52 protein-coding genes and 1 tRNA gene (1 of these 53 only partly in view) are annotated in these 56,831 nt (G+C 60.7%); 24 read left to right on the top strand and 29 right to left on the bottom strand.

Annotated features, from left to right (window positions below; translation table 11 throughout):
- Together AX768_RS23305 and AX768_RS23300 are read right to left on the bottom strand one after the other, a co-directional pair.
- Positions 1-234 carry the 5' end (the start) of a hypothetical protein gene (locus tag AX768_RS23305; RefSeq protein ID WP_062002520.1) on the bottom strand. 711 nt of this gene lie to the left of the window's left edge, so only the first 234 of its 945 coding nucleotides appear in the window; the start codon lies at positions 232-234; the stop codon falls past the left edge of the window.
- A 134-nt stretch (positions 235-368) separates the two neighbouring features.
- On the bottom strand, positions 369-1,139 hold the full coding sequence (locus AX768_RS23300; RefSeq protein WP_062002519.1) for an IclR family transcriptional regulator: 771 nt from the start codon (positions 1,137-1,139) through the stop codon (positions 369-371).
- Between the two features lie 115 nt (positions 1,140-1,254).
- Here AX768_RS23300 and AX768_RS23295 point away from each other — a divergent pair, with 115 nt between their 5' ends.
- Positions 1,255-2,439: a fumarylacetoacetate hydrolase family protein gene (locus tag AX768_RS23295; RefSeq protein WP_062002518.1), complete on the top strand. Its 1,185-nt coding sequence runs from the start codon at positions 1,255-1,257 to the stop codon at positions 2,437-2,439.
- Positions 2,440-2,469: 30 nt separating this feature from the next.
- Here the strand turns inward: AX768_RS23295 and AX768_RS23290 are convergent, their stop codons facing one another.
- Positions 2,470-2,838 (bottom strand): hypothetical protein, encoded by a 369-nt coding sequence (locus AX768_RS23290; protein WP_144022113.1) that lies wholly within the window; start codon positions 2,836-2,838, stop codon positions 2,470-2,472.
- Between AX768_RS23290 and AX768_RS34510 the strand changes: the two genes are divergently transcribed.
- Entirely contained in the window at positions 2,759-3,205 is a 447-nt protein-coding gene (locus tag AX768_RS34510; protein WP_439823417.1) for an FmdB family zinc ribbon protein, read from the top strand. The genes AX768_RS23290 and AX768_RS34510 overlap by 80 nt on opposite strands.
- Positions 3,206-3,216: 11 nt before the next feature.
- Here AX768_RS34510 and AX768_RS33865 read toward each other — a convergent pair whose 3' ends face one another.
- From AX768_RS33865 to AX768_RS23260, 7 genes are all read right to left on the bottom strand, one after another.
- The gene (locus AX768_RS33865) at positions 3,217-3,459 is read right to left on the bottom strand and encodes a hypothetical protein (RefSeq protein WP_086381676.1); all 243 of its coding nucleotides are present in this window, start codon (positions 3,457-3,459) and stop codon (positions 3,217-3,219) included.
- A 479-nt stretch (positions 3,460-3,938) separates the two neighbouring features.
- The gene (locus tag AX768_RS23285; RefSeq protein WP_062002516.1) at positions 3,939-5,063 is read right to left on the bottom strand and encodes an alkene reductase; all 1,125 of its coding nucleotides are present in this window, start codon (positions 5,061-5,063) and stop codon (positions 3,939-3,941) included.
- Between the two features lie 340 nt (positions 5,064-5,403).
- Positions 5,404-5,480: transfer RNA gene (locus AX768_RS23280), tRNA-Ile, on the bottom strand.
- A 159-nt stretch (positions 5,481-5,639) separates the two neighbouring features.
- Positions 5,640-7,886 carry an RNA polymerase sigma factor RpoD gene (gene rpoD / locus AX768_RS23275; protein WP_119024683.1) on the bottom strand — a complete coding sequence of 749 codons (2,247 nt, stop codon included), beginning with the start codon at positions 7,884-7,886 and terminating at the stop codon, positions 5,640-5,642.
- A gap of 524 nt (positions 7,887-8,410) precedes the next feature.
- Entirely contained in the window at positions 8,411-10,288 is a 1,878-nt protein-coding gene (dnaG, locus tag AX768_RS23270) for a DNA primase (RefSeq protein ID WP_062002515.1), read from the bottom strand.
- A gap of 35 nt (positions 10,289-10,323) precedes the next feature.
- The gene (locus tag AX768_RS23265; RefSeq protein WP_062002514.1) at positions 10,324-10,770 is read right to left on the bottom strand and encodes a GatB/YqeY domain-containing protein; all 447 of its coding nucleotides are present in this window, start codon (positions 10,768-10,770) and stop codon (positions 10,324-10,326) included.
- Positions 10,771-11,123: 353 nt separating this feature from the next.
- Complete coding sequence (locus AX768_RS23260; RefSeq protein ID WP_062003611.1) at positions 11,124-12,335, bottom strand: NAD(P)/FAD-dependent oxidoreductase; 1,212 nt, start codon at positions 12,333-12,335, stop codon at positions 11,124-11,126.
- A gap of 101 nt (positions 12,336-12,436) precedes the next feature.
- Between AX768_RS23260 and tsaD the strand changes: the two genes are divergently transcribed.
- A complete protein-coding gene (tsaD, locus tag AX768_RS23255; RefSeq protein WP_062002513.1) occupies positions 12,437-13,465 on the top strand; it encodes a tRNA (adenosine(37)-N6)-threonylcarbamoyltransferase complex transferase subunit TsaD in 1,029 nt (342 codons plus the stop codon).
- A 25-nt stretch (positions 13,466-13,490) separates the two neighbouring features.
- Here the strand turns inward: tsaD and folE2 are convergent, their stop codons facing one another.
- From folE2 to AX768_RS23235, 4 genes are all read right to left on the bottom strand, one after another.
- The gene (folE2, locus tag AX768_RS23250) at positions 13,491-14,297 is read right to left on the bottom strand and encodes a GTP cyclohydrolase FolE2 (protein ID WP_062002512.1); all 807 of its coding nucleotides are present in this window, start codon (positions 14,295-14,297) and stop codon (positions 13,491-13,493) included.
- A 111-nt stretch (positions 14,298-14,408) separates the two neighbouring features.
- Positions 14,409-16,337 (bottom strand): 1-deoxy-D-xylulose-5-phosphate synthase, encoded by a 1,929-nt coding sequence (gene dxs, locus AX768_RS23245; protein WP_062002511.1) that lies wholly within the window; start codon positions 16,335-16,337, stop codon positions 14,409-14,411.
- A gap of 87 nt (positions 16,338-16,424) precedes the next feature.
- On the bottom strand, positions 16,425-17,312 hold the full coding sequence (locus AX768_RS23240) for a polyprenyl synthetase family protein (RefSeq protein WP_062002510.1): 888 nt from the start codon (positions 17,310-17,312) through the stop codon (positions 16,425-16,427).
- A complete protein-coding gene (locus AX768_RS23235) occupies positions 17,309-17,620 on the bottom strand; it encodes an exodeoxyribonuclease VII small subunit (RefSeq protein ID WP_062002509.1) in 312 nt (103 codons plus the stop codon). The genes AX768_RS23240 and AX768_RS23235 overlap by 4 nt, the downstream gene beginning before the upstream one ends.
- Positions 17,621-17,918: 298 nt before the next feature.
- On the opposite strand from AX768_RS23235, the gene AX768_RS23230 reads away from it, so the two are divergent.
- Positions 17,919-19,025 carry an aromatic ring-hydroxylating oxygenase subunit alpha gene (locus AX768_RS23230; protein WP_062002508.1) on the top strand — a complete coding sequence of 369 codons (1,107 nt, stop codon included), beginning with the start codon at positions 17,919-17,921 and terminating at the stop codon, positions 19,023-19,025.
- Between the two features lie 103 nt (positions 19,026-19,128).
- On the top strand, positions 19,129-19,998 hold the full coding sequence (locus AX768_RS23225) for a sulfurtransferase (protein ID WP_062002507.1): 870 nt from the start codon (positions 19,129-19,131) through the stop codon (positions 19,996-19,998).
- A gap of 22 nt (positions 19,999-20,020) precedes the next feature.
- On the opposite strand, the gene AX768_RS23220 is transcribed toward AX768_RS23225, so the two are convergent.
- The 3 genes from AX768_RS23220 to polA all read right to left on the bottom strand — a co-directional run bounded on the left by AX768_RS23220 (position 20,021) and on the right by polA (position 25,246).
- Entirely contained in the window at positions 20,021-20,896 is an 876-nt protein-coding gene (locus tag AX768_RS23220) for a dienelactone hydrolase family protein (RefSeq protein ID WP_062003610.1), read from the bottom strand.
- Between the two features lie 220 nt (positions 20,897-21,116).
- Entirely contained in the window at positions 21,117-22,475 is a 1,359-nt protein-coding gene (locus AX768_RS23215) for an NAD(P)/FAD-dependent oxidoreductase (RefSeq protein WP_062002506.1), read from the bottom strand.
- Between the two features lie 32 nt (positions 22,476-22,507).
- Positions 22,508-25,246 carry a DNA polymerase I gene (gene polA / locus AX768_RS23210; RefSeq protein WP_062002505.1) on the bottom strand — a complete coding sequence of 913 codons (2,739 nt, stop codon included), beginning with the start codon at positions 25,244-25,246 and terminating at the stop codon, positions 22,508-22,510.
- A 1-nt stretch (position 25,247) separates the two neighbouring features.
- Here polA and AX768_RS23205 point away from each other — a divergent pair, with 1 nt between their 5' ends.
- Positions 25,248-25,997: a TIGR00730 family Rossman fold protein gene (locus tag AX768_RS23205; protein WP_062002504.1), complete on the top strand. Its 750-nt coding sequence runs from the start codon at positions 25,248-25,250 to the stop codon at positions 25,995-25,997.
- Positions 25,998-26,043: 46 nt separating this feature from the next.
- On the opposite strand, the gene AX768_RS23200 is transcribed toward AX768_RS23205, so the two are convergent.
- On the bottom strand, positions 26,044-27,576 hold the full coding sequence (locus AX768_RS23200; RefSeq protein ID WP_062003609.1) for an AMP nucleosidase: 1,533 nt from the start codon (positions 27,574-27,576) through the stop codon (positions 26,044-26,046).
- A 222-nt stretch (positions 27,577-27,798) separates the two neighbouring features.
- Between AX768_RS23200 and AX768_RS23195 the strand changes: the two genes are divergently transcribed.
- The 5 genes from AX768_RS23195 (at position 27,799) to AX768_RS23175 (ending at position 31,286) form a co-directional block, all read left to right on the top strand.
- Positions 27,799-28,212, top strand: a complete 414-nt coding sequence (locus AX768_RS23195; RefSeq protein WP_062002503.1) for a hypothetical protein — start codon at positions 27,799-27,801, stop codon at positions 28,210-28,212.
- Between the two features lie 113 nt (positions 28,213-28,325).
- The gene (locus AX768_RS23190; RefSeq protein WP_062002502.1) at positions 28,326-29,303 is read left to right on the top strand and encodes a homoserine kinase; all 978 of its coding nucleotides are present in this window, start codon (positions 28,326-28,328) and stop codon (positions 29,301-29,303) included.
- Positions 29,304-29,306: 3 nt separating this feature from the next.
- Entirely contained in the window at positions 29,307-30,128 is an 822-nt protein-coding gene (locus AX768_RS23185; RefSeq protein ID WP_062002501.1) for a BPSS1780 family membrane protein, read from the top strand.
- A 141-nt stretch (positions 30,129-30,269) separates the two neighbouring features.
- Complete coding sequence (locus AX768_RS23180; RefSeq protein ID WP_062003608.1) at positions 30,270-30,722, top strand: MarR family winged helix-turn-helix transcriptional regulator; 453 nt, start codon at positions 30,270-30,272, stop codon at positions 30,720-30,722.
- Positions 30,723-30,866: 144 nt separating this feature from the next.
- A complete protein-coding gene (locus AX768_RS23175) occupies positions 30,867-31,286 on the top strand; it encodes an organic hydroperoxide resistance protein (protein WP_062002500.1) in 420 nt (139 codons plus the stop codon).
- A gap of 114 nt (positions 31,287-31,400) precedes the next feature.
- Here AX768_RS23175 and AX768_RS32150 read toward each other — a convergent pair whose 3' ends face one another.
- Positions 31,401-31,574 (bottom strand): DUF3563 family protein, encoded by a 174-nt coding sequence (locus AX768_RS32150; protein ID WP_069638402.1) that lies wholly within the window; start codon positions 31,572-31,574, stop codon positions 31,401-31,403.
- A gap of 126 nt (positions 31,575-31,700) precedes the next feature.
- Positions 31,701-32,852, bottom strand: a complete 1,152-nt coding sequence (locus AX768_RS23170) for an extracellular catalytic domain type 1 short-chain-length polyhydroxyalkanoate depolymerase (protein WP_062002499.1) — start codon at positions 32,850-32,852, stop codon at positions 31,701-31,703.
- Between the two features lie 270 nt (positions 32,853-33,122).
- On the opposite strand from AX768_RS23170, the gene AX768_RS23165 reads away from it, so the two are divergent.
- From AX768_RS23165 to AX768_RS23150, 4 genes are all read left to right on the top strand, one after another.
- The gene (locus tag AX768_RS23165; RefSeq protein ID WP_062002498.1) at positions 33,123-33,818 is read left to right on the top strand and encodes a phosphatase PAP2 family protein; all 696 of its coding nucleotides are present in this window, start codon (positions 33,123-33,125) and stop codon (positions 33,816-33,818) included.
- A 125-nt stretch (positions 33,819-33,943) separates the two neighbouring features.
- Positions 33,944-34,693 (top strand): molybdate ABC transporter substrate-binding protein, encoded by a 750-nt coding sequence (gene modA, locus AX768_RS23160; protein ID WP_062003607.1) that lies wholly within the window; start codon positions 33,944-33,946, stop codon positions 34,691-34,693.
- A gap of 6 nt (positions 34,694-34,699) precedes the next feature.
- Positions 34,700-35,374: a molybdate ABC transporter permease subunit gene (gene modB, locus AX768_RS23155; protein WP_062002497.1), complete on the top strand. Its 675-nt coding sequence runs from the start codon at positions 34,700-34,702 to the stop codon at positions 35,372-35,374.
- A 1-nt stretch (position 35,375) separates the two neighbouring features.
- Positions 35,376-36,098: an ABC transporter ATP-binding protein gene (locus AX768_RS23150; RefSeq protein ID WP_062002496.1), complete on the top strand. Its 723-nt coding sequence runs from the start codon at positions 35,376-35,378 to the stop codon at positions 36,096-36,098.
- Here AX768_RS23150 and AX768_RS23145 read toward each other — a convergent pair.
- Both AX768_RS23145 and AX768_RS23140 read right to left on the bottom strand, forming a co-directional pair.
- Positions 36,061-36,885, bottom strand: a complete 825-nt coding sequence (locus AX768_RS23145) for a TOBE domain-containing protein (RefSeq protein ID WP_062002495.1) — start codon at positions 36,883-36,885, stop codon at positions 36,061-36,063. The genes AX768_RS23150 and AX768_RS23145 overlap by 38 nt on opposite strands.
- Positions 36,886-36,939: 54 nt before the next feature.
- Positions 36,940-38,355, bottom strand: coding sequence for a CHAD domain-containing protein (locus AX768_RS23140; RefSeq protein WP_062002494.1), 1,416 nt, complete (start codon positions 38,353-38,355; stop codon positions 36,940-36,942).
- Between the two features lie 242 nt (positions 38,356-38,597).
- On the opposite strand from AX768_RS23140, the gene AX768_RS23135 reads away from it, so the two are divergent.
- From AX768_RS23135 to AX768_RS23130, 3 genes are all read left to right on the top strand, one after another.
- A complete protein-coding gene (locus AX768_RS23135; RefSeq protein ID WP_062002493.1) occupies positions 38,598-40,187 on the top strand; it encodes an inorganic phosphate transporter in 1,590 nt (529 codons plus the stop codon).
- Between the two features lie 300 nt (positions 40,188-40,487).
- A complete protein-coding gene (locus AX768_RS32145) occupies positions 40,488-40,646 on the top strand; it encodes a DUF3309 family protein (RefSeq protein WP_069638401.1) in 159 nt (52 codons plus the stop codon).
- Positions 40,647-40,812: 166 nt separating this feature from the next.
- Positions 40,813-41,601 carry an SDR family NAD(P)-dependent oxidoreductase gene (locus AX768_RS23130; RefSeq protein ID WP_062002492.1) on the top strand — a complete coding sequence of 263 codons (789 nt, stop codon included), beginning with the start codon at positions 40,813-40,815 and terminating at the stop codon, positions 41,599-41,601.
- 19 nt (positions 41,602-41,620) lie between these two features.
- Here AX768_RS23130 and AX768_RS23125 read toward each other — a convergent pair whose 3' ends face one another.
- Positions 41,621-41,995, bottom strand: a complete 375-nt coding sequence (locus AX768_RS23125; RefSeq protein ID WP_155524320.1) for a hypothetical protein — start codon at positions 41,993-41,995, stop codon at positions 41,621-41,623.
- 19 nt (positions 41,996-42,014) lie between these two features.
- Entirely contained in the window at positions 42,015-42,245 is a 231-nt protein-coding gene (locus tag AX768_RS23120; RefSeq protein WP_062002490.1) for a hypothetical protein, read from the bottom strand.
- 230 nt (positions 42,246-42,475) lie between these two features.
- On the opposite strand from AX768_RS23120, the gene AX768_RS23115 reads away from it, so the two are divergent.
- From AX768_RS23115 to AX768_RS23105, 3 genes are all read left to right on the top strand, one after another.
- A complete protein-coding gene (locus tag AX768_RS23115; RefSeq protein ID WP_062002489.1) occupies positions 42,476-42,742 on the top strand; it encodes a DUF2866 domain-containing protein in 267 nt (88 codons plus the stop codon).
- Positions 42,743-42,835: 93 nt separating this feature from the next.
- Positions 42,836-43,258: an MbcA/ParS/Xre antitoxin family protein gene (locus AX768_RS23110; RefSeq protein ID WP_062002488.1), complete on the top strand. Its 423-nt coding sequence runs from the start codon at positions 42,836-42,838 to the stop codon at positions 43,256-43,258.
- The gene (locus tag AX768_RS23105) at positions 43,249-43,992 is read left to right on the top strand and encodes an RES family NAD+ phosphorylase (RefSeq protein WP_082771549.1); all 744 of its coding nucleotides are present in this window, start codon (positions 43,249-43,251) and stop codon (positions 43,990-43,992) included. Before AX768_RS23110 ends, AX768_RS23105 begins: the two co-directional genes overlap by 10 nt.
- A gap of 12 nt (positions 43,993-44,004) precedes the next feature.
- On the opposite strand, the gene AX768_RS23100 is transcribed toward AX768_RS23105, so the two are convergent.
- The 5 genes from AX768_RS23100 to AX768_RS23080 all read right to left on the bottom strand — a co-directional run bounded on the left by AX768_RS23100 (position 44,005) and on the right by AX768_RS23080 (position 49,983).
- Positions 44,005-45,327 (bottom strand): DNA topoisomerase IB, encoded by a 1,323-nt coding sequence (locus tag AX768_RS23100; RefSeq protein ID WP_062002486.1) that lies wholly within the window; start codon positions 45,325-45,327, stop codon positions 44,005-44,007.
- Positions 45,328-45,407: 80 nt separating this feature from the next.
- On the bottom strand, positions 45,408-46,145 hold the full coding sequence (locus tag AX768_RS23095) for a metallophosphoesterase (RefSeq protein ID WP_082779131.1): 738 nt from the start codon (positions 46,143-46,145) through the stop codon (positions 45,408-45,410).
- 163 nt (positions 46,146-46,308) lie between these two features.
- Positions 46,309-47,601, bottom strand: coding sequence for a c-type cytochrome (locus AX768_RS23090; RefSeq protein ID WP_439823419.1), 1,293 nt, complete (start codon positions 47,599-47,601; stop codon positions 46,309-46,311).
- A 113-nt stretch (positions 47,602-47,714) separates the two neighbouring features.
- A complete protein-coding gene (locus AX768_RS23085; protein ID WP_062002483.1) occupies positions 47,715-49,316 on the bottom strand; it encodes a GMC family oxidoreductase in 1,602 nt (533 codons plus the stop codon).
- Between the two features lie 85 nt (positions 49,317-49,401).
- Positions 49,402-49,983, bottom strand: coding sequence for a sugar dehydrogenase complex small subunit (locus tag AX768_RS23080; protein ID WP_062002482.1), 582 nt, complete (start codon positions 49,981-49,983; stop codon positions 49,402-49,404).
- A gap of 310 nt (positions 49,984-50,293) precedes the next feature.
- On the opposite strand from AX768_RS23080, the gene AX768_RS23075 reads away from it, so the two are divergent.
- The 3 genes from AX768_RS23075 to AX768_RS23060 all read left to right on the top strand — a co-directional run bounded on the left by AX768_RS23075 (position 50,294) and on the right by AX768_RS23060 (position 56,743).
- A complete protein-coding gene (locus AX768_RS23075; RefSeq protein ID WP_062002481.1) occupies positions 50,294-50,950 on the top strand; it encodes a DUF1345 domain-containing protein in 657 nt (218 codons plus the stop codon).
- A 352-nt stretch (positions 50,951-51,302) separates the two neighbouring features.
- Complete coding sequence (glgA, locus tag AX768_RS23065; RefSeq protein ID WP_062002479.1) at positions 51,303-52,979, top strand: glycogen synthase GlgA; 1,677 nt, start codon at positions 51,303-51,305, stop codon at positions 52,977-52,979.
- Positions 52,980-53,347: 368 nt separating this feature from the next.
- Complete coding sequence (locus tag AX768_RS23060; protein WP_082779046.1) at positions 53,348-56,743, top strand: maltotransferase domain-containing protein; 3,396 nt, start codon at positions 53,348-53,350, stop codon at positions 56,741-56,743.
- Positions 56,744-56,831: the final 88 nt, after the last annotated feature.

Below are 56,831 nucleotides of genomic sequence, written 5' to 3'. Positions count from 1 at the left end.
GCTGAGGCTTGGACCCGTCGCGGGGCTCGGGCAGTTCAGCTCAGCGGACAAGTCGAGCGGCACGATGCGGGTCTCGCCATCCGCATAAAGCGCAGGCGAGAAGTTGCGGAACGGCACACGCGAGATGAGCTTTGCGCCAACAGGATTCGCTGACGACGTGTATTCGAAGTACTGCGCGTCATCGGTCGCGGGCGATGCTTCGGCGAGCGTGGCGGGGGATGTCTTGTTCAACATCGTGAGCTCCTTGCGAGTGGCGTTCAATGGGGTAACGCCACTTTAAGGAAGGGATGGCCGGCGCAGAAGCGCCTTGCATCGAAATCACCTTTGCGTAAAAGGGGGTATGGAAGACGCGACGGTCCTGGGACCGCTCAGGCTTCTGCGCATTTGGCCCCAATCTGCTGCGCCATACGCGCGATCGCGACGCAGATGCGTTTCTCGCGCCGGGCATCCATGCGCCCCGTCGGCACACTCGTGCTGACAGCGAGCCGCTTGCCGTGCGGCGTCTCCCCTACGTACGCCGCGAAACAGGTGAGCCCTGCCGCCGCTTCTTCGCATTCGCTCGCAAGCCCCGTCTCCCGGACCCGCGCAAGTTCACGCAGCAAGGTGGCGCGTCGCGTGATGGTGCGCGGCGTGGCGGCCGTGAGCCTGTCGGGCAGGAGCTGGAGCAGTTGGTCATCGGGCAGCGTCGCCAGCAAGGCCTTGCCAAGCGCGCACGAATGCGCCGGCAGCCGCGACCCGAGATCCGATACCAGCCGTACCGCCCGGCGTGAATCTTCCCGCGCGATATACACCACGTCGCGGCCATCGAGCGTGGCGAGTTGCACGACTTCGTTGTGCGTCGCAACGAACGCCGCCGCCTGCGACCGGAACGCCGCCTGAAAGCCATCGTGGCGAACGAAGGCGCTCCCCAACTCGAACAGCTTCACGCCGATGATGTAGCCATCGCCCCGCTTCTCGATCCAGAACTGGCGCTCGAGCGAGTCCAGCAGCAAATACAAGGTGCTGCGCGATAAACCCGTGGCCTCGTGCAGCGCGGACGCTCGCACGGGGGTGCGCGCGTTGGCGAGGACCTCGAGCACGTCGTTGGCGCGTCGTAGCGCGGGCACTTCGTAGACGCGTTCGGCGGTATCGTTTTTCATCTGATGGGGCGGATTGTGTGTCCAACAGGTTGGAATTATCTACAACATAATGGACAACTCGATACCCCGATAATACGATCAAGGCCCTGATTTCCACCAGCCCGGACACCTATTCATGGCCTCGATTTCCCCTTCCGCATGCCTTCCTGACGATCTCGACCGTGCAGTGCTCATTGGACGCGTGTGGCGCCCGGCGCCTGTCAATGGCCCATCGGTGGTCTGCGTTCGCAATGGCCAGGTCATCGACATCACGCATATCGCGCCGACTACGGCCGATCTGTTCGAACGTACCGATGCACTCGATATCGTCCGCAATGCCGAAGGTGAATCCCTGGGTTCGATCGAGGACATCGTGCGCGCGAGCTTCGATCCGCACTCCACGGGCGTCAAATTGCTCGCGCCGTGCGACGTGCAGGCCGTGAAAGCATGCGGCGTGACCTTCGCGGTCAGTCTGCTCGAACGCGTAATCGAGGAGCAGGCCGGCGGCGACGCCAGCAAGGCCAAGGAAGTGCGCGAGACCATCAACACGCTGATCGGCGCAGATCTTTCGAAGATAGTGCCGGGTTCGGAAAGCGCGGAAAAGCTGAAAGCGGAACTCGAGCGCCGCGGCGCGTGGTCGCAATACATGGAAGTCGGCATTGGGCCGGACGCCGAGGTGTTTTCCAAATCGCAGCCGATGTCCTCTGTCGGACTTGGCGCGGATATCGGGCTTTATCGGACGTCGATGTGGAACAACCCCGAGCCGGAGATCGTGCTGGCCGTGAACAGCGCAGGGAAGATCGTCGGCGCGACGCTCGGTAACGATGTGAACCTGCGCGACATCGAAGGCCGCAGCGCACTTCTGCTCGGCAAGGCGAAGGACAACAACGGGTCATGCGCGATCGGTCCGTTCATTCGCCTCTTCGACGGCCAGTTCACACTCGATTCCGTCCGCCAGGCCAGCGTCTCGCTGCGGATCGAAGGCGCCGACGACGGTTTCACGCTCGATGGCATCAGCCATATGAGCGAAATCAGCCGCGACCCCGCCGACCTCGTCGAGCAGACGATCGGGGCGCATCATCAGTATCCGGACGGTTTGATGCTGTTCCTCGGCACGATGTTCTCGCCGATCAAGGATCGCGACACCCCGGGCAGCGGTTTTACTCACCACATGGGCGACGCCGTGACAATCTCGGCGCCCGCACTCGGTGCGCTGGTGAACACCGTGCGCCGCTCGGAAGAGATCACGCCGTGGACGTTCGGCGTCCGGGCGCTGTATACGAATCTGGCAGCACGGGGGATCGCGCTGGACCAGAAATGAGGCTTGGACAAGTTGCCAGCACGCGCCTTACTACGAAGGGCGCGGGTTTTTATCGATAGTCGAGGGTAACGCAGCTTCCGTCGCCGTCTGCGGTCGTGTGCTGTTCGCCGAGTCGTCCCCGCCTGACGATGCGCCTTTCGCCTTTTCGGCCTGGGCGTAATCGTTGCCTTCCGTCGGTGTTGCAGGGCGCTGTGCGGCATCAGTCCCTTCAGTATCGGGCGTATCCACTCTTGCATCGGGCTCGTGCAACGGTGCGTCGGGCTGACGTACGCCCTGATGAGCATCAGCGCCCGTTGCGGCGCCACCCGGCAAGTTGCCGATGGATCCACCCCCGCTTGCGCCTGAACCACTGTCGCCTAACGGCTTGCCGCTATTCTTCTCGCGTTCTGTCTGGGTCATGATGCGTTCCTGTCCGTTTGCCGTGGTCAATACAAACAGCAAGTCACATTCCACTACCCGGCGCCGGCTTTCGTCACTTCCGCGGATTCCTCGGAGGCGTTACCCTAAGCACCTGAAGCAGATGTCTCGTGTGAACCGTCGCCTTACGCTCAACACCATGCCAGTTTACGATTACGAATGCCCGGAATGCGGCCAGTTCGAAACCGCTCGACGTATTGCTGAGCGCAATGACGCGACCGCTTGCCCTCAGTGTGGGATGACCGCGCAGCGAGTAATGGTCGGTGCGCCGTCGTTGTCAGGCGAGACGCCCGAGCCTGGCGGGGGGTACGGGATGCGGCACATGGGTGGGTGCGCGTGTTGCCGGTAAGGTCGTGAGCCTCATCGTCTTCTTAAGATCGCAGCAGGACGGGCCGTGTCGAGTTGAGAATCGCACCATATCTCAGCCCACACGCGTGCGTAGTTGATCGCTTGCAAAGGCGTCGGAAATGGCTTCAAAGTGCACGAATTGAAAGGATCGTCGCCACCATTCGATACGCGCCATATCGACACGCTCCCGGCATAGTTGCCATCACCGGGCACGGCGGCACACTCGATGTTGAACCCGCGATATTCAAATTGCATGCGCCCTCCGTCCGTTCTATTTCGTCTTGGACAGGGTTGCCAAGTAGTTTCGAGACGTACTCAGCGGCTCCGATTCAAATGGATGTCGCTACGTTTGCGCTTGGAAAGCAATATATGAAAAGCACTCCCGATCTTGCATTCTGCTTTCTTTAACGGATGGAAGCGTCCGATAAGAATGATCACATTCAGTGGCTTTCGTACATTGCATTGTCGGAATGCGCGCGTCGAACAGTGTCTGCTTTTTAGATGTTGTCGAAGCGGCAGAAAACCGAGCAGCTTATCCTGGACGAGGTCCGTATGAGGCTGCCGGTCGCGCAACGCGCACCGGAACGCCTGTGCCTCATACAAAAACGCCGCTCGCTCGTCGCCGTTGTACGTCGACAGTGAACGAGCGGCAATTGCGTGGTTTCGGAAGCGGCGTGTCAGCACAAGTGAAGGAATCCTAGCCACAGTCCAGATGCGACCGCAGCACTTGCCTTTTACCGGACAGCCGCTTCGTCACTCATTGACGGATAGTCGATATATCCTTTCGCATCGCCTCCATACATGGTGGCCTGATCCGGCTCGGTGAGCGCGGCGCCTGCCTTCAGGCGTTCGACAAGATCCGGGTTCGAAATGTACGGACGACCGAACGCGATAAGGTCGGCACGTTTTGTGGCCAATGTCGATTGTGCGAGCGCCTTGTCATAACCATTGTTGGCCATGAACAAGCCATCGAAAGCCCGACGCAATACTTGCAGGTCAAATGCACCTGGAACGTCGCGAGTACCGCCGGTTTCACCCTCTATGACATGGAGATAAGCCAGCTTCAGCGCGTTGATCTTTTCAACGACATAGGTGTAAAGCGGCTCTGGATTGGTATCCGAGATATCGCCAAAGCTGCTTAGTGGAGAGATTCGCACACCGACCCTGTCGCCACCCCACACACCGACCACGGCGTCAGCCACTTCAAGCAGGAGCCTGGCCCGGTTCTCGATCGAACCGCCATACTGGTCGGTGCGTCGATTTGTCTTGTCGCGCAAGAACTGGTCGAGCAGATAGCCGTTGGCGGCGTGAATCTCCACTCCGTCAAAACCTGCTGTCTTCGCATTCTGCGCGGCTGTTCGATATTGCTCGACAATACCCGGCAGTTCTGACGTTTCCAGCGCACGCGGTGTGACGAGCGGCACGAAACCGTCGTTGGTGAAAGCCTGCCCCTCGGGTTTTACCGCTGAGGGTGCGACCGGCAATGCATTATCCGGCTGGATGGAAGGATGCGAAATACGTCCGACGTGCCACAGTTGGAGGTACATCCGGCCACCTTTGTCGTGAACCGCATCAGTGATGCGCCTCCAGGCTTTAACCTGTTCGTCGTTGTAGATGCCCGGTGTGAAAACATAACCTTTGCCTTGCGGCGAGATCTGAGTCGCTTCGGCAATGATCAAACCGGCCGACGCGCGCTGCGAATAGTATTCGATGGCAAGTTCACTCGGTACATCGCCCTCTTTCGCGCGACTGCGAGTGAGAGGAGCCATCACAATGCGGTTGGGCAGCGAGAGCGGCCCCAGTTGAACGGGTTCGAAGAGATAGTCGTCGATAGCGGCATTGCTGGTTTCTTTCGTCATGCTATTCCTAACGGTGAATGAATTCGGCTGCGCTTGGCGAAATCCATGCCATATAAAGGCAAGCGGAGATGCGGTCTCAAATGGTAAAGCAAGAATCGGCTGCCCGCTTTTTCGCCAGCGACCCCTCTCATCGGAAGGCGTCGCCCAAATGCGAAAACCGCGCTGACACAGCGCGGTTTGAAATGTACAGGGAGACTTATCGGCGACGACAATTTGACTTTGCCCCGCCTCAACGCGCCGAGAAAGCAAAGTATGGCCAATCGTGCGGTCAAGCATGCCCCCCAGGAGGGTATGCGATGCTTAACGGCAAATGGAAGTAGCGTGAAACGCTCGGGAATCCTGGTGGGCCGGGTGGGATTCGAACCCACTATCGGTCGATTATGAGTCGACAGCTTATACCAATTAAGCTTCCGGCCCTTTGTGCAGCGGAACGCAGATCAACACTGCCGTGATCACGAACTTCGTTCGTAACACACTCGCGAAGGTCTGCGAGTTTGCCTTGAAACGAGCCATAAAACAAGCGGGGCGGCCCGACCTGGACCGCCCCGCTCGGATGCTTCATTCACGCCTCGACCATCAATTCCCTTCCAGGAACGACTTCAGCTTGTCCGAACGGCTTGGATGACGAAGCTTGCGCAGCGCCTTCGCCTCGATCTGGCGAATCCGTTCGCGGGTGACATCGAACTGCTTGCCGACTTCTTCTAGCGTATGGTCCGTACTCATTTCGATACCAAAACGCATGCGCAGCACCTTCGCTTCGCGCGGCGTCAACGAATCGAGCACGTCCTTCACGACGTCGCGCATGCTGGCGTGCAGCGCGGCATCCGCCGGGGCGACCGTATTCGTGTCTTCGATAAAGTCACCCAGATGCGAGTCGTCGTCGTCCCCGATCGGCGTTTCCATGGAGATCGGCTCCTTCGCGATCTTCATGATCTTGCGGATCTTGTCTTCCGGCATTTCCATCTTCTCGGCGAGCGTTGCCGGATCCGGCTCAAGACCGGTTTCCTGCAGGATCTGCCGCGAAATACGGTTCATCTTGTTGATCGTTTCGATCATGTGAACCGGAATCCGGATGGTGCGCGCCTGGTCGGCAATCGACCGCGTGATGGCCTGGCGAATCCACCATGTGGCGTAAGTCGAGAATTTATAACCACGACGGTATTCGAACTTGTCCACCGCCTTCATCAGGCCGATGTTGCCTTCCTGGATCAGGTCAAGAAACTGCAGCCCGCGGTTCGTGTATTTCTTGGCAATCGAGATTACGAGACGCAAGTTCGCTTCCGTCATTTCGCGCTTGGCCTGACGCGCCTTCAGTTCGCCGGCCGCCATCTGACGGTTGGTTTCCTTCAGGTCCTTCAACGGCAACACGACCCGCGCCTGCAAGTCGAGCAGACGTTGCTGCTGTTCGCGAATCGCGGGAACGTTACGCGCCAGGATCACGCTGTAGCCATGATTCTCGGCAACGACTTTCTCAGACCATTCGAGATCCGTCTCGCTACCCGGAAAACGCGCGATGAATTCGGCCCGCGGCATGCCGCATTTATCGACAACGGTATGCAGGATCTGACGTTCCACCTGACGTACTTCGTCCACTTGCGCACGCAGCGTGTCGCACAGGCGCTCAACGGTACGTGCGGTAAAGCGAATGGTCATCAGCTCGCTCTGAATGGCTTCCTGCGCCTTCAGATAAGCCTTCGACTTGTAGCCTTCCTTCTCGTAAGCGCGGCGCATCTTGTCGAACCACTCGCTGATGAGCGAGAATTTTTCGAGCGATGCACGCTTGAGCGCTTCCAGTTGCGCGGCGTTGGCGTTCGCCTGAGCGGTGGTTTCGTCGACTTCTTCCTCGTCTTCGCTGCTTTCGTCGGCTTCCTCTTCGTCCTCGCTTTCAATGGCTTCCGCTTCCTGCTCGGAAAAACCATCGGCGTCGGCGGCGTTCGGGTCGATCAGACCGTCCACCAGTTCGTCAACGCGCGTTTCTTCGTTCTGCACGCGCTCGGCCATCGCGAGAATGTCCGCGATGGTCGTCGGGCACGCCGAAATGGCCATCACCATGTGCTTGAGGCCATCTTCAATGCGCTTCGCGATCTCGATTTCGCCTTCGCGCGTGAGCAGCTCGACTGTGCCCATTTCGCGCATGTACATGCGCACCGGATCGGTCGTACGGCCAAATTCGGAATCGACAGTGGACAGTGCGACTTCGGCCTCTTCCTCGACCTCGTCATCCGACGATGCGGCCGGCGCGTTGTCGTTGAGCAGCAGCGTTTCAGCGTCCGGCGCCTGTTCGTAGACCGCTACGCCCATGTCGTTGAACGTGCTGATGATCCCTTCGATCGCTTCCGTTTCCGTGAAGTTGTCGGGCAGGTGATCGTTGATTTCCGCGTAGGTCAGGAAGCCGCGTTCCTTGCCGAGCTTGATCAGCGCGCGCAGTTTCGCACGGCGCTCCTCGAGCTCTTCAACCGTACCGGGCGCGCTGGAGGCGAACGCGTCCTTCAACAGCGCTTTTTCCTTGGCACGCCGGTCGCGCGCCTTGACCTTCTCGACCTTGACCGGAGGCGCGGCTACGGCATCCGCTGCGGGCACCGCAGGATCGGCCTGGACGTTTTGCGCGTTTTGCGTTGCGTCGTCATCGACGGGTACTTCGTTCAGCTTTTTCGTCATGGAGTTCGCCGTACCGGCATTAGTCTCGACTCGCGGCTGCTGGACGACAGCCGATGGAACCGTGGATACTGAATGTGTGCGCGCTGCCTCGTCCTGCGTCGACACGACTTTCCGGGCATTACGCCGTCCGGGGTCCTGCGCCGGACCTCGCTTCACGACGCGCATGCGAGCCTGCTTCGACTCCTGCTTCGTGACGCGTTTCCGGCCCGCATTAGCAGCCGCTTCCGTTGCACTCGCTTGCTTGCCGGCCGAACTTCCGGCCTTCTCCGCTTCGCCCGCCGCATCCGACTGGCCGGAAATGCTGCCGGCCCGACTTGTCGACTGACCCAGCGTTTTTTTGCCTGGCGGCCTGACGGCTTTCGCCGCTCTGGCCGGCCCTGCACTCACTGCCGATGCAACCGAGCCTTGCTTCCTGGTGCTCAATTCAGTGCCCGGTTGACTGCCTGACTGACTACTTGAAGCAGACAAACCGGAAGGTGACTTGACGGCTGACGCGCGGCGTCTGGACGCTCCGGAGGAAGGAACTGACCGGCTTTGGGCCACTGCCCGTTTCGACTCGTTAGAGCCGCGTGCCGTTGTTTTCTTCCCGCTAGCAGTCTTAACCATGCGTGCCTCACCTCTTTTTCGCAAATGAGCACAAAAGTCAAAAAAACAACTTGCTGAAAACCTTTAATTGTAGCATGCGCTATTTACACCTCCCGACTTACCCCACGTGCAGCCTTGATTTGAGCAGCTTTAACCGATAATTCCGAGAATTCGGCAATTTCTTCTGCGGTCAGGCTGGCCTGCTGCGCCAGTTGATCCAGCCGATTCCTATAGCTGTCATGCCGGAGTTTGACAACGGTTGCCTGTAGTTCCTCTGCCAGAAGCTTTTTCTGCTCCTGCACACGCTCGTTGGCGGACTCGTCATCAGGGTCCCGCATCAGCAAGTCACGTACATTTTCATCATAGGCGAGAATTTCCTGGAAGATATCCTCGTAAGTCGGGGCGTTCGCGGCGTTGCGCAACAGATCCGACAACATCTGGAACTCCGCGGTCTCGCCCAGTTCCCGAGCGTGCCCAATCACTTCGCTGAATAATTCGCCGTGTTCGGTCATGGTCACGAGCGACTGCTCGCTTTCGTGATCGAGCGTTTTATAAATCGATGGATACATCACCAGATTGCGCAACGCACGTTGTTCATGCCCTTTGACGCGACGCCGCTCGCTCTTCGGCAACGCGGCCCGGGCAACTGCCGCGGCGCGCGAATCGATGTCGCACAATGCCGCAATTTCACCAAACGGCGTATTCAGCCGATCGGCCAGCATGTGCAGGATCTGCACGCGCAGCGCGTTGGGTGGAAGCGCCTGCAGCAGCGGTTTGGCATCGAACAGCGCCTTCGCGCGGCCTTCCGGCTGGTCGAGCTCCTTGTCGTTCAAAATCTCGTTGAGCAGGAATTGCGACAGCGGCATGGCGCGATCGACCTGTTCACCAAACCCGTCCGTACCGAACTCGCGCACGTAGCTGTCCGGATCGTGCTCTTTTGGCAGGAACAGGAAGCGGATGGTGCGGTTGTCGGCGGCGTGCGGCAAACATGCCTCGAGCGCGCGACGCGCGGCGCGACGGCCAGCGGAATCGCCATCGAAGCTGAACACGACTGTTTCAGTCTGACGAAACAGCTTTTGAACGTGGACCGGCGTGCAGGCCGTCCCGAGCGTGGCGACCGCATTCGCAAACCCGAGTTGCGCGAGCGCCACCACGTCCATATACCCTTCGACGACCAGTGCGTAGCCAAGTTCGCGGATGGCCAGACGTGCTTCAAACAAACCGTACAACTCGCTGCCCTTGCTGAACAGCGGCGTTTCCGGCGAGTTCAAGTACTTGGGTTCGCCGCCGTCGAGCACGCGTCCCCCAAAACCGATCACGTTTCCCTTCACATTGCGGATGGGAAACATCACGCGTTCGCGGAAGCGGTCGTACCGGCGGGACTGGCCCTGGTTGTCGCTTTTTTCGCTGACGATGATCAGGCCCGCTTCCACCAGGTTGTCGTTCTTGTAATCGGGAAACGCGCTTTCCAGGTTCTGCCAGCCGTCCGGCGCGTAACCCAGCCCGAACCGCAATGCGATTTCGCCGGTGAGACCGCGTTTTTTCAGATATTCGATGGCGTTAGGCGCCCCGCGCAATTGCTTCCTGTAGAAGTCGCAGGCGGTTTGCATCACTTCCGTCAACGCGACGCTGACCGCCTTGCTTGGCGCGGGCGAATAGCCTTCGCCAGATCCGCCCGAAAGCCGCGAGGGTTCCTGCGGAACCGTCAAGCCGACTGATTGGGCGAGTTCCTGTACCGCTTCCGGAAAGGTCAGCGCCGTGTGCTCCATGAGAAAGCTGATGGCCGTGCCGTGCGCGCCGCAGCCGAAGCAGTGATAGAACTGCTTGGTCGGGCTGACCGTGAACGAGGGACTTTTCTCGTTATGGAACGGGCACAGGCCCATGAAGTTCGCGCCGCCCTTCTTCAACTGGACGAACTTGCCCACCACGTCGACGATATCGACGCGGTTCAGCAAGTCCTGAAGAAACGAATGCGGAATCACTTAGTAAGTCTTTTGCTGAGTCTTTATGAGAAGCTTTATTTGGCGAGCGCCGCTTTTACCAGGCCCGATACCGCCGTCATGTCGGCGCGTCCGGCCAGCTTCGGTTTCAGCACGCCCATCACCTTGCCCATGTCCTGCGGACCCGCCGCGCCCGTTGCCGTCACGGCAGCCTGGATCTCGGCGTTGATGTCATCGGCTGATAATTGTTCCGGCATGTAGGCCGACAACACGCCCAGTTCGGCTTGTTCCTTCGCAACCAGGTCGTCACGTCCGGCTGTCTGGAACTGGCTGATGGAATCCTTGCGCTGCTTGATCATCTTGTCGATCACCGCCGTGATCGCTGCGTCGTCCAGTGTGATGCGCTCATCGACTTCGCGCTGCTTGATCGCCGCGAGCAGCAGCCGGATGGTCCCGAGGCGCTCCGTTTCGCGGGCGCGCATTGCGGTTTTCATGTCGTCGGTGATCTGGTCTTTAAGGCTCATTGCTTGGGACTCTGCTGATGCTGTGTTAAGAATTCTGCCGTTCATGGCTCAATGCAAAAACCCGCTTGAGAGGGTTTCCTCAAGCGGGATCATGAACCAGGGTGTTTCGAGTACTTTTGAAACCGGCCGGCGTGGCGCTGTGCGCCTGCCAGCGTGTTTTGGGAAGGGATCGAATTGTTTTTCATGGATCACCGCCCCGATTGCACTCTATTGAGTTGCGCCGATTGTCGCTACTAACGAGGCAGTATAGCAGGTCGAAAACAGGTTTTCTAAGCCAGAAGCGGGCTTGATCCATCTTGCAAATCATCGGCTAAAACCATGCTGGTCAAGGGTTTGGGGCCTGCTTGAACGTTTCAGGCACGAACCTGCTCGGCCGCCGCCTTTCCCGCCGCCACCGCGGACGCCCACGCCCACTGGAAGTTGTATCCGCCGAGCCAGCCGGTGACATCGACGGCCTCGCCGATGAAATACAAACCCGCGACCCGCGCGCTCATCATCGTTGCCGACGAAAGCTCGCGCGTGTCCACACCGCCGCGGGTGACTTCGGCTTTCCGGTAGCCTTCCGTGCCGTTTGGCGTCAGTGTCCAGCGCGACAGCGATTCGCCGATCTGACGCAGGGTTTTATCGGGGAGATCGGCAAGACGCGAATCCGCCGGCACGCGCTGGACGTCGAGCCAGGTCTGGGCAAGCCGCGCCGGAACGCGTTCCGCCAGGAACGTACCGACCTGTTTGCGCGATTCACGCTTGGCGGCAAGCAGATCGCCTGTCGCATCCACGCCCGGCAGCAAGTCGATACAAATCGGCTCCGACGGGTTCCAGTAGCTCGAAATCTGCAACACGCCCGGCCCCGACAAACCCCTGTGCGTGAGCAGCAGATCCTCGGAGAATTCCGTGCGCTGGCGGCCCGTGCCGGCGCTCAGTTCAACGGGTACGGACAGCCCGGATAGCGCCGCGAACGGCTCCCAGTCGGCCGGTGCGAAGGTCAGCGGCACGAGGGCGGGACGGGTATCGATGAGCTTGTGGCCGAACTGCTTCGCCACACGATACGCAAAATCCGTCGCGCCGATTTTCGGTATCGACAGGCCGCCAGTCGCGACAACGAGCGCCGCGCACGACATCGCGCCCGCGGTCGTTGCAAGCGTGAAGCGGGCGCCGTCGTGACTGATGGTATCGATTCCGACCGGCCGGCGCCACGTCACGCCGCCCGTGTCGCATTCGCTCTTCAGGACCTGGATGATCGATTCGCTGGAGTCATCGCAGAAAAGCTGGCCTTTGTGTTTTTCGTGCCACGCCACGCGATGTCGCCTGAGCAGCGCGAGAAAATCCTGAGGCGTATAACGGGCGAGCGCGGAGCGGCAAAAATGCGGATTCGCCGATAAAAAATTCGCCGGCCCGGCGTTGATATTCGTGAAGTTGCAGCGCCCGCCGCCCGAAATGCGGATCTTTTCAGCGAGCCGTTCGGCATGGTCGATCAGCACCACGCGGCGGCCGTTTTGCGCGGCCACGGCGGCGCACATCATGCCGGCGGCGCCCGCACCGATGACGGCGATATCGTAAGTTTCCATGGCGCGCATTGTAGCGGCTGGCCGCCGGGGTTGCCGAGGGCAGAACGGCTGCCGCTGGTATACTTGTGCGCTACCCCAAACATCCCGAGAAGTCCCCCGCCATGCTCGTTCTAGGCATCGAAAGTTCCTGCGATGAAACCGGCCTTGCCCTCTACGACACCGAGCGCGGCCTGCTTTCGCACGCACTGCATTCGCAAATCGCCATGCACCGGGAATACGGCGGCGTCGTGCCCGAACTGGCATCGCGCGACCATATTCGCCGCGCGTTGCCGCTGCTCGAACAAGTGATGGCGGAAGCGAAAACGGCGCCTGCGGACATCGACGCCATCGCGTTCACGCAAGGGCCCGGCCTCGCCGGCGCGCTGCTGGTCGGCGCGAGTGTGGCGAACGCACTGGCCATGGCGTGGGATCTGCCGACCGTCGGCATTCATCATCTGGAAGGGCATCTGCTGTCGCCGCTTCTCGTGAGCGAGCCGCCGCCGTTTCCGTTCGTGGCGCTGCTGGTATCGGGCGGACACACGCAGTTGATGCGCGTGACCGACGTCGGGGAATACGAAACGCTCGGCGAGACACTCGACGACGCCGCAGGCGAAGCCTTCGACAAAACCGCCAAGCTCCTCGGCCTGGGCTACCCGGGCGGACCGGAGGTCTCGCGGCTGGCCGAATCCGGCACCTCCGGCGCGGTCAAACTGCCACGCCCGATGCTGCATTCCGGCGACCTGGACTTCAGCTTCAGCGGTTTGAAGACCGCCGTGCTCACTCACAGCCGCAAGCTCGGCGCGGACGTCAGCGAGCAGTCGAAGGCGAATCTGGCGCGCGGTTTTGTCGATGCAGCCGTCGATGTACTGACGGCGAAGTCCATCGCCGCATTGAAGCAGACGGGCTTGAAGCGGCTGGTGGTGGCGGGCGGCGTGGGGGCGAACCGGCAGTTGCGCGAGGCGTTGTCGGCGGCTGCGAAAAAGCGCCGCTTCGAGGTGCACTACCCTGACTTGTCGCTATGCACCGATAACGGCGCGATGATTGCGCTCGCCGGCGCCTTGAGGCTTGCGCGCTGGCCCGATCAAGCCGTGCGCGATTACGCTTTCACGGTGAAGCCGCGCTGGGATCTGACGTCCCTGGCGGCCGCCTAGTTTAAGAATGTAGTTTCAAGACGGGTCAGGAAACCCGCTTGTCGTGCTCGATCACTGCGTAGGCGCTGTGATTGTGAATGGACTCGAAGTTTTCCGCTTCCAGCACATAAGCCACGATCCGCGCATCCTCGTTCAGGCGCGTGGCGACATCGCGTACAAGGTCTTCTACGAACTTCGGATTTTCGTACGCGCGCTCGGTCACGAATTTCTCGTCGGGCCGCTTCAGCAAACCCCACAACTCGCACGACGCCTCTTCTTCCGCAATCCGGATCAGGTCTTCAACGGCCAGCTCGCCCGTGAACTCTGCGCTGATCGTCACATGCGAGCGCTGGTTGTGCGCGCCGTACTGTGAAATCTGCTTCGAGCACGGGCACAAGCTCGTCACCGGCACGAGCACTTTCAGCGACGTCCGCGTTTCGCCCGCGCGAATCTCACCTGTGAATGTGACCTCGTAGTCCATCAGGCTTTGCACGCCGGAGACCGGCGCGGTCTTCATGACGAAGTACGTAAACGATACTTCGATACGCCCCGAATGCGCCTCGAGCTTGAGCAGCATCGCGGCGAGCATGGAACGGAAAGCGGTTTGGTCGAGCGGCGCGCGATGCTCTTCGAGCAAGGCCACGAAGCGCGACATGTGGGTGCCCTTCTGATCGGCGGGAAGGTGGACGTCGAGATTCCAGAGACCCACGCCCGGCTGCAATTGGCCGGTCGATGTCCGGATGGTCAGCGGATATCGCACCGCTTTAACGCCTACGCGCTGGATCGGGATCTGCCGCGTGTCGAGCGAACTCTGGACATCGGGCATCGCAAAGGCGGGATTCATCTGGTTCATTGAATTTCCTTGTCCGTCGCGCGCATTGTGGTCGTTATCACGCGAGGATGCAGCGGCGATGCAACCTGGCGGACGTCCCCGACGCCCGCCGTAGCACTGCAATCTTTGAAGTCAAGCGACGCGTTTGGTCAGCTTGCCGGTGTCGCTCTGGACGTCGTGTGAGACGGCGTCTTTCAGGAAACGCTCGCGAATCGACTTCGCGATCCCCGCACCGTCCAGCCCGCACGACACTAGCAACTTGACTGGATCGCCATGATCGATAAATACGTCCGGCAAGCCGAGTTGCAGCACCGGCTTGATGACCGAGCTGGCCAGCAGGCTTTCCACGCAGGCCGAGCCCGCGCCGCCCATGATCGCGCCTTCTTCGACGGTCACGAGCACGTCGTGCGTGGCGGCCAGTTCCCGCAGCAGATCGGCATCGATAGGCTTGACGAAACGCATGTTGGCTACGGTCGCGTCCAGTTCTTCGGCAGCGGCAAGCGCGGGTGCGACCATGGTGCCGAACGCAAGAATCGCGATGCGCGAGCCCGAACCTACTTTTTGCGTCGATTCGCGCCGGATTTCGCCCTTGCCGAGCGGGAGGGCCGTCATCTTCTTGACGATCTTCACACCCGTGCCCGCGCCGCGCGGATAACGCACGGCCGTGGGGTTCGGCTGCTGCAATGCCGTGTAAAGCATCTGGCGGCATTCGTCTTCGTCGGACGCGGCCATCACCGTCATGTTCGGGATGCAGCGCAGGAACGCGAGGTCGTAGTTGCCGGCGTGCGTCGCACCGTCCGCGCCGACCAGACCCGCACGGTCGATGGCGAACACCACCGGCAGGTTCTGCAATGCGACGTCGTGGATCAACTGGTCATACGCACGCTGCAGGAAGGTCGAGTAGATCGCGACGACCGGGCGCATGCCATCGGCGGCCAGACCGCCCGCAAACGTCACGGCGTGCTGCTCGGCAATACCGACATCGAAATAACGATCCGGGAAGCGCTTCTCGAACTCCACCATGCCCGAGCCTTCACGCATGGCCGGCGTAATGCCGACAACGCGCGAATCCTGCTCGGCGGCGTCGCAGAGCCATTCGCCGAAGACCTGCGTGTAGGTTTTCTTCGATGGCACCGTAGAAGGCTTGATGCCCTCTGCCGGATTGAATTTGCCCGGCCCGTGGTACAGCACCGGATCGGCTTCGGCGAGCTTGTAGCCTTGCCCTTTCTTCGTCACGACGTGCAGGAACTGCGGACCACGCAGCTCCTTGATGTTCTGCAGCGTCGGGATCAGCGATTCGAGATCGTGACCATCGATTGGTCCGATGTAATTGAAGCCGAACTCCTCGAACAACGTGGCCGGCACGATCATGCCCTTCGCGTGTTCCTCGAGCTTGCGGGCGAGATCGAGCATGGGGGGCGCCACGCGCAGCACACGCTCCACGCCGGCACGTGCGGCGGCGTAGAAACGCCCCGACATCAGGCGCGCAAGATGGCGATTCAGCGCGCCGACCGGCGGCGAGATCGACATGTCGTTGTCGTTCAGGATCACGAGGAGCGGCACGTCGTCGGCCACGCCAGCGTTGTTCATGGCTTCGAAGGCCATGCCGGCGGTCATTGCGCCGTCGCCGATCACCGCGATGGAATAACGGTTGTCGCCCTGCAGCTTGCTCGCGATCGCCATGCCGAGCGCCGCCGAAATGGACGTGCTGGAGTGCGCTGTGCCGAAGGTGTCGTATTTCGATTCGCTACGGCGCGGAAAGCCGGAAATCCCGCCAGCCTGGCGCAGCGTTTTCATCTGGTCGCGGCGGCCCGTCAGGATCTTGTGCGGATAAGTCTGGTGGCCCACGTCCCAGACGATTTTATCGTTCGGGGTATCGAAGACGTAATGGAGCGCTATCGTCAGCTCGACCGTTCCGAGATTCGACGACAAATGCCCGCCCGTCTGCGACACGCTGTCGAGCACGTAGGCACGCAACTCTTCGGCCAGCGGTTTTAGTTCGTGGCGGTCCAGCGCTCGCAATGCGGCTGGATCGTCGATGGTTTTCAGCAAGTCGTACATCGTCGTCCCATTTAGGAAAACTGGCGAAAGCCGTTCAGGTCTGCAAGCATCTTGCACGCCTGCCGGTTCCGCGTTTTATCGTATGTTTCAGTTCACCCGGTTCACAACCAGGTCGGCCAGTTCGCCCAGTCGGGCGGCCCGCGGGCCAAACGGCGCTAGTGCAGCATGGGCATCGCGGCCCAGTTGAGCTGCCAGTTCGCGCGATGCATCGAGTCCGATGATCGACACGTACGTCGGTTTGTCGTCCTTTGCGTCCTTGCCCGCCGTCTTGCCAAGCGTGGCGGAGTCTGCGGTGACGTCGAGAATGTCATCCACGACCTGGAAGGCCAGGCCAATTGCGGCCGCATACGAATCCAATGCGCTCATGGCGGCCGCGTCCGGTGCTTCGCCACAGAGTGCACCCATTCTTACGGCCGCGCGCAACAAGGCGCCGGTTTTCTTTCGGTGCATGGTCTCGAGTTCCGGGCGCGACAGCTTGCGTCCGACGCTCTCCAGGTCGATGGCCTGCCCGCCCGCCATGCCCACCGAACCACTCGCCAGCGCCAGTTCCCGCGTGAGAGCGGCCTGCTGGGCGGCGCTCAGGCCGTTATTGTCCCCGGTCAGCGCAACGAACGCCTGCGACTGCAGCGCGTCGCCGACGAGCAGTGCCGTCGCTTCGTCATATTGCACATGTACCGTTGGTTTTCCGCGACGCAGAGCGTCGTCGTCCATGGCAGGCATGTCGTCATGAACCAGCGAATACACGTGAATCATCTCGAGAGCCGCGCTGCCGGCGTCCAGCGCCTGGGCGCTCGCACCCGTCAGTTCACCGGCTGCGTGGCACAGGAGCGGGCGCACCCGCTTGCCGCCGCCGAGCACGGCGTAGCGCATGGCTTCATGCAGCTTGGCGGGCGCGATGTCCGTACCCGGCAGGTAATGTTCCAGCGCGGTTTCGACGCGATCGAGGCTCGCGTGCATCCATTGGTCAAAAGTCATAAGTCGTCCCCGTTATCTGCCGATGTGCCTGCGCCCTGGGTGGCGCGCTGCAATTCGGCGGGCAGCGGTTTTAGTGTGTCGCCATCGAGCACGCGAACCTGCTGCTCGACCTTTTCTAATTGTTGCTGGCAAAAGCCGACGAGCGCCGCGCCACGGCGGTACGCAGCGAGCGATTCCTCCAGGCTCAGCGCGCCGCCTTCCATGCGCGCTACGAGCCCCTCCAGTTCGGCCAGCGCCGTCTCGTAATTCTCCGGGAGCGGCGCGTTGTCCGCGCTTGCCGAGCCATCCTGCGTTGCGGTTTTCGCCATGAATCGTGGGTGTAATGTCGGATTTCGGGAAACAAGTCGGACATTCTACGGCAAAAGCGGCTTTTCCGACCTCCGCCATGCGCTGACCCATGCCAGTAGCGCGTCTCAGGCTGCCTTCGCTTGCTTGTAAAAATCCTGAAAAGTCCCGCAAAAGCCCGGAACTCCGCGCTGGGATTTGACCCAAAACAAGTCCTCGGGCGCCCCATTGAAAGGGTTTTCGTTATAATTCGCGGTCTCCCTAAATCGAATCCTCGATGGTTGGGTTGTTCACTGCTTTCACGTCTTCACGGGAGTGGGAATGTCCAATCTGAGCAATGCATTGCAACTGAACGCAATTCACAGTCAGTTGCCAGTCACGGCTTACTTTGACGAAGCGCTTCTCAAGCGCGAAATCGACACGCTTTTCAAGCACGGTCCACGCTACATCGGCCACGAACTCATGGTGCCCGAGGCGGGAAATTATCTTGCTTTGCCCGGCGAAGGTGAAGGGCGCCTGCTCGTCCGTAATAAACAGGACCAGATCGAGCTGCTGTCGAATGTATGCCGTCACCGCCAGGCCATCATGCTCAATGGGCGCGGCACGGCGGAGAACATCGTGTGTCCGCTGCACCGGTGGACGTACGACCTCGACGGCCAGTTGCTCGGCGCGCCGCATTTCGCCGACAAACCCTGTCTGAACCTCGGCAAATCCCCTTTGCAGAACTGGCAGGGACTGTTGTTCGAAGCGAGCGGACGCGATGTCGCGGCCGATCTCGCCCGACTTGGGCCGGCCAAACATTTTGACTTTTCGGGCTTCATGTTCGATCACGTCGAAGTGCACGAGTGCAACTACAACTGGAAGAGTTTTATCGAGGTGTATCTCGAGGATTACCACGTCGCGCCGTTCCATCCGGGTCTCGGAAGTTTTGTGTCCTGCGATGACCTGACCTGGGAATTCGGCGACTGGTACAGCGTCCAGACTGTTGGCCTGCACAAGAATCTCGAGAAACCCGGCAGTCCCACGTACCGTAAGTGGCACGACGAGGTATTGCGGTTCCGCAACGGCAAGCTGCCGGAATTCGGCGCGATCTGGATGGTGTACTACCCGGGCATCATGATCGAGTGGTATCCGCACGTGCTCGTGGTGTCGTGGCTGATTCCGCAAGGGCCGCAGAAAACCACGAATATCGTCGAGTTTTATTATCCTGAGGAAATCGCGCTGTTCGAGCGTGAGTTCATCGAGGCCGAGCGTGCCGCCTACATGGAAACGGCGCGCGAGGACGACGAAATCGCAGAACGCATGGATGCCGGACGGCGCGCGCTGATGAACCGCGGCGAGTCGCAAGTCGGGCCGTATCAGAGTCCCATGGAATCAGGCATGCAGCACTTCCATGAGTTTTTGCGGCGGCAGTTGGGCAAGATTTAAAGCGGCACGGTTTTGTTGAGGAAGACGGGCTTTGGCCCGTCTTTTTTTGTTTAGACTTCAAGCTCGACATTTCATAACATCGCGCGTTGCATCAGGAGCCGTCATGCCTCACACGCACTACACCACGCTGATTTCCGCCGGCAATCTCGTCGAGCGGATCGCCGCTGCGCCTGGCAGCGTGTTTATCGTCGATTGCCGCTTCGATCTGGCCACACCCGATTCGGGTGAAAACGCCTATGCCGCTGGGCATATCCCCGGCGCGCATTACCTGCATCTCGACCGCGACCTGTCGGGCGCGAAGACCGGCAAGAACGGCCGTCATCCGTTGCCGGAGCGCGCGGCGCTCGTCGCCAAGCTGAAGGAAATCGGCCTGAACGAAGGCCAGCAAGTCGTTACCTACGATGCCCAGGGCGGCATGTATGCATCGCGTCTGTGGTGGCTGTTGCGCTGGCTAGGCCACGATTCCGTCGCGCTGCTCGACGGCGGCCTGCAAGCGTGGCAAGCGGCCGGGCAGCCGCTGGAATCGGCGGCGCCGGCCACATCGGCGGGAACGTTCAAGGCGGGCGCGCCGCTGTCGGTGACCATCGATGCAGACGGGGTCTTGCGCAATATCGATACGCGCGAGCGCGTGGTGATCGATGCCCGCGCAGCCGACCGGTATCGCGGGGAAAACGAGACGCTCGATGCCGTCGGCGGTCATATTCCCGGCGCGCTGAATCGCTTTTTCAAGGACAACCTGAACGCGGACGGCCGCTTCAAGACCGCCCATGAATTGCGCGAGACGTTCGGCGCGCTGCTCGGCGCAACGCAGCCGGATCGTGTGGTGCTGCAGTGCGGGTCAGGCGTCACCGCCTGCCACAACGCCCTGGCACTGGAGATCGCCGGCTTGCACGGCGCGGCGCTGTATCCCGGATCGTGGAGCGAATGGAGCTCGGACGCTTCTCGGCCCGTGGCGACCGGCGCGGCGGCATAAGAACTCCGGCCGCCCCCGGGCGTTACTTGACGCCGTGTTCCTTGAACCACGCGAGCGCGCGCTTCCAGCCATCTTCGGCATCAGCTTTCCGGTAACTCGGCCGGTAATCCGCGAAGAACGCATGCGGCGCGTCATCGTAGACCACGAATTGCGAGCCGCGCGCCACTGCCGGGCCGGTCGCAATCGCTTCTTTCATCTGCGCGAGCGTGTCCTGCGGAATGCTTTGATCGAGCTTGCCGTAAAGACCTAGGACCGGCGCCTTCAGATTCGCGGCAAGGTCGAGCGGATTCGCGGGATTGTTCGCAGTCTTCGCGCCGACCACACGTCCATACCACGCGACCGCCGCCTTGATGCGCGGATTGCGCTCGGCATAGAGCCACGTGATCCGGCCGCCCCAGCAGAACCCTGTGATCCCGAGCCGGTTCAGGTCGCCGCCATGCCCGCCCGCCCATGCCACGGTCGAATCGATATCCGACAGCACCTGGTCATCCGGAACCTTCGAGACGAGCTGATCGTTGAGCTGCTGCATGGACGGATATCTGGACGCGTCGCCTTCACGCACGTAGAGATCCGGCGCCACGGCGAGATAACCGAGCTTGGCGAAGCGGCGGCAGACATCGGCGATATGTTCGTGCACGCCAAAGATCTCGTGAATCACGATGATCACCGGCAAGTGCGTCTTGCCCAGCGGTTGCGCCCGGTACGCGGGCACGAGCGTGCCGTCGGCGGCCTTGAACCCTACGGGGCCGGCTTCGAGACCGTTGCTGTCGGTGATGATGGTTTGCGCGGAAACCGGCAAGACGCAGGCGGCAAAACCGCTGCCGACAGCCGCCTTGATGAACGTGCGCCGGTTGAACGGGACATGCGGAACGAGGCTGTCGATTTCAGGCGTAAGCATGCAAAGCTCCAGCGGCATGGGGCCGCGAAGGGGCGGCCGGCGCCGTGCTGCAGCGCACCGGACCATCCAGAACGGGTGAGCCTCGCTGCCCGGCTGAAGCGCCGGACGGTGAGACACGGCAAGGACCTTGACTACGACCGCGCCTTGAACGAAACCGCTTCCAAAGCGTGCCGCCCATTCTAAACAGCTTTACGACGCTTGCTCATATCCACGCGAAGCATCAGTGCAGCTTGACGCGCGGCACGGTGGAGCGGCGCAGCCAGTGCGCGACGGTATCGAGCGCCATGCGTGCCCAGCCGTGCAGCGCGGCAATGTGCATGCGGTAAAGCGACTGGTACATGAACCGCGCGAAGAGCCCCTCGATCAGCATGTTCCCACCGATCAAACCGCCCATCAGACTGCCGACCGCGCTGAAATGCCCAAGCGACACAAGCGAACCGAAATCGCGATACGTGTAGTCCGGCAACGGCTTGTCCTCCAGCCGGCGCTCGAACGACTTCAGCAAGAAGCTCGCTTGCTGATGCGCGGCTTGCGCACGTGGCGGCACGTTGCGCCCTTCTTTCTCGCCGCCCGGCCAAGCGCACGCGGCGCAATCGCCGAGGGCGAACACGTTGTCATCGATTTCTGTTTGCAGCGTACGACGCACGATGAGCTGGCCAAGACGGTTGGTCGTGAGGCCATCGAGCTTGGAAAGCACGGCCGGCGCGCGAATCCCCGCCGCCCACACCGTCAGATCCGCCGCGATGGTCTTGCCGCTCGCCGTGCGGATGGAGTCCCGCGACACTTCGGCCACGGTCTCGCCGGTCATCAGCCTGACGCCGAGCTTTTCCAGCAATTCGGCTGTCGCCGTGGAAACGCGCTCGGGCAGCGCGGGCAAGATGCGCGGACCGGCTTCGATCAACACAATGCCGATATCGTTCTTCGGGTCGAGTTTGTGCAGTCCGTAAGCGTGCAGGACCTGCGCCGTATTGCGCAATTCCGCCGATAACTCCACGCCCGTCGCACCGCCGCCCACAATCGCGACCTGGATCCGCGGTGCCCTTGTAGCGGCGTCGACAGGAGTGAGGGTAGCCGGATCAGGCGCCCGATATTCCGCGCGAATGCACGCGGCAATCAGCCGCTTGCGGAACAGCTCGGCCTGGTCGACCGTATCCAGAGCGAGTGAATTCTCCTGCGCGCCCTGCACGCCGAAAAACGCCGTCGTGCTGCCGATCGCCACGACCAGCGTGTCGTATTCGAGATCGCGTTGCGGCAGGAGTTCGCCGGCTTCGTCGTCGAGAAGCGGCCCCAGCGTGACCTTTCTTGCCGTCCGGTCGACGCCCAGCAGATCGCCCTGCTGAAACTCGAATCCATGCCAGCGCGCCTGCGCCGCATACGACAATTCCTGCGAGAACGGATCGAGGCTGCCAGCCGCGACTTCATGCAACAACGGCTTCCAGATATGCGTGGAATTCCTGTCGATGAGCGTCACCTGCGCACGCGCCGTGCGCTTGCCATCGGCGCTGCCGAGCTTGTCGCCCAGGCGCGTGGCCAGTTCCAGCCCACCCGCCCCGCCGCCGACGATGATGAAACGATGCATCTAACCTCCCATATGGCGCCGTTGAGACTCGCTCAATGCGCTTCTTCCCAGTTGTTCCCCACGCCGACTTCGGCGACGAGCGGCACCTTCAGCTTCGCGACGCCGCACATGAGTTCCGGCAGACGCTTGCGCACTTCCGGCAGCTCGGCTTCGGGCACTTCGAGCACGAGTTCATCGTGGACCTGCATGATCATCTTCGTTTCGATCTTCGATGCTTCCAGCCAGTCCTGCACCGCGATCATCGACAGCTTGATCAGGTCGGCGGCCGTACCCTGCATCGGTGCGTTGATTGCCGCGCGTTCGGCGCCCTGCCGGCGCGGTCCGCTGCCGCCGTTGATCTCGGGCAACCACAGACGCCGCCCGAACACCGTCTCCACAAAACCATCGCGCTTCGCCTTCGTGCGGGTCTCGTCCATGTAGTTGGCAACGCCTGGATAGCGCTGGAAATACTTGTCGATATAAAGCTTCGCCGCATCACGCGAGATGCCGATATTCGATGCCAGTCCGAACGCACTCATGCCATAGATCAAGCCAAAGTTGATGACCTTCGCGATGCGCCGCTGATCGTTCGACACCTCGATGGGCATCACGCCGAAAATCTCGGAGGCCGTCGCACGATGCACGTCCTCGCCCTCGGCGAAGGAGCGCATGAGCGAGGGATCGCCGGAGATATGCGCCATGATCCGCAGCTCGATTTGCGAATAATCCGCCGACACGATCTTGCTTCCCGGCGGCGCAATGAATGCTTCGCGAATGCGCCGGCCTTCGGCGGTACGCACCGGAATGTTCTGCAAGTTCGGCTCATTCGATGACAAACGCCCCGTCACCGCAACAGCCTGCGCGTAGTTCGTATGCACGCGGCCGGTCTTCGCGTTGACCATGCGTGGCAACTTGTCCGTATAAGTCGACTTGAGCTTCGACAAACCGCGATGTTCGAGCAGAATCTTCGGCAACGGATAGTCTTCGGCGAGCTTTTGCAGCACTTCTTCGTCGGTGGAAGGCGCGCCGCTCGGTGTCTTCTTGACCACCGGCAATTGCAGCTTCTCGAAGAAAATCTGCCCGATCTGCTTGGGCGATCCAAGATTGAATTCGCCGCCCGCGAGCATGTACGCTTCAGCCTCGAGCTGGATCAGACGCGTCGCAATCTGCCCGCTTTGCACGCGCAGCAACTCGCCGTCGATCAGTACGCCATTGCGCTCCATCTTGCGCAACACGCGCGCCGTAGGCATTTCAATATCGCGATACACCTTCAGCAATTGCGCTTCGTCGACAAGTTGCGGATAAAGCGCCTGATGCAGCCGCAACGTGATGTCGGCGTCTTCGGCAGCGTAGGGCGCGGCCTGATCGAGCGCGACTTCGTCGAAGCCGATCTGCGACGCGCCCTTGCCCGCCACCTCTTCATACTTGATGGTTTTCGCGCCGAGATGCCGCAACGCGAGATTGTCCATGTCGTGCGGCCTGTGCGATTCGATCACATAGGACTGCAACAACGTGTCGTGCTCGACGCCATTCAACTCGATGCCGTAGTTCGCGAGCACTTGTTCATCGTATTTGAGGTGCTGTCCCACTTTCTTCTTCGATGGATCTTCCAGCCACGATTTCAGTTTCTGCAGGACTTCGTCACGCGGCAATTGCAAGGGCGAATCCGGCCCGCGATGCGCAACAGGGATATAGGCCGCGCGTCCCGGTTCGACCGATACCGACAACCCCACGAGTTGCGCGAGCATGGGATCGAGGGCGGTGGTTTCCGTATCGAAGGACGTTAGCTCAGCAGCGTTGATCCGGGCAAGCCATTCGTCGAATTGTTCCCATGTCTGCACCGTTTCGTAATGCCGTTCCATTTCCGTGGCGGCCGCGGGCGGTGTATCCGTGGGACCTTCCACGGCGTCGGCGATCTCGACTTCGCGCAACCACGTCTTGAAGCCGTGGCGCGTAAAGAGATCGCGCAACTCGTCGCGCGCTTCGGGCCGTGAAGGCAGCGTTTCCTCGATAGACGCGATCTGCGCCGCCAGATCACATTCCGTATGTACGGTAACGAGCTTTCTGGCCATGGGAAGGAAGTCGAGAGCCTTGCGCAGATTGTCTCCCACCGCACCTTTGATTTCGCTCGCGTGTGCCACGATGCCATCGAGGGTGTCGTATTGTGTGAGCCACTTCAGCGCCGTCTTCGGCCCGCACTTCTCGACACCCGGTACGTTATCGACCGTATCGCCGATGAGCGAGAGATAGTCGACGATCCGCTCCGGCGGCACGCCGAACTTATTCAGCACCCCGGCGCGATCGAGCGTCTCGTTGGACATCGTATTGATGAGGGTGACATGATCCGTCACAAGCTGCGCCAGATCCTTGTCGCCCGTCGACACGATGACTTTCATGCCGCGCTTTTCGGCGGCCACTGCAAGCGTACCGATGACGTCGTCGGCCTCCACGCCTTCGATCATCACGAGCGGCCAGCCGAGCGCCCGAACGGTCTCGTGGATGGGTTCTATCTGCTTCGTGAGGTCATCGGGCATGGATGGCCGGTTTGCCTTGTAATCCGCGTACCAGTCGTCGCGAAATGTCTTGCCCTTGGCGTCGAATACGCACGCGCTATACTCTGCATTGATGTCCTTCCGCAGGCGCCGCAGCATGTTGATCATTCCGTACAACGCGCCTGTCGGTCCGCCATCCGGCCCGCGCAGATCCGGCATGGCGTGGTAGGCCCGATACAGATAGCTGGATCCGTCGACCAATAGCAGGGTCTTACCTTCAAGATTAAGTTCTTCAGGCATTATGAACAAAAGAAAAGTGATTCCGAGTCTGCGATCGCTCGCAGATCAAGAGCGCGCGACGGCCAAGAAGGCTCGCGCATCGTGGCAGATGTTCACGATTATGGCAGAGTTTATCGAGGCGACCGAGTACCTCTCCGAGATCCGCCCTGCCATCAGCATCTATGGTTCGGCGCGCCTGAAACCTGAGTCGCCGTACTACAAGCTCACCATAGAAATCGCGCAGAAATTTTCTGACGCGGGCTTCGCCGTGATCTCCGGCGGCGGTCCCGGCATCATGGAAGCCGCGAACAAGGGCGCGCATGCGGGCAAGTCGCCGTCGGTCGGTTTGAACATCGAGTTGCCGCACGAGCAGTCGGGCAACCAGTGGCAAGATATCTCGCTGCGGTTCCGTCACTTCTTCACGCGCAAGGTCACGTTCGTAAAGAATTCGGACGCGGTGGTCGTCATGCCCGGCGGGTTCGGCACGCTCGACGAAATGGCCGAAGTGCTCACGCTGATCCAGACGAAGAAGTCGCGGCACGTGCCCATCGTGCTGGTGGGCGCCGAGTTCTGGGAAGGCCTGCTCTCGTGGTTCCGCAACACACTGGTTCCGACCGGCGTGATCAGCGAGAAGGATCTGGACTTGATGCAGGTTATCGACGATCCGGACCAGGTGCTAGAAGCGGTGCTGCAGTTCTACGAAGATCGTGAGACCGCGGAAGAACAGCCCGCCGAAGGGAAGTCCGACGAAGACCGGATGTTCTATCTTTGAAGGCCTGGCAGGTTGAAAGCGGCTCCTTCGGGAGCCGCTTTTTGCGTTACTGGAATGCCACCTCGGCAAAGCCGCGCAACTTCCGGCTATGCAACTTCGACAGCCCGTTCATGCGCAGCAACTCCATGGCCATCACGCCGATCTGCAAATGCTGATCCACTTGCGCGCGGTAAAACTGGTCCGCCATGCCGGGCAGTTTCAGTTCGCCGTGCAGGGGTTTGTCGGAGACGCAGAGCAGCGTTCCGTACGGCACGCGAAACCTGAATCCATTCGCCGCGATGGTCGCGCTTTCCATATCCAGCGCAATGGCGCGGCTTTGCGATAGGCGCTGCACCGGCTCGCGGTGATCGCGCAATTCCCAGTTGCGGTTATCCACGCTCGCGACCGTGCCGGTACGCATCACATGCTTCAGGTCCACGCCTTCGAGCTTGGTCACTTGCGCCACGGCTTTTTCGAGCGCGACCTGGACTTCGGCCAAGGCGGGAATCGGAATCCATAACGGCAAGTCGGCATCGAGCACATGGTCCTCGCGCACATAACCGTGCGCGAGCACGTAGTCGCCCAGGCGCTGCGTGTTCCGCAATCCCGCGCAATGCCCGAGCATGATCCACGCATGCGGACGCAGCACGGCAATGTGGTCCGTGATCGTCTTCGCGTTCGATGGCCCCACGCCAATGTTGATCATCGTGATGCCGCTGCCATCGGCGCGTTTCAGGTGATACGCCGGCATTTGCGGCAGACGCGCGGGCGCGACACCTTGGAGCTCTTCCTGTACGCCGCCCAGGTTTTCATTACCCGTAATCACATCGCCCGGTTCGACGAACGATGTGTATTCGCTGCGGTACTTCCGCGTTTCTTCATCGTCCGTTTTGGACATGATCTTGCGGCCGAGCTTCACGAATTCATCGATATAAAACTGGTAGTTCGTATAAAGCACGTAGTTTTGCACATGCGTGGGCGAAGTCGCGGTGTAGTGCTTCAGCCGATGCAACGAGAAATCCACGCGCGCCGCCGTGAACAGCGCGAGCGGATGCGGCTCGCCCGGACCCGGTTCGTACGTGCCGTTCACGATTCGGTCGTCGAGCAGCGCGAGATCGGGCATATCGAAGATGTTACGCATGGCGAGCAGCCTGTCGCGATCCAAGTCGCCTTCCAGGTGAATGCCTTCGGCAAACGCGAAGTGAATGGGAATGGGCTGCGCCGACACCCCCACTTCGATCCCGACATGATGGTTCTTGGCAAGCAGCCGCAATTGCTCGCGATAGTAGTCGCCGAACATATCCGGCCGCGTCAGCGTGGTTTCGAAGATCCCCGGCCCCGCGACGAAGCCGTACGAACGACGTGAATCGATCTGCGTATTCAGCTCGGTGCGCACGCGCACGAACGGATAACACGCACGCACGCGATGCGAAAACGGCTCGTTTTTCCGATATCGGGCAAAGGCGTCGCGCAGGAAACCGGTGTTGGCTTCATAGATGGCCGATACCCGCGCGACCGCTGCCACGGGGTCATCGAACGATTCCGTGGGGAAGTTGCTGGCGGGAGTGGAATGAGTGGCTTGAGTCCGGTCGTTTGTCATGTTCTTCATGCGCTCTTGTGATGAATCGACATTAACACGGAAGAACAACACGCCCATGAACACCCCTCCCGCCGATGCGTTTCTTCAACACATCGCCTCACAACGCCGTGCTTTATTTGAAACCAGCGCAAAATGAGGCTTTTGCGACGGTTCAATTCCCCCTTAACGTCCCTCAAGCTGGTGCGTTTTGCTAAAATTCGGGGACTCATCTGGAGAAACATCATGAAGTCGCTTCAATCTGTCGCCATCGCGGCTGTTATTGCCGCAGCCAGCATCAGTGCTCACGCGCAGAGCCTGCCCGCTCAGCCGGCGCCCGCGACGGATGCAACTCCGGCGCACGTCATGTCGCCTGAAGAGAATGCCGGCTTGCCCGACCTGAAGGCGATCAACCGCCCGGCCGCGGAAGCCAGCTCGAAAGTCGAAATCTCGCCGCCGCGCCTGCCGAGCTATCACGAGACGAGCACGAACGGCACCGAGATCACCGAATACCGCGACAAGGGCAAACCCGTTGAAATCAACGTGCGTTCGAATTTCGGCACGCGTTATCAGATGAGTGCGCCTGCGGACACGTCGCCGACCGTGCGCGACAACGGCAAGGCAAGCACGCGCCTGCCGTCGTGGAACCTGACCTACTGAGCTTTCATGACCGCCGGGCTGCGTTCAAGCCTATGCACGGCGTTCGCCGCTGTCCCCGCCACTGATCCGTACGCCGGTCCGCGCGCCCTTCAACTTCACCGACGTTCTCCCGCATGGCCGTATTCACTGCTGTCTCCGATTCCCAGCTCACCGACTGGCTCCAGAACTACGAACTCGGCGAAGTCACCGATTTCCGTGGCATTGCATCCGGTATCGAGAACAGCAACTTCTTCCTGACGACCACGCGCGGCGCGTACGTCCTCACTCTCTTCGAAAATCTGACGGCCACGCAATTGCCGTTTTATCTCGATCTGATGCGGCATCTGGCGTCACATGCGGTGCCCGTTCCGGACCCCATGCCGCGTCGTGATGGCGCGTTGTTTGGCACGCTTAACGGCAAGCCGGCCACTATCGTGACGAAACTCGATGGCGCGCCGGAGTTGTCGCCGGGTCCGGCGCACTGTATCGAAGTGGGCCACATGCTGGCGCGGCTTCATCTCGCGGGGCGTGATTTCGCGACGTATCAGCCAAATCTGCGCAGCCTTGCATGGTGGCAGGACAACGTACCGGCTGTGCTGCCGCACCTCACCGCCGAGCAGCGCGCGCTGATTACCAATGAACTCGCGCATCAGGCGGCCTTTTTTGCATCGGCTGAATACACTGCCATGCCCGAAGGCCCGTGCCACTGCGACCTGTTCCGCGACAACGTGTTGTTCGCGCATCCCACGGCAGACGAAACGCGTCTTGGCGGCTTTTTCGACTTTTATTTTGCCGGCAACGACAAATGGCTTTTCGATGTCGCCGTCTGCGTGAACGACTGGTGTGTCGATCTCGCTACCGGCGCACTCGATACCGCGCGTACCGACGCGCTGTTGCGCGCGTATCAGACGGTGCGTCCGTTCACGCCGGCCGAAGAACACCATTGGAGCGACATGCTGCGCGCGGGCGCCTTGCGTTTCTGGGTATCGCGCCTATACGACTTTTATCGGCCGCGCGAAGCCGAAATGCTCAAACCGCATGATCCTGGCCACTTCGAACGCATTTTGCGCGAGCGCATCAAAACTGCGCCCCCTCCCGCCGACGGTAATTAATCAATGCATTTGATCGAAGTCCCCGCTAAAACCGGTTATGTATGGTTCCGCCAGGGCGTCTGGCTGTTTCGCCGGAATCCCCTCGCGTTTCTCACGGTGTTCTTCGCCTATTTGTTCGCCATGACGCTGATCTCGCGGCTGCCCGTGGTCGGCCCGGTGCTGCCGCTGCTGCTGATACCAGGCGTCGCGGTGGGATTCATGGCCGCTTGCCGCAATACCATCGCCAAAAAACCGGTCTGGCCGACCGTGCTGGTCGATGGTTTCCGATCGTACGGACAGATCGTCGCGCGGCGGCTGCTCTTGCTGGGCGTGGCGTATGTCGTCGCGATGGGCGTGGTGTTTGCATTGTCGGCGCTCGTCGATGACGGCGTGCTGCTCAACCTGATGATCGGCAATGGGCCGGCCGGCGACCCCGAAACCATTGCGGCAAGCTTCAATCCGCTCGCGGTCCTGGTTGCAATGGCGTGCTACATCCCGGTCGCCATGCTGTTCTGGTTTGCGCCGATTCTCGTCGCGTGGCACGACGTCCCGCCGGCCAAGGCACTGTTTTTCAGCTTTATCGGCTGCTGGCGCAATCGTGGGGCGTTTGTACTATATGGCGCGCTGTGGATTGGCGTGGCGCTGGCGGTATCGTTTGGATTGAGCGCATTGATGCAGGTATTAGGCGTCGGGCAGGAAATGGCGCTGGCCGTACTGATGCCGGCGTCCATCCTGGTCACCACCGCGCTGTATTGCTCGTTCTACGCGACGTATCGCGGCTGTTTCGGCCTGCAGTCGGAAGACCCGGCCGACGACATTCCCGATCTGTCGGGACCCACGGCCTGAAACGCATCGAAGCGTAAAAAAAACGCCGGTAACTGTCGAGGTCACCGGCGTTTTTTTCGCTCTTTCCATTTGCTTCGTGCACTAACGATTCGCATGCAGTATCATTATGTATCGTCCCAAAAGCGCAGTAAACCGATCGCCATGACTTCTGCTCCGCACATTCCGCTTGAACTCGACGCCCAGCTTTGCTTCGCGCTCTACTCCACTTCGCTCGCGATGACAAAGACCTACAAGCCGCTGCTGGAAAAGGTCGGACTGACCTATCCCCAGTACCTGACGATGCTCGTGCTCTGGGAAGGCGACGCGCTGACCGTCAAGCAGATGGCCGAACGGCTGAGTCTGGATTCAGCGACCATGACGCCCTTGCTTAAGCGACTCGAAGCACAAGGTTTCGTGAAACGGGTGCGCAGCACAGAGGACGAACGGCAGGTTCACATTCATCTCACCGATGAAGGCCGCGCGCTCAAAAAATCGATTCGAGGCATTCCCGGCGAGATCTACTGTGCGGCCGGATCCGACGCTGACCGCCTGCTCAAATTGCGCGACGAACTCATGCAATTGCGTTCATCGCTGATGGAACACAACGAGACTTAACAAATCGATAGCAAATACCAATCGCTCCAAGCGCCAATTTAATTTGCACACTAATGATTAGCGCGCTATATTTATCCCCGTGGTTAGCGCAGTTCCAAAAACCCTTTCTGCCGCCGAGCGGCAACCATTGAACAGGAGAAGATCATGAGCGTCCTTTACACTGCACACGCAACGAGCACGGGTGGTCGCGATGGCCGGGCAGTATCGTCGGACAAGAATCTGGATGTGAAGTTGAGTGCGCCGAAAGAACTCGGCGGCGCGGGTGCCGAGGGCACGAACCCCGAGCAACTGTTTGCGGCCGGCTATTCGGCCTGTTTCCTGAGCGCGATGAAGTTTGTTGCCGGTCAGCAGAAGAAGACCATTCCCGCCGATACAACCGTTTCCGCGGATGTTGGCGTGGGCCCAAATGACAAGGGCGGTTTCGCACTGGATATTGAGCTGCGTGTTTCGTTGCCAGGAATGGACGCGGCCGATGCTCAAACACTGGTCGATACCGCTCACCAGGTCTGCCCGTACTCGAACGCAACGCGCGGTAACGTGGACGTGCGCGTCAAGCTGGCCTGAGTGTTACAGCGCCAGAACGCAAAAATGCCGGCCACGAGCGCCGGCATTTTTTTGCCTCGATAAACGCCGTTTTCGGCGTACCGAGCCCTGCATGTACTTCTTACGACGGTCGAATTATTGCGCGAGCCACGAAGGATGACGTGCCGATGCGCGACGATCCAGCTTCTTCATGCGGTACTCGAGGTCGTAAATGTCCGTGGCTTCGGCCAGGTAAGCGTCGTTACGCTCCTTGTCACGCTGGTCGGCGGATTTCGTCAGGAACAGAAAGAGGCGGCTGAGCAGATACATGGTGAACCTCGCTTGGTGATATAGGGGTAATTACCTAGTGCTTGAACGAAGTATAGGGTAATCCCTAGTCACGGGCAAGTATTCAAAAGAACCTTTGACGCAAAAGACTTTTTTACAACACTTGCTCTAGGCGAGCGTCTCGTCCCGAACCGTTGCCTGCACGCGTCGCTGATGCTTGAAGAATTCCCAGAGCATGGCTGAAGCATCCGGACCTTTCGCCGAATGGAACGGCACGGTGTCGTCGCCGCCACTCCAGGCATGCCCGAGGCCGCGCACAATGCACGTCCGCACCACTCGCCGGCCGTTTTTCACGTAATCCGTGAATACGCCTTCGGGCTGCATTTCTTCACGGCGCTCGCCGCTGCGCCACGCGCCGGTGGCATCGGTAAAGCGATTCAGACGCAGGAATTCCGCCGTCAGTTGCTCGGCGTTGACCTTCGAAACCACAGAATCCAGCTCGCCATGAACGATCACGGTCGGCATGCCGGGATAGCGGGCAACATCGGTGGCTGCGTCGATCAGCGCCACCGGGTCTTTGCGTGAGCCCCGCCGCATGATGTCCATTGCATCGATGCCGGATTTCGCAGCGCCGAATACCACGCCGGAGTGCAGTCCCACTGCCGCGAAAACCGACGGATATTTGACCGCGAGCATGGCCGCAAGCCCCGCCCCGGCCGACATTCCAGCGAGGTAAATGCGTTCGCTGTCCACGTCGTGCTGCGCGACGATTTCACGCACGAGCGAAACGACCGACGCCGCCTCGCCACCGCCCGATACCGCCGATTCCTCGTACCAGTGCCAGCAACGATGCACATGCGCAGTTTTCGACTGCTCCGGGTACAAGACTGCAAAGCCGTATTGGTCGGCCAGCAAGTTGACGCGCGTGCCTTGCGCCAAGTCTTCGGCCGATTGCTGGCAGCCGTGCATCATCACCAGCAGCGGCATGGGTGCAGCGGCAGCATTAGCCGGCAAATACAATGCGTATGCCAGATGGTTCACGAAACGGCCGGCAGCCGGGGGCGCCGAATGGAACGAACGGGTCCATTTCCCCGCCGCCCATGCCGATGCACGCGGCCGCACGCGCGACTCACGCTCGGCTCGGGCCTTTACTGGCGTGCGCGGCCTGACCGCAGGCTTCGGGCTTGCCGCGGATTTTGCGGCCTTGGGAATCACCGGCCGAGTCGACGTCCGCGGCTTGGGCGTTCTTGACGGCGCAATTTGTGTAGCGACCAGGCGTTTCAAGCCTTTCAGCCACAATTTTGTCAGACTTTTAGGCATCGAATCAGATCCCGCGCACTTGATAAGTCGGCCGTCAAACCCAACAGGAATGACGGATGTTGTGCAGTGCACAATAGCATTTATTCGAAAGACTTGCGCGCGACACAGAATTTCACCTTGCTGCGTATTGTTGATATTTGGCCATACGAAGAAGGCGATTTAGCCGATTTTGTGTTTCATCTCCGTCAGTCTCGAGGATCACTGCAATAAGTTTAGGAGATGGGCTGACGGTTATAATGTCTGCTTTTTCCGCTTTGCAGAACAAACTTCATGCCTGACTTGCCACTATCACTCTGGCTCTCCATTACGTCCGTCGGAAGTGTCGGCGTAATGATTCCGCTTGCTATCGTCGTAGCCGTCTGGCTTGCGCTTGGATATCCGTGGCGCTACGCCGCGTGCTGGCTTCTCGTGCTCGGCGGCGCAAGCGGTCTTGTTTTTCTTACCAAACTGGCGTTCATGGGCTGGGGCATCGGCGTGCGCGAACTGGATTTCACAGGAATCAGCGGCCACGCAATGATTTCATCGGCGGTACTGCCGGTCGCGTTGTTCGTTGCTTGCCTGCCGGAGCGGCAATGGGTTCGAGCGCTCGGCGTCGTCCTTGGACTGCTGATTGGAATCGTGGTCGGCGTGTCACGCATCCTTCTGAATGCGCATTCGCTCTCGGAAGTCGTCACTGGTTGCGGGCTCGGCGCGCTGACAGCGCTTCTCTTCGTGGCTTATGCGTGGCGTGCGGAATCAGGCAAGTTGTCTCCCGCACCTGTCGCGGTAAGTCTCGCGATCGTCGCGGTGGTGCTGCACGGGATCCCGGTTCCCACGCAGCGCTGGATTACCGACATCGCGCTGCAGTTGTCCGGCCGCGATCAGCCGTTTATCCGGGCGCGCTGGAAAGCCGGCCAATACGACAAGCCGGCCGCCGCGCCGGCAAGGCATATCGATGTCCGGTTCGGTGGTCCAACCGAATCCTGATCGCGCCGGGACGGGTATGAATCGAGCATCAATTGAGCGCGAGCTTCCCGTTATAGCCGCGAATATATTACGATGCGCTTTCCGTTCATTTCGCCCTGGCCATCGTGTTCAAATTCAAACCATCGCTGATCGCTGTCGTCCTCGCCGCTTCTTCCATTGCGTTGCAAAGCGCCGCCCATGCCGATGAAATCGTCGTCTCCGCAGCGGCTAGCCTGACCAACGCGTTCAAGGCGATTGGCGAATCGTACGAAAAGCAGCATCCCGGCACGAAGGTCCTGATGAATTTCGGCGCGTCCGACGTGCTGATGCAGCAGATCGTGAAGGGTGCGCCCGCCGATGTCTTCGCATCGGCCGATCAGAAAGCAATGGACAAGGCCATCCAGGAAAAAGTGATCGCCACCGAATCACGCCGTGACTTTGCCGCGAATTCGCTTGTGTTGATCGTGCCGAAGGACAGCGCGTTCGCGCCGGCCGCCGTGAAGGACCTCACCGAAGCCAGCGTGAAACGGGTCGCTTACGGCGACCCGGCGTCGGTACCGGTTGGCCGTTACACGGAAGGCGCGCTCAAGGACGCGGGCGCTTGGGACGCGGTCAGCGCGAAGGGCGTGCTTGCGGCGAACGTGCGCCAAAGCTTGGACTATGTGGCGCGCGGCGAAGTGGACGCGGGGTTCGTGTTCAGCACGGACGCCGCTGTGATGCCCGAGCGCGTGAAAGTGGCGCTGACCGTGCCGACGCAAACATCGATCACCTATCCGATCGCGCAAGTCGCGCAAAGCAAGCATGCCGCCGACGCGCAATCGTTCATTGCGTATGTGTTGTCGCCGGAAGGTCAGAAGACGCTCGCGCAATTCGGCTTCAAGCCGCCAGTAAAGTAAATCTTCATGGAGCACGCGTGGATACCGCTGTTGTTATCGCTGAAAGTGGCGGGATGGGCCACGGCGATCGACGTCGTGCTTGGCGTCGCGGTGGCGTTCGGCTTGTCGCGCTGGCGGTCGTCGGCGCGTGAGCTTGTCGATTCGTTGCTGACACTGCCGCTTGTCATGCCGCCCACGGTGCTGGGGTATTACCTGCTGGTGCTGCTCGGCCGGCGCGGCGTGATCGGCGCGTGGCTCGACAAGTTCGATATCCAGTTGGTGTTCACCTGGCAGGGCGCCGTGATCGCGTCGGCGGTGGTCGCGTTTCCGCTCGTGCTGAAATCGGCCCGTACCGCGTTTGAAGCCGTCGATCCGCAATTCGAGCGCGCCGCCCGAACGCTCGGCATCAATGAAACTGCCGTATTTTTTCGCGTCACGTTGCCGCTTGCCGCACGCGGCATCCTGGCCGGCGCGTTGCTCGCTTTTGCGCGGGCGCTCGGCGAATTCGGCGCCACGCTGATGATCGCGGGGAACCTGCCGGGCAGGACGCAGACGCTTTCGGTCGCGGTGTACGCCGCCGTGCAAGCCGGCGATGACACCACGGCGAACGTCCTCGTGATCGTGACATCGGTGACGTGCGTGGTGATCCTGCTCGCGGCGGGGCGATTGTTGCCGCAGCGCTCGACGGCATCGGTGCGCTGAGATGACGGCCCTTTCCGTGCATTTGCGCAAGCATTTCATCACGCCCGAGCGTGATTTCCTGCTTGACGTCTCATTCCGTTCCACGAGTCAGCGCATCGTGCTGTTCGGACCTTCGGGCGCAGGGAAAAGCCTGACGTTGCAGGCCATCGCCGGATTGATCCATCTGGACGAAGGCGAGATCGTGCTGAACGGCACCACGCTGCTCGATACAACCAAGGGTATCGACCTGACACCGCAAGCGCGGCGCATCGCGTATCTGTTCCAGGACTACGCGCTTTTCCCGCACCTGAACGTGCGGCAGAACATTGCATTTGGGCTGAAGCGCGGCTGGTGGAATCCATCGAAGCACGTGGCGCATGCCGATATCGACTACTGGCTGAACGCGTTCGACCTGAAGCCGGTCGCGCGTCAGTATCCGGGGCAGTTATCGGGCGGGCAGAAGCAACGCGTGGCGCTGGCCCGGGCGCTGATTCCACATCCGCAACTGCTGTTGCTCGACGAGCCCTTCTCCGCACTCGACATGGCGTTGCGCCAGCGCATGCGTCAGGAACTCGCCGACCTGCAAAGCCGGCTCGATATTCCCATGGTGCTCATCACGCACGATCCCGACGATGTCGCCATGTTCGGCGATCAGGTGGTGAATCTGCGCGAGGGTATCGTGCAGATTCACGACGGTAGCAACGAGCTCAACCCGTCACACCGAGTATCACGCTCGACGCCTTGAACGCCGCGATGGCGCTCTGCCCTTCTGCCAGCCCGAGCGTCTCGACGCTTCCATTGGTGATGACGGCGGTGACCGTGGTCGAGTCATCGAGCGCCAGCGACACTTCCGCGTTTACCGCGCCGCGCGTCACCTTCGAGACCCGGCCCTTCAACTGATTGCGCGCCGAGATCCGGACAGGTTCATCCGCCATCAGGATCACCCACGATGCTTTCACCAAAGCAAACGCGTCGCAGCCTTCTTTAAGACCAAGCGATTCGGTGCTTTCGTGCGTGACGACGGCAACGATCGACTGGCCGCCCGAGAGCGCGAGTTCGATTTCGTCGTTGACGGCGCCGCGCGTGATCTTCCTGACCGTGCCGAATAATTGGTTGCGCGCACTGGTTTTCATGCCGATCCGTCCGATGAGTTGCCAGTCCTGCTCGAAGCCTTCTATTGCCGCGCCCGCGCGTTCGAGGAACAGCCGATGTTCACGTTCGATGGCGCCATATGTACTGATCAGCTTCAGCCCCTTCGGCGTCAGCGTCGTTCCGCCGCCACCCTTGCCGCCCGCTGCACGCACGACGAGTGCGGCGCCGGCCAGGTTGTTCATGGCATCGATGGCATCCCATGCGGCCTTGTAGCTCATCCCGACCGCCTTGGCCGCGCCCGTGATCGAACCGGTTTGACGGATGGCCGCCAGCAATGCAATGCGCGCCGCCCCGCCCAGTGTTTCGTTGCCGCTGCGAAACCACACGGCGCCGCCGACTTCGATGGACTCGTTCGGCTTATCAGGCGTTTCCTGGGTCATGGCTGCGTCGAAGGCTGGTTATAGAGTACGGCGATTATATTGGATGCCTAAAAGTCAGCTGACGCGCGGCTTTTTTATTTTGCGCAGGATACGCTCGCCTTCGGCGGCGTGCATTTGCTGGGCCGCGACCGCGAAGCCCTTCGCCAGTCCCTTCTGGAAATCATCGGCTTCTTCCAGGGATGCAAGACGTTGCGCGGCGACGGCTGCGTCGTTGCCGTCGCCTAAGACGCTTTGCAGATTGCCCAGCGCCTTTTCGACATGCTTGCGCGTGGATCGCGTGACGATCGAGCGGAAAAATTCCAGCGCGTACCGCAAACGCTTTGCATGGATACGGACCTTGTGCCGCGTGGGGGCACTGATGGTGGTCAGATCCGGCGCACGCTCGATCTTCCGATAATGCTTGGCGATCCGCTTCTGCGCATGCTCCGCGAGCGTTCTATGCGCGAGTTCGGGCGGCGCTTCGAGCGCGCTGAACCATTGCACGAACGATAACGCGAGACTCGCGTAACGCGGCGAGTTCATCGCGTCCTGCAGGCGCTGGCGCGCGGCCATGCGGTTTGCATCGGCGGCGTGTTTTGGCCTCGACCAGGAATCCTGGCTATGTTCGTCATCGGCTACGGCGTAGGTGGCGAGCGTGGTATCGGCGAACACATCCCAGTCGCGGGCATCGGCGAGCAGATCGCCAAACCATCTCAAGTCGGGCGCGATCTGCGTGTTCCAGGTTTCATCGATCCATTCGGGGAAAAGTTTGAGCGCAGTTTTGAGGCGGCGCTGCGCCACGCGCAATTGATGCACGTGCTCAGGTTCCAGTCCGCCGCGCGATGCCGCGTCGTTGCCGAACCAATGCGCCGCCACCGACTTGCCGATCTCGGCGAAGGCATCGGTTGGCGTGGCGTGGCGCGGCAATTTCAGCTTGGCGGCTTTGACCGGTTCTAGCGCGGCGGGATCGATATGAACAGGCGCGATCACGAACGGCAGCGTCTTCGTGATCTCATGCGCGACGGCGTAAAGCGCTTCACGTGATTCAGGCGTGGCTGCCAGCGTCAACGTCGTGGAGCCGTTCGGGTTTGGCTGGAGCGTCGCGCGAATCGCGTCCGATGTGTTCCATTCGCTTGCTTCCACTTTGGAGACTTCGCCGAGAACGACGTCGCTGTCGCCGAGTATTTTCTGCAGATCGGCAAGCCCCTCTTCCGACGCGATCCACGACCGCAGATCATCTTGCGCGTCGGGCGCAGCTTCAACGCGCCGGACAAACGGCCATTCACGATGACTCGCCACAAACACCTTCCGTTCTCCGCGCGTTTCGATGCTCACTTCCCAGCCGTGCAAATCCGCTTCGACTTTTTGCGTCTGCAACATGAAGCCAGAACGACTTGCGCTCGAAAACGAACCCAGCTCCGACAGCGCCTTATCGGGCGGCGTGTTTGAAACGTCATGGGAAATCATCACCAACTCGACAAGTTGCAACATAAGTTCTCCACCATGAACGCGACACTTGATAAGGCAGCAAATCCCACGCCGCGCTTTTCAATTCAGACGAATTTCAATGCTCGCCACTGTCATCAAAACGCAATAAAGCGCGTGCAAACATGAGCAACGTCACTGCCAGATGCCGCTTGAACGAATCAAGAAACAACGCCTCGCATCGCCGATTTACACCATCAGCACGCTAACCCGCCGCTTCACGCGCAGCCCAGCACAAAGGACGTTACATGCCTGACTTGACCCTTCCCGATAACAACACGCAGGGACGAACGCTCGGACGACGGCTGAGCATGCCGCTGTTCCTGGTCGTGATTGCCGGCGGCATCATCTATTGCGTCACGCACTTGCTGCACGACCTGGAATCAGTCCAGCAGTCATCCATATTGCCTTACGTCCTGCTCGGCGTAGCACTGATGATTGCCCTCGGCTTTGAATTCGTAAATGGCTTCCACGATACCGCCAACGCCGTCGCCACCGTCATCTACACACACTCGCTCGCGCCGAATCTCGCGGTCGTCTGGTCGGGCGCGTGGAATTTCCTGGGTGTGCTGGTATCGAGCGGTGCGGTCGCGTTCGGCATCCTGCAACTGCTGCCCGTGGAGCTGATCCTGGGCGTGGGGACATCGCAGGGATTCGCGATGGTCTTCGCCCTGCTGATCGCCGCGATCATCTGGAACCTCGGGACGTGGGCGGTGGGGATTCCATCGTCGAGCTCGCATACGCTGATCGGATCGGTGATTGGCGTCGGGCTGATGAACCAGATGCTGCACGGCACGTCGGGTACATCGGGCGTGGACTGGGGCCAGGCGCTCGCGGTCGGCAAATCGCTGCTGTTTTCGCCGTTGATCGGTTTTGTGCTGGCCGGCCTGCTGCTCTACATCATGAAGCTCGTTGTGCGTGTTCCCGCGCTTTATAAGGAGCCCAAGAAAAACACGCCGCCGCCCTTCTGGATCCGATGCCTGCTGATCCTTACCTGCACCGGCGTTTCGTTTGCGCACGGTTCCAACGACGGTCAGAAAGGCATGGGCCTCATCATGTTGATCCTGATCGGGACGGTGCCGACAGCGTACGCGCTGAACAAGGCGGTCACACCCGCCGAGACGCAAACCTTCCTGTCGGTCGGTCATCACGCATCCGAAGTGCTCGGCAAGTACACGAACGGCGCCGCGCCGGTCGCCGATCCGCGCGCTATCGTGCAGCATTACGTGCAGACCAAGACGGTCGAGCCGAATACGATCGTCGCGTTGAAACAGCTCACCGATATCATCGACGGGCAAGTCGGTACCTCCGATTCCATGGCGACCGTGCCGCAAAACATCGTGGGCAACGTGCGCAACAACATGTACGTGAGCTCCGAAGCGCTGCGCCTGATGGACAAGCAGAATGCGCCGGCCTTCGCGCCCGAAGACGCCGCCGTGCTGAAGAACTACAAAGGCCAGCTCGATCACTCGACCAAGTTCATCCCGACTTGGGTGAAGGTCGCCGTCGCTGTTGCACTGGGACTCGGCACGATGGTCGGCTGGAAGCGCATTGTGGTCACGGTGGGCGAGCGCATCGGCAAGACGCATTTGACGTATGGGCAAGGCGCATCGGCGGAACTGGTCGCAATGGTGACTATCGGCGCCGCCGACATGTACGGCCTGCCGGTCAGCACCACGCACGTGTTGTCATCGGGCGTGGCGGGGACGATGGCCGCGAATGGCTCCGGATTGCAATGGAAAACAGTTCGCAGCCTGGCGCTGGCCTGGGTGCTGACGTTGCCGGTTTCCATCGCGTTGGCGGCCGGGTTGTTCTGGGTCTTCCGCGGGTTGTTCTGAGCGTTCTCTCACCGCTATTTTTCTCCCACGCGTCGGCGCTTCCTTATACCGCCGACGCGCTTGCAAATTTTCCCGACCGCTGACCGGCTTTTGTCCACGCCGCTATCGAGTTTTGATCCCGACCCATACCCAGCAAGCCTTTGCGCCGATGGCACAACGCTTGCTAAAAGCAACGGGCAATCGCGAGGGTTTCGGTGGTGCGGGACACAACAAGCTTCACCACCGCCGATACCCACGCCGCCCCGCATGCGGCATCGCCATTCACTCTTCAGCAGACGCCAATAATTAAGGAGAAGTGGAATGACTATCGGAACAATCTTGCTGGTGGTTTTGATCCTGTTGCTGCTCGGCGCATTTCCGTCGTGGCCGCACAGCCGTAGCTGGGGCTATGGCCCAAGCGGGATTTTGGGCGTGGTGCTGATCATCGTGATCGTGCTGCTGCTCATGGGCCGGCTATAACTCGATGGCCGCGGCTTAACAAGCCGCGCCTACCGCATCCGGCCAAACGCAGCGGTGCAAGCAGGCAGTTGCAGTTCGGGCCATAGCGTCATCGCCCGCCGTCAGGGGAACGTTCCTGCCGGCGGGCGATTTACATTGCCAACCCTTTTCAAGGAGTATCGACTTCATGGACCTCCATCTCGAAGGCAAACTCGCACTCGTATCGGGATCGACGAAAGGCATTGGCCTCGCAATCGCCACCGGCCTTGCGCGTGAAGGCGCGCATGTGATCGTAAACGGACGCAAACAAGCGTCGGTGGATGAAGCCATCGCGAAGCTCAAGGCTGCCGTACCCGATGCGAATGTCGAAGGTTTCGCCGGCGATCTCTCCGATGCTGCCCAGGTCAAGGCGGTCGTCGCACAGTATCCGGTCGTGGATGTACTCGTGAACAACCTCGGGATCTTCGACCCCAAGCCGTTCGCCGACATTCCGGACGAAGACTGGCAACGTTTCTTCGATACCAACGTCATGTCTGGCGTGCGTCTTTCACGCGCGTATTTGCCGAAGATGAAAGAGAAGAACTGGGGCCGCGTGGTGTTCATCAGCAGCGAAAGCGGGATTCAGATCCCCGTGGAGATGATCCACTACGGCGTGACGAAGACGGCGCAACTGGGTTTGTCGCGTGGACTTGCTGAGGATTGTGCGGGCACGGGCGTCACCGTGAACGCAGTGTTGCCGGGTCCGACGCACTCGGACGGACTTGATGAAATGGCCGCCAAAGGCATGGGCGACAAGACATTCGCCGAGTTCGAGAAAGGCTTCTTCGAAACTGAACGGCCGAGTTCGCTGATCAAGCGGTTCGCGACCACCGAAGAAGTCGCGAACATGGTGGTGTATGTGTGTTCCGAAGCGTCATCGGCCACGAACGGCGCGGCGTTGCGCGTGGACGGCGGCGTGGTGCGTTCGGCGTTCTAACTGTACTGGGTGGCCGAAATTACACGCGAAGCACGCGCCCGTCCGGGCCGATCAGCGGCGGCAGCTTGGGCAACGAATCGATCCCTTTCGGCGCGGTCTTCGCGTGCCCCGTACTTGAGGGAGATGCCGAAGGCGCAACCGTCAATGCCGGCGGCGGGGTCGTGGTTCTGTCGGCGACTTGCTTGACGGCGGGTCCGCCCTTGCGCTTTTTCTTTGCTTGCGCCGACACGACGCTGCGCGTCCTGGTCTTCGGCGTATGCAACTGCGACTCGGGCGGATTCCAGACTTCGACATAACGTTCGGCAGCCACGGCCGCGGCAGAGCCGAAACTGATGGAACCAGCCAGCAAAGCAAGCGCGACGTTCGAGGAAAGTGCGGATAAAACAGGTCTCACAGCAAACGCTCCAGATTGTTCAGTGTCCACCAGCGCGCGAAAGTATAGCGTCGAGCGAGCGCTGCGATGTGTCGAGCTCAAGCAAGGCGCTGTCAAGCCTCTGCAGCGCCAGAGCGACCGTGCCGCCGCCAGCGCCGGGTTCCGGTTCGGCGCGGGTGGCGTCGAACGCTGCCGATACCGCGCGCGTTGCCTGCACATAGCGCGCGAGCGCGGCGGCCTCAGCAGAAGAATCAGTATCAGGACGGTTCATTTCGTGTCTATGCAAGAGCATCAACCTGTATGAATATACAGTAATGCCACGCGGGAGAAAAGTCTTGGTGAGACTTGCGTGCGGCGTTCGCGTGGGAAGGGAAGTATGCGTGTGAACCCGTCGCATTTAAGCTGCGCTTAATTGTCGGAGGGCACATTTCAAAACGCGAGCTTTCATTACCGCCAGTCTCTGGCGCCTTTTTCACCGGGGCTTTCACGCGAGGACACGCCATGGCCGCCAGCGCATCGTTTCAGAACATCAAATCGACGATGAAAACCGAGCACGCATTGCCGTTGCATCAGTGCCGCCTGTCCGAAGCCGTCGAGCGGCCCTGGGGCAAGGCGTACAGGATGGTTGAATGGGCGCGCAAGAGCGATCCGTGCAGCCAGTTGAGCGTGGTGCCGGCGGAATTCACGACATCGGAAATTGCGGAAGTGCTTCGCGCGCATATAACCGGGCGGCGCTACGGACCGACGGATTCCGACGGAAGCATCTGACTGGCGGGTGGGTGCAGGCAGATTCTCAAAAGAACTTGATTAAGTCCATAAATGGACTAATATAGAATTTCAGTTCAAAAAGAGACTCACCCCATGCCCCGCGCTCAACGCGTCCCGCGCCCCGTATCGGCGCCCCAACCGTCCATTGCCGATATGTCCGCGGCCGGTCTGCGCGCGTTTTTCAATATCGCGAGTGACTGGACCCTTTCCGCCGACGAGCAAATTGTCCTGCTCGGCTCTCCCGGCCGTTCAACGTTCTTCAAATGGAAAGGTGCGCCGGAAACCGCGCGCCTTGGCCGCGACACGCTCGAGCGGCTCTCGCTGATTCTCGGCATCTACAAAGCGCTGCAAATCCTGTTGCCCCAACCCGAAGCGTCCGATGGCTGGATCAAACGCGCGAATACCGCGCCGCCCTTCGGCGGACGGCGCGCGCTCGACCGCATGCTGGCGGGCAATGTGAGCGACCTGGTGGCGGTGCGGCAATATCTGGACGCAATGCGAGGCGGCTGGGCGTGAGCGATCTATCCAATGTGCCAGAGGCGGAAAACGACTGGCGTGCTCGCTGGCCGCATGCTGAATTTGACTGGACACCGGCGTATCGCGTGATACCGACGCGTTTTCCGGCCGTCAATCTGTTTGATCGCGTAGCGTCGCCGCAGGATTTCGATGCTCTTTACGCGCTCGAAGCCATGACCAACGACCGTCTGCGAACCGAGCTGGGCGATCTGGACCTGGTCCCGTCGGACGAACGCCGCTTCGGCGCGGGTTACGGCCCGATCATGGCCGCGTTCACCCATCTGAATCCGAACGGCAGCCGCTTCTCCGACGGCACCTACGGCGTGTTTTACTGCGCGCGCGAAAGACGCACTGCCATCGAAGAAACGCGATACCACTCCGCGCTCTTTCTCGCGCATACCCGGCAGGCGCCGCTGCGACAGCAGATGCGGCTCTACACGGTATCGGCTCATGGGGAAGTGCTCGATCTCTGCGCCGGACGCCTGACGCAAAATTCGCTCGATCCGGAGATCCTTTCGCCATCGGACTATGCGGCGGGGCAGGCGCTCGGACGCGCGGCGCGCAAAGCCGGCGTGCGCGGTATTGCGTATCCGTCGGTGCGGGATGAGGGTGGCGAATGCCTCGCCGCATTCCGGACGACCTTGCTGCACGATTGCCACCACGCTGCGTATCTGGAATACGAATGGGACGGCGAGACCGTGACCAGTGTCTACGAGATGAGCAAGGTCGGTTGAATCTTGCGCTGATCAGCCGATGGCGACCGCCGTCGGCGATCGGACGCGTCCGATCTTTTTCGTCGCCGGCCGCGCCGCCTTCGATTTCACTTTTGGCGATGCTGGCTTGACCGACGCCGCTTTTACCGCGGCCAGCGCTTCCGCCTTCACGTCCTTCCCCGAATTTTTCAACGCCGCAGCTTTCTGGCTGGACTTGGTCAGCAGCCGGGCCAGGCTGGGGTCCGCCGTATTCGCCTTGCCTTTCCTCGCACGAGCCGCTTCGCGCGCGCGGCGCTTCGCGTCCTGCTCGAGAAATATCGCGAGCGTGGCCTCATCGGATTTGAGCCCCGACCGGCGCGACGCTGGCAGTTCATCGGCGAGCTGGCCTGCCTCGAATGCTTCGATCACCGCCGGATGCACGTAACATTTGCGGCAGACGGCTGGCGTGTTGCGCAACATCTTCGATACTTCCTTGATCGTCCCCACCACGTGCTTGCGCGCTTCGGTGACGGTTTCCCACGCGAGCTTGCGCAGCGCCGCGAGCGCAAACACGCTGCCCGCCCACGTCCGATAATCCTTCGCAGTGAAATCCGCGCCGGTGATTTCATGGAGATAGTCGTTGATGTCCGAAGAACTGATGGCATGGCGCTGGCCATCGGCTTCGAGATACTGGAAGAGTTCGTGTCCCGGCAAGTCCATGCATCGCTTCACGATTTTCGCAATCCGCGGATCGCTCACCGATACATCGTGTTCAATCCCGCTCTTGCCGCGAAACTGGAAGCGCAGCGTGCCGGATTTCACGCTTAGATGCTTTTTGCGCAGCGTGGTCAGGCCATAGGACTTGTTTTCGCGCGCATATTCCTCGCTGCCGACCCGCACGAGCGTGGTGTCGAGCAGCCTGACGACGGTCGCTAGAACCTTGTCGCGCGGCATGCCCTGCAGATCGAGATCGCGGGCCACGCGGGCGCGCAGTTTCGGCAGGACCGCACTGAAGGCGAGCATGCGTTCGTACTTGGTGGCGTCGCGGGTTTCACGCCATTGCGGGTGATATCTGTACTGCTTGCGGCCTCGCGCATCGCGTCCGGTGGCTTGCAGGTGTCCGCGCGAGTCCGGGCAGATCCACACATTCGTGTACGCAGGCGGAATGGCCAGGGCATTGATGCGCTTGATGTCGGCATCGTCGGAAAGTTGCTTGCCCTGCGTATTGAAGTAGATGAACGCGCCGTTTTTCCACTCGCGCGTGTAGCCCGCGCGGGCGTCGTCCACATAGCGCAGACCCGGCGGCAAGTCTTCCGGGCAGCCTTTGATATCAGGGGATGAATCGATGACGGAGTCGGTGACTGATGAGGTCGGCATTGTTGCTAGTCTCGCAAGAGTCGCCCGTCGGGCGGTTTACGAGATCTAAGCAAAAGGAATGCCGCGGACGTTCTCCCGGACTATCGGAACCCCTCGGCAAGCGAACCGGCGCCTTTCGCCCAGCCCTGCTTGACTGACCAGCGTTGGTCCGTTCCAGCCTCGACAATGGTCAGACGGCCATCGTCCGTGTACGCACCGGTATCGATGAAGATCTGCGCCCCGATCTGCTTGATGGCCTTCACCGGCGTATGCCCGCAGTACGTTGGCGACAAACCCCGCTGCATGGAAGGCTTTCCCGTTCCGAGCGCGAGCGACCTTCCCCACAGCAGTTGCTGGCGGACTTCATCGGGGAAATAGGCCACTTCGAGGTCGGCGTCGCTGCCGAAAAACTCCGCGTGCAGCACGTTGAACCGCGACGCGCCGTCCCCGACTATGCGCACGAGCGGCACGCTTGCGAGCTTTGCCGCGAGGCGCTGCAACTGCTCATCGGACAGATTGGACGCCCACGCGCCGCCAATCGAATACCAGACGTGGCGCTTCATGCGCCCGTCAGCGACGGCGCACAGGGCGTCTTCGTGGTTACCGAGCACCGGATAAAACCAGGGTTGATCGATCAGATCGAGCGCCGCAAGCGAGTCGCTGCCGCGATCGACCAGATCGCCGACGGAAAACAGCCGGTCACGCGTGCCATCGAAGCCAATTTCGTTGAGCAGATAACGCAACGCATCGACGCAACCATGCACGTCGCCAACCACGAGGTCACGGCCTGATTTGTTCGCCGGATGCCAGCAAACGACGGGATATGTAGCAGCAGTCATAGCCAAATCTTCTTCGTACACGGCGCACAAGCGCGCCCAAACCAAAAAGCAAGTTCACATTTTGAAACCGGTGACGCCGATAAGCAATCTTCGCGGCGCGACAAGGCAAAATTTGCCGTGCCGCACCGCACAAACTTGCATTTACTACGCAATTTTCGTTCCTCTACTGCGGTGTTGCGCGCAATTTGGCAACTTCAGCAGCGGTTGTGGTCGATTGCGGATCGCCGAAGGTCTTCGTGACGTAGTTGCTGATGGCGGCGATTTGCTCGTCATTGAGTTGATCGGCGAAGGCCGGCATGAAGACATTTGCTGTTTTCGTCTCGCGATTCACGCCGTGGAGCATCACCATGGTCAGGTTGTTCGCCGCCGATGCCCCGACCACGCTGTTATGAATCAGCGACGGATACGCGCCCGCCGCACTGCCGCCGCGTCCCTCGCCGGTCCAGCTATGGCAGGTAGCGCAATTGGCGATAAACAACTGCGCGCCGTTCACGCCGCTCACCTGCGTGCCGCGCATTGCGATGACGTCCTGGCTGGTCGGCTTGCCGAAGGAATCGCGCGGATGGGTATCGCCGCCACTTTGCGCGGGAACCGTGCGCAAGTAGGCGACCATGGAACGCAAGTCTTCAGGCGTCATGTATTGCGTGCTGTTCTGAATCACATCGGCCATCGGGCCGGCTGCGTTCGCACGGCCATGCACGGCGCCGGTGGCGAGATATTGCGCAAGTTCATCGTCCGTCCAGTTGCCGACGCCCGCGTTCTTGTCAGGCGTGATGTTGTAGGCGTGCCAGCCCGACAGTTCGGCGCCGCTGAAACGTTCGCCGGACTTCAGGCCTTGCGTGACGTTGCGCGGCGTATGGCATTCCTCGCAATGCGCCAGGCCTTCGACCAGATACGCCCCACGATTCCACTCGGCGCTTTGCTTCGGGTCGGGCACGAAACGCCCTTCCTTGAAGTTGAACATGTTCCAGAACACCATCAGCCAGCGCTGGTTGAACGGAAACGACATCTCGTTGCGCGGCGGCGTGTAGTGGATCGGCGCGAGCGTGTTGAGATAGGCGCGGATGGCGAGCACATCGCCGGAGGTGACTTTCGTGTAGTCCGCGTACGGGAACGCCGGATACAGACGCTCGCCGCCCTTGCCGATACCCTCGTGCATCGCGCGCACGAAATCGGCGTCGGTCCATCGTCCAATGCCCGTGTCCGGATCGCTCGTGATGTTCGGCGTGTAGATGGTCCCGAACGGCGTGTTGATGGGCAGGCCGCCGGCGAAGGGGCGGGCTTTGTCGGCGGTATGACACGCGATGCAATCGCCCGCGCGCGCGAGATATTCGCCGCGCTTGATCAGGTCGGCGCCGGCCTGATTGTCCTTGACGGTCGTGGCCGTCTCCGCACCGTTCGCAGCGCCAGCGGCCGTTTGCGCCTGCGCGGGTTCTATCAGTGAGTGGAAATTCATCGCGCCGGCTACGGCGAGCGCAAGCACGGCGAGCGCACCGCCAAGACGTTTTGCGGTTATGCGGGCGTCGCGGGGTTGGTGGTTCTTCATCGTGGATCTCCGTCGGCGCGCCATCACAGTTCTTTCTTCAGTTTGTCGGCGAGACGCAGCGACAACGCGGACAACGTCAGCGTGCAGTTCACCGATGCCGCCGTCGGCATCACCGCGCTACCGGCCACGAACAGATTCGGATGGTCGTGCGTGCGGCATTCGGTATCGACCACGGAATCCTTCGGGTCCGCGCCCATGATGGTCGTGCCCATGATGTGGTTGTTCGGGGCAAATTTGTCGTCGAAGGTGATCTCCGTGCCGCCGAACAATTCCGCGATGCGCGCGTAGTGCGTGCGTGTATCGGCGGCGCTTTTCTTCACGTAGTCGTTGATGGAGTAATAGATCTCGGGCTGCGGAATGCCGAGCGAATCCTTGTGATCCGACGAGGGCAACACGCGGTTCTGCGGTTCGGCAAGATGCTCGTGGAAGCTGTTGATGTTCATGGTGCGTGCAGCGCGGTCGCGAATCTGCCGGTCGAGCTCGGCGCCGCTCAAACCCTTCGCAATGAGATCTGCGGTGATCGCCATGGTCGGCACGCCATTCGACAAATGCAGCTTTTTCGCCGCGTATTCGGAACGGAACGCGCCATCGCGGAAATTGACGATGGACGTCATTTCCATGGGGCCGCGTCCCGGCCACAAGGTCTCGTTGGCGAGGAACGTGACGCCAGTTCCGGGGTGGTCCATGAGGTTGCGGCCGACCTGATCGGAGCTGTTGCCAATGCCGTTCTTGAACGTATCCGAAGCCGATTGCAACATCAGCTTCGGCGTTTCGATGCCGTTCGCCGCCAGCACGAACAGCTTGCCCGTCACACGCGTGCTGTTGCCGTTCGGGTCCTTGTAATGGACGGCGGTGATCAGGCCTTTGTCGTCGGCTTCGATCTTGTAGACCACGGCTTGCGGGATCAGCCTCGCGCCCGCGCGTTCGGCTTTTTCGGCATGCGTGACGCCGTTGTACATGGCCGCGATCGGGCAGATGGGCATGCAGTTGTTATTGCCGCAGCAGGTCGGGCGCGAATCGTACGGGCGGCTGTTGCGCGCAACCGGTTCCGGCACGACGTGAAACGATTCGGCGTTGAGGACATCGGAGAAACGCTGATCCATGTAGGAAAGCGGCAGCATGTCCATGGGATACGGTTTCGAGCGCGGCGAACCGAGATCGACATCATGGCCCGGACCCGATACACCCAGTTGCACCTCGGCTGCCTGATACCACGGTTCGAGCGTTTCGTAGGAGATCGGCCAGTCGCGGCCCACGCCATACAGCGTCCGGATCTTGAAGTCGGCGGGAAGCAGACGCCACGCCGCGGCGGCCCAATGCCAAGTCGTCCCGCCCACGAGCCGCAAGTATTGCGACGCATACGGGTACTCGCCCTTCTGGATCAGATAGTTGTTCTCGGGCGAATACTCGGGATGCGGCGCATAAGGCGTCGATGGATACGGCGTTGCAAAATCCGCTTTCGCGGGCGAGTTGCGGAAGTTTTCGACGATCTGCCAGCGCGGAATGCGCGGCCCGGCTTCGAGGAGGATCACGGATGCGCCCGCGCTTGCGAGCTGATGGGCTACCAGACCGCCCGCGACACCGGATCCGACGACCACGACATCGGCCGAATTCGAATTTGCCATTTTTGTATTGTCCTGTGAGGTGCTGCTTTTATGCTTCGGTCGCGCTGTCCAGCAGCGCGACCGCGTGATTCTTATATGGCTCGGATCAGGCGGCCTTGGGCGCGCCGACTGCCGGCGGCTTTTGCGTCCAGTAGAACGGCACATCGCGGCAATATGAAGGGATGGTCAGCACATCGCTTACGGAATCGAACATGAGTGCACGTTCGTACGCCACGACGCTTGTATGCTGCCCGTCGCCGACAAGACCGAGATACCACGCGCGTATGACAGCCGTGACGGTGCCGGCAAGCTTGGGCGTGTCTGCCTTGAGCGCCTGCGTGACGGTATCCGATGGCACCCCGCCATGCGCCGCAAGCCACACGTTGAGCGCGCTCACGTTCGCGACAAACTCGCTGTCCGACTTCGATAACGCGTCATACACGCGCTGCGCCAACGCGGGGTCGAAGCTCGAGCGGCCGGTCAGCTTGCGCGAGAGCAGGAGGAAGCCTTCAAGGCCTGCAGGCGGGGTATCGGCGAAAGCCTGTGTGAATAACGATGGAAAGCCCATTCCCGCCGATGCAAAAGCGAGCGCCACCGCCGACGCGCACGCGCCGAGCACGAAACGCCGCCGGGCGGCGGAGTGCCTGGCTGAATCAGCAGGCGCAGGGGGATCTTGAAGCTGTCTCATGGGTTGGTTGTCCGGGGTTGGTGTCCGTTACGCGTTTTGCCCAAGGCGATGATCGGCAAGAGCGGGCAGACGCGGTCTGTTAGACACGGTCTGTTAGACACGGTCTGTTAGACACGGTCGGTCCGACACGGTCTGTCAGACATGCATTGCCGATATCTTTGAAAATGATTTGAGGCCGTGGGGTGAAGTCAGAGCGCGCGTCAACATGAAGAACCGCGCTCGACGCCCGTTGAAGTTTGAAAGCTACACGGGCAATAATCGCGGCGCGACAGCTTAACGCGATTACCGCCACCACAGAGCCACGATAAAAATGAATTTCATGCTTCCCGACGTAGTCCGATATCGCCCGAGGGCGATTATTGCTTTGATCATTGGTGTGATTGCCGCAATTTTGGTTCCATATGACTTGCGCCCGCTCGTGCGTGGCCTCGTTGGTTGGGACACTACCGTATGGCTGTATCTCGTGCTCATATGGATTCAAATGTGGCGGGCGCACCAGGACGAAGTGCAGAAGCTCGCCGCGCGCGAGGATGAAAATGCCGGAATGGTTTTGCTATTCGTCAGTCTTGCGGCGCTCGCAAGTATTGTCGCGATCATCGCGGAACTCGCCAGTGCAAAGAACATGGGCTTTCGCAGCGCATTGCCTAACTATTTGCTGACAGGCATCACTATGTTCGGCGCATGGTTCCTCATCCCGACCATGTTCACTCTCCACTACGCGCGTCATTACTATCAGTCGCAAGACGAGACGTCGCTGAAATTTCCCGATACTCATCTGAAACCCGACTATTGGGACTTCCTGTATTTCTCGTTCACCATCGCGGTGGCATCGCAAACGTCTGACGTGGTATTGCGGTCTACGGAAGTGAGGCGCACTGCGTTGGCGCAATCGGTCTTGTCGTTCTTTTTCAATGCGGCCGTGCTGGGTTTGTGCGTGAACACTGCTGCCGGGTTATTAGGCTCGTAAAAGTGCCGGCGAGCAATTATTGCTGGCGCTTTATTAACTTTCGGTCTTAATTTCCTGAGTCGATTTGTATAAGCATTCCAGTTACCGCTGTGTAAAAACGCCGTTTCCGACGGGTGCTTTTTTACACGGCGTCAAATGTCTGTCTTCTGTCCGGCGTAGCGTGTTCGTTTGTGAGTGGCGTACCTAACGCTTTCCCGCGGTTTCGGGAAAAACCATGCTGCATGGCACAACGTTTGCTCTAAGAACTCCGCATCCCTCATCCCTCCGATAAGAGCACCGGTCGCGTGCGCCGCCATTAAACCGGCCGAGCGCAGCCCATCGCTTTTCATCCTTCAGACGCCAGGAGTCAGCTTTGTCCTTGAACGTATTGCTTGTCGCTTCGGAGGCCGTGCCGCTTGCCAAAACTGGCGGACTGGGTGACATGGTCAGCGCATACGCCGCGGCGTTACGTGAAGCGGGAGTCGATGCCGCCATACTCCTGCCGGCGTATCCGAACGCATTGCAAATGGTCGATGGATTGCAGAAGGTTGCTTCATTGACGGGCCTCCCGGGCGGTGACGGCGCGTTGTATCGCGGCCGCATGCCCGACACCGGCGTGCCTGTGATCCTGTTGCGCATGGATCACCTGTACGCACGCGACGGGCTTTACCAGGATGCCAAGGGACGCGACTACGAAGACAACGCTATCCGGTTCGCTTCGCTGTCGGCGGCGGCGGTCCGGTTGGCCGAAGGCGTTCGCGGCTTCAAGAAGCCTGACATCGTACATGCGCATGACTGGCATTCCGGCCTCACGCCGCTCTTGATGAAGCACGCGGGCGTGCACGCAAAAAGCGTTTTCACGATCCACAATCTGGCGTTCCAGGGCAACTATTCGCTCTCGCTTGGTGCAGCGCTCGGCGTTCCGGCCAAGTGGCTCGTGCCGGCGTTGACCGAACAAAAGAGCATCGAATTTTATGGCGCGTTGAGTCTGATGAAAGCGGGCATCGTCCACGCTGATCACGTCGCGACCGTCAGCGAGACCTACGCCCGCGAAATTCTCACGCCGCGCTTTGGTCATTTGATGGAAGGCGTCCTGCAATGTTATGCAGAGAAGCTGTCGGGCATCATCAATGGCATCGATGTCGGCGCATGGGACCCGATGACCGACACGCAGATCGCGCGCAACTATTGTTTCGAGGATATGCGCGGCAAACACGCTTGCAAGCGCGAACTGCAACAGATGTTCGGGCTACCTGTCGATCCGTTCGCGCCGGTGATTGCCATCGGCAGCAGGATGACATCGCAAAAAATGGCCGATGTCGTGATCGACGCCATCCCCGCCCTCCTCGAACAGCATCCGCGTTTGCAGATCGCGGTGATCGGCAAAGGCGAAGCGCATCTCGAAACGGCCTTCCAACGTCTGGCGCAAACGTGGCCGGATCGCATCGGCGTGCATATTGGCTACGACGAGCGTCGCGCGCATGTCCTGCATTCCGGCGCCGATATCCTGTTGCATGGGAGCCGCTTCGAGCCGTGCGGCCTGACGCAAATCTACGCGATGCGTTACGGCACCCTGCCGGTTGCATCGCGTGTGGGCGGACTGGCGGACACCATCGTGGATGCGGCCGAAGCATCGTCGTTGCAGGAAGGCTTTCAGTCTTCGCCGGTTGAAAGCCTGGGCAGCTTCGAAGGCGCGACATCGTCACGTCCGGCTACCGGTTTTCTCTTCGATGGCGAAGCGACTCATGACATGGTGGTTGCGGTCACGCGCGCCATTCACGCTTTCATGCGCCCTCAACAATGGCGCACGCTGCAACGCAACGCAATGGCCCGCGACTACGGCTGGAACCATGCAGTTGCCAAATACATCCAGCTCTACGCAGGCCTCACGGACGCACGTCCCGCAAAGACGCCGCTGCGCACACGCCGCGTGCCGGTTCATACGCCGGCGGTACCGGCCATCGCCGCCATGGCAGCGCCCGCTGCCGCTGCAAGCCGTCACGACCGTCACGATGGAGAACGGTCGCAATTTGTCGCACGCAGCGCCTGAAAGCGTTCGCATCTCGCTGTTCGATGATACGGTTATGCGGTTGCCGCCCGCCACGCTGATAGAAGCGCGGCGGGCGGTGGTCGTCTGACCTGAAGCGAGGCCCCGACGCCCAAGCCGGAAGTCAGCTCCGGCGCGGCACGCTACGTGCTGTGTCCTAGAACGCGACCCTGGCGCCGCACCGAACGACGTATCGCGCATGACAGCTCCATAAAGATACGTACCGCACTCGAAACCCCGGAATTGGTGCTTGAAGACTGTCTGAGGCTCGTCTGCCGTAGCCGTTCGTGCGGTTGGTTTATTGCCTGGTTGAGCGCGATCGCGTTTTCCCGCATCCACGCCATAGCAGGACGAACTGGAAAAGACGACCGATGGAACACCATCACATGCTTCACGCGTATGCGCCACGAATCTATTTCATCGACCCGCTTCTCGTCGGACCATTGCCTCAATGGCCTGCACAATTCGAGCACGCCGCAGCTCTCGGCTTCGATCATGTCCTGATCGGCGCGCCCTTTCTGCCCGGCAAGAACGGGCACCGACAGGCGGTAGCCGACCATCACAAGCTGCATCCCGCATTTGAGTCCGATCTTCCAGCAGCGGAAGGCCTGCGTTTGCTCGCAAGCCAGGCTGAGAAGCACGGGCTGACATTGCTGGTCGATATCAACCTCGACCGCGTCAGCGCCGAAGGCGGCCTGTTCCAGGAAAACCGTCACTGGTTTCATCCGTTCGAAGCGGCCGAAGCGCGGCTCGATCCGCGCACCGCACCGCATGAGGAAAGCGTCGCGCACGCCAATTTCGGCGATGGCGAAGCCGCTCACGCGCTAACCGAATGGTGGGCGCGCGAATTGATGCTGATCGCCGATGCCGGCATTGGCGGCTTTCGCTTCGAAGCGCCGCAGAAGGTGCCCGCGCATGTCTGGCGCCGCCTGGGCGCGGCTGTGCGCGAACGTCATCCGCAAACCAAATGGCTTGCGTGGACGGTCGGCGTCAACCGTCATGATCTGGCGAACCTCGCCGATGCCGGTTTCGATTCGGTGTTTTCATCGGCGAGATGGTGGGACTTTCAAAGCAACTGGCTCTTCGATGAACACGCGGCCCTGTTCCGCATTGCGCCGCCGATCGCATTTCCCGAAGAACCGTACGGCACGCGCCTGCTCAACGATCTTCCCGACACCAGCGATTCATCGCTTGTGGAACGGGCTTACAGGCGCGCGTTGTACACGGCGGCGGGCATAGGTACCGGCGTGCTGGTTCCCATGGGTTTCGAGTACGGCCTCACGCAACCGCTCTCTTACAACCACGGCAGCGCGGAAGAATTTCATCGTGCGACGGAAAGCGCGCGCTTCAATGTATCGGCGGAAGTGGCACACGCAAACGCGTTGCAACGCAACTCCGCGGCGCTAGCCAGTACCGGCGAGTTGCGCACGCTGACGGGTCCCGGCACGCCGTATGCGGCGATCCTGCGCGGCAGCGGCCCGGACTTGCGGACAGCGAGCGAAGCCGCGCTGATCGTGCTGAACGCCGACCTGACAAAGCCGGTCTATGTCGATACACGTCATTTGCTCGATGGTGCTCCAGGCAACTTCACGCGGTTCCGCGCGATCGATGAAGACACCACCGAAACGCCGCTGCCGCTGAAACCTTTCCTGCTGCAGCCGGGCGAAGTCCGCCTGCTGCGCGGCGCGTCCGAGCCGCCGATCCTGCTTGCGCAGCCCCAGGTCAAACGCGGCGCGAAATCCGCCGATAAAAAATCGGTCAACGAGGCGCTCGTCGCCCCGCGCGTGATGATCGAAAGCGTGGAACCGTCGGTGGATCACGGGCGCTTCCCGGCGAAGCGGATCGTGGGCGAAGCTGCCGAAATCACGGCTGCTATTTTCGCGGAGGGGCACGACAAGATCGCGGCTGCCGTGCAGTGGCGCGCCGCCGATGAGACCGACTGGCACGAAGCCAAGATGCTTCCGGTCATTCCGCTTGGCAACGACTTGTGGACGACCAGCATTCCGCTCGACCGGCTCGGCCGGCATGAATTCACGGTGATCGCGTGGCGCGACGATTTTGCATCGCTCATCGATCACATGCAGAAAAAGCTCAAGGCCGAGCAGACCGTCGAACTGGAACTCGAGGAGTTGCGGCACCTGTTCGCGTTGATCCTCGCCGAAGTGAAGACAACGGAAGGGTCGCAAACGGAACCGCTGGAAGGCATCGTCAAGCAGTTCGCGAAAGCCGATGGCGAGACACGTCTCGCGCTGGCGTTGTCGCCGGAAACGGCGCAGGCGATCGACGCGGCGCGGCATCGTCCGTTCCTGTCGCGCGATCCGGTGACCTACCGGATCGACGCCGAACGCGCCGCCGCGCGCTTTGCAAGCTGGTACGAGATCTTCCCGCGCTCCATGAGTGACGATGAAAACCGTCACGGCACGTTTATCGATGTGATCGGCAAGATGCCGCGCATCCGCGAGATGGGCTTCGACGTGCTGTACTTCCCGCCGATCAACCCGATTGGCATTGCGAACCGCAAGGGCAAGAACAATACGCTCACGGCCCAGCCCGGCGATGTGGGTAGCCCCTACGCCATCGGCGGCAAGGAAGGCGGTCACGACGCGGTGCATCCGGAACTCGGCAATCTGGATGACTTCAAGCGCATGCTCGATGCCGCGCGTGCGCACGGCCTGGAAATCGCGCTCGACTTCGCGGTGCAGTGCTCGCCGGATCATCCGTGGCTGAAGGAACACCCTACATGGTTCGCATGGCGTCCTGACGGCACCTTGCGGTATGCCGAAAATCCGCCGAAGAAGTATCAGGACATCGTGAATCCGGACTTCTATGCGAAGGACGCGAAACCTGAATTGTGGCTTTCGCTGCGCGACGTGTTCCTGTTCTGGATCGCGGCGGGCGTCAAGATTTTCCGCGTCGACAACCCGCACACCAAACCCATGCCGTTCTGGGAATGGGTGATCGGCGACGTGCGTGCGCGTCACCCCGACGTCATGTTCCTGGCCGAAGCGTTCACGCGGCCGCGCGTGATGAACCGCCTCGCCAAGCTTGGCTTCTCGCAGTCGTACACGTACTTTACGTGGCGTGAGTCGAAGCGCGATTTCGTGGAATACATGCACGACCTGACGCAGACCGACGCGAAGGACTTCTTCCGTCCGAACTTCTTCGTCAATACACCCGACATCAACCCGCGTTTCCTCCAGCGTTCGGGCCGCGCCGGGTTTGTGATTCGTGCCGCGCTCGCGGCCACGCTCTCGGGACTCTGGGGCGTGTACAGCGGTTTCGAACTGTGCGAAGCCGCCGCGTTGCCGAACAGCGAGGAATATCTGGGCTCGGAAAAGTATCAGCTTCGCGCGTGGGACTGGAACCGGCCGGGGAATATCGTCGGGGAGATCACGGCGCTCAACCGTATCCGCAAGGCGAATCCGGCGTTGCACTCGCATCTCGGCGTGAACTTCCTGCTCGCGCATAACGACAACATTCTCTTCTTCGAGAAAGCCAACGCCGCGCGTGACAACGTGGTGCTGGTCGCAATCAACCTCGATCCGTTCAACGAGCAAGGGGCGGATATCGAACTGCCGTGGAAGACGCTGAGCGACTGGGGCGTTCAGGAGTGGGATGCGCTGGCCGTGGAGGACCAGATGACGGGCGAACGTTTCGAATGGCGCGGCAAACGGCAGCACATTCGACTCGATCCCAACACTCGGCCGTTTGCGATCTGGAGAATCGCACCGACGTGGGGCCTGCCTCGCAAGGACATCGCAGCCTGAAGTCAAAGCGCTTGCGTGCCTTTGAACGGCGCGCAGGCGATCATCACGAAGGCATCGGCCGACGTGGCACAGAACAACTCACACAGCC

This window comes from Burkholderia sp. PAMC 28687, assembly GCF_001577465.1.
Taxonomy (GTDB): Bacteria; Pseudomonadota; Gammaproteobacteria; order Burkholderiales; family Burkholderiaceae; genus Caballeronia.
This window is presented reverse-complemented; position numbering and strand designations above follow the sequence as displayed.

What these genes read in the sequence shown, in the direction of transcription:
- AX768_RS23090 (WP_439823419.1), bottom strand. Translation starts at nt 47,601, where the DNA reads ATGAATTTCCACTCACTGATAGAACCCGCGCAGGCGCAAACGGCCGCT.
- AX768_RS23060 (WP_082779046.1), top strand. Translation starts at nt 53,348, where the DNA reads ATGGAACACCATCACATGCTTCACGCGTATGCGCCACGAATCTATTTC.
- AX768_RS34510 (WP_439823417.1), top strand. Translation starts at nt 2,759, where the DNA reads ATGGATCCACCCCCGCTTGCGCCTGAACCACTGTCGCCTAACGGCTTG.
- AX768_RS23110 (WP_062002488.1), top strand. Translation starts at nt 42,836, where the DNA reads ATGCCCCGCGCTCAACGCGTCCCGCGCCCCGTATCGGCGCCCCAACCG.
- AX768_RS23130 (WP_062002492.1), top strand. Translation starts at nt 40,813, where the DNA reads ATGGACCTCCATCTCGAAGGCAAACTCGCACTCGTATCGGGATCGACG.
- AX768_RS23220 (WP_062003610.1), bottom strand. Translation starts at nt 20,896, where the DNA reads ATGCTTACGCCTGAAATCGACAGCCTCGTTCCGCATGTCCCGTTCAAC.
- AX768_RS23300 (WP_062002519.1), bottom strand. Translation starts at nt 1,139, where the DNA reads ATGAAAAACGATACCGCCGAACGCGTCTACGAAGTGCCCGCGCTACGA.
- polA (WP_062002505.1), bottom strand. Translation starts at nt 25,246, where the DNA reads ATGCCTGAAGAACTTAATCTTGAAGGTAAGACCCTGCTATTGGTCGAC.
- AX768_RS23285 (WP_062002516.1), bottom strand. Translation starts at nt 5,063, where the DNA reads ATGACGAAAGAAACCAGCAATGCCGCTATCGACGACTATCTCTTCGAA.
- AX768_RS23180 (WP_062003608.1), top strand. Translation starts at nt 30,270, where the DNA reads ATGACTTCTGCTCCGCACATTCCGCTTGAACTCGACGCCCAGCTTTGC.
- AX768_RS23120 (WP_062002490.1), bottom strand. Translation starts at nt 42,245, where the DNA reads ATGAACCGTCCTGATACTGATTCTTCTGCTGAGGCCGCCGCGCTCGCG.
- rpoD (WP_119024683.1), bottom strand. Translation starts at nt 7,886, where the DNA reads ATGCGCGTCGTGAAGCGAGGTCCGGCGCAGGACCCCGGACGGCGTAAT.
- AX768_RS23115 (WP_062002489.1), top strand. Translation starts at nt 42,476, where the DNA reads ATGGCCGCCAGCGCATCGTTTCAGAACATCAAATCGACGATGAAAACC.
- AX768_RS23195 (WP_062002503.1), top strand. Translation starts at nt 27,799, where the DNA reads ATGAAGTCGCTTCAATCTGTCGCCATCGCGGCTGTTATTGCCGCAGCC.
- AX768_RS23240 (WP_062002510.1), bottom strand. Translation starts at nt 17,312, where the DNA reads ATGACTTTTGACCAATGGATGCACGCGAGCCTCGATCGCGTCGAAACC.
- AX768_RS32150 (WP_069638402.1), bottom strand. Translation starts at nt 31,574, where the DNA reads ATGTATCTGCTCAGCCGCCTCTTTCTGTTCCTGACGAAATCCGCCGAC.
- dxs (WP_062002511.1), bottom strand. Translation starts at nt 16,337, where the DNA reads ATGTACGACTTGCTGAAAACCATCGACGATCCAGCCGCATTGCGAGCG.
- AX768_RS23135 (WP_062002493.1), top strand. Translation starts at nt 38,598, where the DNA reads ATGCCTGACTTGACCCTTCCCGATAACAACACGCAGGGACGAACGCTC.
- AX768_RS23230 (WP_062002508.1), top strand. Translation starts at nt 17,919, where the DNA reads ATGTCCAATCTGAGCAATGCATTGCAACTGAACGCAATTCACAGTCAG.
- AX768_RS23190 (WP_062002502.1), top strand. Translation starts at nt 28,326, where the DNA reads ATGGCCGTATTCACTGCTGTCTCCGATTCCCAGCTCACCGACTGGCTC.
- AX768_RS32145 (WP_069638401.1), top strand. Translation starts at nt 40,488, where the DNA reads ATGACTATCGGAACAATCTTGCTGGTGGTTTTGATCCTGTTGCTGCTC.
- AX768_RS23260 (WP_062003611.1), bottom strand. Translation starts at nt 12,335, where the DNA reads ATGGAAACTTACGATATCGCCGTCATCGGTGCGGGCGCCGCCGGCATG.
- AX768_RS23200 (WP_062003609.1), bottom strand. Translation starts at nt 27,576, where the DNA reads ATGACAAACGACCGGACTCAAGCCACTCATTCCACTCCCGCCAGCAAC.
- AX768_RS23205 (WP_062002504.1), top strand. Translation starts at nt 25,248, where the DNA reads ATGAACAAAAGAAAAGTGATTCCGAGTCTGCGATCGCTCGCAGATCAA.
- AX768_RS23215 (WP_062002506.1), bottom strand. Translation starts at nt 22,475, where the DNA reads ATGCATCGTTTCATCATCGTCGGCGGCGGGGCGGGTGGGCTGGAACTG.
- AX768_RS23075 (WP_062002481.1), top strand. Translation starts at nt 50,294, where the DNA reads ATGAATTTCATGCTTCCCGACGTAGTCCGATATCGCCCGAGGGCGATT.
- AX768_RS23265 (WP_062002514.1), bottom strand. Translation starts at nt 10,770, where the DNA reads ATGAGCCTTAAAGACCAGATCACCGACGACATGAAAACCGCAATGCGC.
- AX768_RS23145 (WP_062002495.1), bottom strand. Translation starts at nt 36,885, where the DNA reads ATGACCCAGGAAACGCCTGATAAGCCGAACGAGTCCATCGAAGTCGGC.
- folE2 (WP_062002512.1), bottom strand. Translation starts at nt 14,297, where the DNA reads ATGAACCAGATGAATCCCGCCTTTGCGATGCCCGATGTCCAGAGTTCG.
- AX768_RS23150 (WP_062002496.1), top strand. Translation starts at nt 35,376, where the DNA reads ATGACGGCCCTTTCCGTGCATTTGCGCAAGCATTTCATCACGCCCGAG.
- AX768_RS33865 (WP_086381676.1), bottom strand. Translation starts at nt 3,459, where the DNA reads ATGCAATTTGAATATCGCGGGTTCAACATCGAGTGTGCCGCCGTGCCC.
- AX768_RS23175 (WP_062002500.1), top strand. Translation starts at nt 30,867, where the DNA reads ATGAGCGTCCTTTACACTGCACACGCAACGAGCACGGGTGGTCGCGAT.
- AX768_RS23170 (WP_062002499.1), bottom strand. Translation starts at nt 32,852, where the DNA reads ATGCCTAAAAGTCTGACAAAATTGTGGCTGAAAGGCTTGAAACGCCTG.
- AX768_RS23235 (WP_062002509.1), bottom strand. Translation starts at nt 17,620, where the DNA reads ATGGCGAAAACCGCAACGCAGGATGGCTCGGCAAGCGCGGACAACGCG.
- AX768_RS23290 (WP_144022113.1), bottom strand. Translation starts at nt 2,838, where the DNA reads ATGACCCAGACAGAACGCGAGAAGAATAGCGGCAAGCCGTTAGGCGAC.
- AX768_RS23225 (WP_062002507.1), top strand. Translation starts at nt 19,129, where the DNA reads ATGCCTCACACGCACTACACCACGCTGATTTCCGCCGGCAATCTCGTC.
- AX768_RS23165 (WP_062002498.1), top strand. Translation starts at nt 33,123, where the DNA reads ATGCCTGACTTGCCACTATCACTCTGGCTCTCCATTACGTCCGTCGGA.
- AX768_RS23100 (WP_062002486.1), bottom strand. Translation starts at nt 45,327, where the DNA reads ATGCCGACCTCATCAGTCACCGACTCCGTCATCGATTCATCCCCTGAT.
- AX768_RS23080 (WP_062002482.1), bottom strand. Translation starts at nt 49,983, where the DNA reads ATGAGACAGCTTCAAGATCCCCCTGCGCCTGCTGATTCAGCCAGGCAC.
- modB (WP_062002497.1), top strand. Translation starts at nt 34,700, where the DNA reads ATGGAGCACGCGTGGATACCGCTGTTGTTATCGCTGAAAGTGGCGGGA.
- AX768_RS23095 (WP_082779131.1), bottom strand. Translation starts at nt 46,145, where the DNA reads ATGACTGCTGCTACATATCCCGTCGTTTGCTGGCATCCGGCGAACAAA.
- AX768_RS23185 (WP_062002501.1), top strand. Translation starts at nt 29,307, where the DNA reads ATGCATTTGATCGAAGTCCCCGCTAAAACCGGTTATGTATGGTTCCGC.
- tsaD (WP_062002513.1), top strand. Translation starts at nt 12,437, where the DNA reads ATGCTCGTTCTAGGCATCGAAAGTTCCTGCGATGAAACCGGCCTTGCC.
- AX768_RS23085 (WP_062002483.1), bottom strand. Translation starts at nt 49,316, where the DNA reads ATGGCAAATTCGAATTCGGCCGATGTCGTGGTCGTCGGATCCGGTGTC.
- AX768_RS23140 (WP_062002494.1), bottom strand. Translation starts at nt 38,355, where the DNA reads ATGTTGCAACTTGTCGAGTTGGTGATGATTTCCCATGACGTTTCAAAC.
- AX768_RS23295 (WP_062002518.1), top strand. Translation starts at nt 1,255, where the DNA reads ATGGCCTCGATTTCCCCTTCCGCATGCCTTCCTGACGATCTCGACCGT.